The 57,671-nt window shown below is 48.0% G+C and carries 50 protein-coding genes, 1 other RNA gene and 3 pseudogenes (1 of these 54 running past the window's edge); 33 read left to right on the forward strand and 21 right to left on the reverse strand.

All coding sequences use genetic code 11. The annotated features are described in order from the left end of the window. A pseudogene (locus AC5JR3_RS03250) lies at positions 1–736 on the forward strand (cell division protein FtsH); the annotation flags it as partial. A gap of 145 nt (positions 737–881) precedes the next feature. On the opposite strand, the gene AC5JR3_RS03255 reads toward AC5JR3_RS03250, so the two are convergent. Beyond that, positions 882–1,130 (reverse strand): thioredoxin family protein, encoded by a 249-nt coding sequence (locus AC5JR3_RS03255; protein WP_495842993.1) that lies wholly within the window; start codon positions 1,128–1,130, stop codon positions 882–884. Between the two features lie 362 nt (positions 1,131–1,492). Here AC5JR3_RS03255 and AC5JR3_RS03260 point away from each other — a divergent pair, with 362 nt between their 5' ends. Continuing rightward, positions 1,493–1,876, forward strand: coding sequence for a hypothetical protein (locus AC5JR3_RS03260; RefSeq protein WP_495842995.1), 384 nt, complete (start codon positions 1,493–1,495; stop codon positions 1,874–1,876). Between the two features lie 63 nt (positions 1,877–1,939). Here AC5JR3_RS03260 and AC5JR3_RS03265 read toward each other — a convergent pair whose 3' ends face one another. Together AC5JR3_RS03265 and AC5JR3_RS03270 are read right to left on the reverse strand one after the other, a co-directional pair. Next, on the reverse strand, positions 1,940–2,485 hold the full coding sequence (locus tag AC5JR3_RS03265; protein WP_495842997.1) for a protein-tyrosine phosphatase family protein: 546 nt from the start codon (positions 2,483–2,485) through the stop codon (positions 1,940–1,942). Between the two features lie 117 nt (positions 2,486–2,602). Next, positions 2,603–3,961 (reverse strand): glycosyltransferase family protein, encoded by a 1,359-nt coding sequence (locus AC5JR3_RS03270; protein ID WP_495842999.1) that lies wholly within the window; start codon positions 3,959–3,961, stop codon positions 2,603–2,605. Positions 3,962–4,463: 502 nt separating this feature from the next. Between AC5JR3_RS03270 and AC5JR3_RS03275 the strand changes: the two genes are divergently transcribed. Beyond that, positions 4,464–8,450 carry a magnesium chelatase subunit H gene (locus AC5JR3_RS03275; RefSeq protein ID WP_495843001.1) on the forward strand — a complete coding sequence of 1,329 codons (3,987 nt, stop codon included), beginning with the start codon at positions 4,464–4,466 and terminating at the stop codon, positions 8,448–8,450. 83 nt (positions 8,451–8,533) lie between these two features. Then, positions 8,534–9,109, forward strand: a complete 576-nt coding sequence (locus AC5JR3_RS03280) for a Uma2 family endonuclease (RefSeq protein WP_495843003.1) — start codon at positions 8,534–8,536, stop codon at positions 9,107–9,109. A gap of 7 nt (positions 9,110–9,116) precedes the next feature. Here AC5JR3_RS03280 and AC5JR3_RS03285 read toward each other — a convergent pair whose 3' ends face one another. Next, positions 9,117–9,776 (reverse strand): hypothetical protein, encoded by a 660-nt coding sequence (locus AC5JR3_RS03285; RefSeq protein ID WP_495843005.1) that lies wholly within the window; start codon positions 9,774–9,776, stop codon positions 9,117–9,119. A 119-nt stretch (positions 9,777–9,895) separates the two neighbouring features. Here AC5JR3_RS03285 and AC5JR3_RS03290 point away from each other — a divergent pair. The 3 genes and pseudogenes from AC5JR3_RS03290 to metH all read left to right on the forward strand — a co-directional run bounded on the left by AC5JR3_RS03290 (position 9,896) and on the right by metH (position 15,620). Then, positions 9,896–10,073: pseudogene (locus AC5JR3_RS03290) on the forward strand (type II toxin-antitoxin system HicB family antitoxin). Positions 10,074–10,283: 210 nt separating this feature from the next. Beyond that, positions 10,284–11,741 (forward strand): FAD-dependent oxidoreductase, encoded by a 1,458-nt coding sequence (locus tag AC5JR3_RS03295; RefSeq protein ID WP_495843007.1) that lies wholly within the window; start codon positions 10,284–10,286, stop codon positions 11,739–11,741. A gap of 285 nt (positions 11,742–12,026) precedes the next feature. Further along, on the forward strand, positions 12,027–15,620 hold the full coding sequence (gene metH / locus AC5JR3_RS03300) for a methionine synthase (protein WP_495843009.1): 3,594 nt from the start codon (positions 12,027–12,029) through the stop codon (positions 15,618–15,620). Position 15,621: 1 nt separating this feature from the next. Here metH and AC5JR3_RS03305 read toward each other — a convergent pair whose 3' ends face one another. Beyond that, positions 15,622–15,987: a hypothetical protein gene (locus tag AC5JR3_RS03305; protein ID WP_495843011.1), complete on the reverse strand. Its 366-nt coding sequence runs from the start codon at positions 15,985–15,987 to the stop codon at positions 15,622–15,624. An 885-nt stretch (positions 15,988–16,872) separates the two neighbouring features. On the opposite strand from AC5JR3_RS03305, the gene AC5JR3_RS03310 reads away from it, so the two are divergent. Continuing rightward, positions 16,873–18,009 (forward strand): trypsin-like serine protease, encoded by a 1,137-nt coding sequence (locus AC5JR3_RS03310; RefSeq protein ID WP_495843013.1) that lies wholly within the window; start codon positions 16,873–16,875, stop codon positions 18,007–18,009. 414 nt (positions 18,010–18,423) lie between these two features. Beyond that, positions 18,424–18,882 (forward strand): YbhB/YbcL family Raf kinase inhibitor-like protein, encoded by a 459-nt coding sequence (locus AC5JR3_RS03315; RefSeq protein WP_495843015.1) that lies wholly within the window; start codon positions 18,424–18,426, stop codon positions 18,880–18,882. A 12-nt stretch (positions 18,883–18,894) separates the two neighbouring features. Here the strand turns inward: AC5JR3_RS03315 and AC5JR3_RS03320 are convergent, their stop codons facing one another. Beyond that, positions 18,895–19,224 carry a YbjQ family protein gene (locus AC5JR3_RS03320; protein ID WP_495843016.1) on the reverse strand — a complete coding sequence of 110 codons (330 nt, stop codon included), beginning with the start codon at positions 19,222–19,224 and terminating at the stop codon, positions 18,895–18,897. A gap of 228 nt (positions 19,225–19,452) precedes the next feature. Here AC5JR3_RS03320 and AC5JR3_RS03325 point away from each other — a divergent pair, with 228 nt between their 5' ends. After that, entirely contained in the window at positions 19,453–20,565 is a 1,113-nt protein-coding gene (locus AC5JR3_RS03325; RefSeq protein WP_495843018.1) for a tetratricopeptide repeat protein, read from the forward strand. Positions 20,566–20,589: 24 nt separating this feature from the next. On the opposite strand, the gene AC5JR3_RS03330 is transcribed toward AC5JR3_RS03325, so the two are convergent. Then, positions 20,590–20,766, reverse strand: coding sequence for a QAALIT motif small membrane protein (locus AC5JR3_RS03330; RefSeq protein WP_495843020.1), 177 nt, complete (start codon positions 20,764–20,766; stop codon positions 20,590–20,592). A 550-nt stretch (positions 20,767–21,316) separates the two neighbouring features. Here AC5JR3_RS03330 and clpP point away from each other — a divergent pair. Beyond that, positions 21,317–21,925 (forward strand): ATP-dependent Clp endopeptidase proteolytic subunit ClpP, encoded by a 609-nt coding sequence (gene clpP / locus AC5JR3_RS03335; protein ID WP_495843022.1) that lies wholly within the window; start codon positions 21,317–21,319, stop codon positions 21,923–21,925. Between the two features lie 165 nt (positions 21,926–22,090). On the opposite strand, the gene AC5JR3_RS03340 is transcribed toward clpP, so the two are convergent. After that, positions 22,091–22,942 carry a slr1353 family protein gene (locus tag AC5JR3_RS03340; RefSeq protein WP_495843024.1) on the reverse strand — a complete coding sequence of 284 codons (852 nt, stop codon included), beginning with the start codon at positions 22,940–22,942 and terminating at the stop codon, positions 22,091–22,093. Between the two features lie 646 nt (positions 22,943–23,588). Here AC5JR3_RS03340 and AC5JR3_RS03345 point away from each other — a divergent pair. From AC5JR3_RS03345 to AC5JR3_RS03375, 7 genes are all read left to right on the forward strand, one after another. Then, a complete protein-coding gene (locus AC5JR3_RS03345) occupies positions 23,589–25,838 on the forward strand; it encodes a ribonuclease R family protein (RefSeq protein WP_495843026.1) in 2,250 nt (749 codons plus the stop codon). 85 nt (positions 25,839–25,923) lie between these two features. Continuing rightward, on the forward strand, positions 25,924–26,556 hold the full coding sequence (locus AC5JR3_RS03350) for a flavin prenyltransferase UbiX (RefSeq protein WP_495843028.1): 633 nt from the start codon (positions 25,924–25,926) through the stop codon (positions 26,554–26,556). Between the two features lie 410 nt (positions 26,557–26,966). Beyond that, entirely contained in the window at positions 26,967–27,356 is a 390-nt protein-coding gene (locus AC5JR3_RS03355) for a tautomerase family protein (protein ID WP_495843030.1), read from the forward strand. A gap of 561 nt (positions 27,357–27,917) precedes the next feature. Beyond that, positions 27,918–28,673, forward strand: a complete 756-nt coding sequence (locus AC5JR3_RS03360) for a histidine kinase (RefSeq protein ID WP_495843032.1) — start codon at positions 27,918–27,920, stop codon at positions 28,671–28,673. A 77-nt stretch (positions 28,674–28,750) separates the two neighbouring features. Continuing rightward, a complete protein-coding gene (locus AC5JR3_RS03365) occupies positions 28,751–28,942 on the forward strand; it encodes a YqaE/Pmp3 family membrane protein (protein WP_495843034.1) in 192 nt (63 codons plus the stop codon). A gap of 54 nt (positions 28,943–28,996) precedes the next feature. Beyond that, entirely contained in the window at positions 28,997–29,419 is a 423-nt protein-coding gene (locus tag AC5JR3_RS03370; RefSeq protein ID WP_495843036.1) for a phage holin family protein, read from the forward strand. A 335-nt stretch (positions 29,420–29,754) separates the two neighbouring features. Further along, positions 29,755–30,957, forward strand: coding sequence for a glutathione S-transferase family protein (locus AC5JR3_RS03375; protein WP_495843038.1), 1,203 nt, complete (start codon positions 29,755–29,757; stop codon positions 30,955–30,957). Between the two features lie 42 nt (positions 30,958–30,999). Here the strand turns inward: AC5JR3_RS03375 and AC5JR3_RS03380 are convergent, their stop codons facing one another. Continuing rightward, on the reverse strand, positions 31,000–31,554 hold the full coding sequence (locus tag AC5JR3_RS03380; RefSeq protein WP_495843040.1) for a Uma2 family endonuclease: 555 nt from the start codon (positions 31,552–31,554) through the stop codon (positions 31,000–31,002). A gap of 123 nt (positions 31,555–31,677) precedes the next feature. Here AC5JR3_RS03380 and AC5JR3_RS03385 point away from each other — a divergent pair. Beyond that, positions 31,678–32,037: pseudogene (locus AC5JR3_RS03385) on the forward strand (endonuclease domain-containing protein). Positions 32,038–32,156: 119 nt separating this feature from the next. Here the strand turns inward: AC5JR3_RS03385 and AC5JR3_RS03390 are convergent. Next, complete coding sequence (locus AC5JR3_RS03390) at positions 32,157–32,402, reverse strand: hypothetical protein (protein WP_495843042.1); 246 nt, start codon at positions 32,400–32,402, stop codon at positions 32,157–32,159. Between the two features lie 187 nt (positions 32,403–32,589). On the opposite strand from AC5JR3_RS03390, the gene AC5JR3_RS03395 reads away from it, so the two are divergent. From AC5JR3_RS03395 to AC5JR3_RS03410, 4 genes are all read left to right on the forward strand, one after another. Further along, positions 32,590–33,219, forward strand: coding sequence for a hypothetical protein (locus tag AC5JR3_RS03395; RefSeq protein WP_495843044.1), 630 nt, complete (start codon positions 32,590–32,592; stop codon positions 33,217–33,219). Between the two features lie 34 nt (positions 33,220–33,253). After that, a complete protein-coding gene (locus tag AC5JR3_RS03400; RefSeq protein ID WP_495843047.1) occupies positions 33,254–33,790 on the forward strand; it encodes an HlyD family secretion protein in 537 nt (178 codons plus the stop codon). Beyond that, on the forward strand, positions 33,791–34,606 hold the full coding sequence (locus AC5JR3_RS03405) for an HlyD family secretion protein (protein WP_495843049.1): 816 nt from the start codon (positions 33,791–33,793) through the stop codon (positions 34,604–34,606). 201 nt (positions 34,607–34,807) lie between these two features. Then, positions 34,808–35,500 (forward strand): LapA family protein, encoded by a 693-nt coding sequence (locus tag AC5JR3_RS03410; RefSeq protein WP_495843051.1) that lies wholly within the window; start codon positions 34,808–34,810, stop codon positions 35,498–35,500. A 10-nt stretch (positions 35,501–35,510) separates the two neighbouring features. On the opposite strand, the gene AC5JR3_RS03415 is transcribed toward AC5JR3_RS03410, so the two are convergent. Then, positions 35,511–35,708: a hypothetical protein gene (locus tag AC5JR3_RS03415; protein WP_495843052.1), complete on the reverse strand. Its 198-nt coding sequence runs from the start codon at positions 35,706–35,708 to the stop codon at positions 35,511–35,513. A gap of 318 nt (positions 35,709–36,026) precedes the next feature. Here AC5JR3_RS03415 and AC5JR3_RS03420 point away from each other — a divergent pair, with 318 nt between their 5' ends. The 3 genes from AC5JR3_RS03420 (at position 36,027) to AC5JR3_RS03430 (ending at position 39,119) form a co-directional block, all read left to right on the forward strand. Continuing rightward, positions 36,027–37,571, forward strand: a complete 1,545-nt coding sequence (locus AC5JR3_RS03420; RefSeq protein WP_495843054.1) for an NB-ARC domain-containing protein — start codon at positions 36,027–36,029, stop codon at positions 37,569–37,571. Positions 37,572–37,698: 127 nt separating this feature from the next. Beyond that, a complete protein-coding gene (locus AC5JR3_RS03425) occupies positions 37,699–38,250 on the forward strand; it encodes a shikimate kinase (protein ID WP_495843056.1) in 552 nt (183 codons plus the stop codon). A 131-nt stretch (positions 38,251–38,381) separates the two neighbouring features. Next, on the forward strand, positions 38,382–39,119 hold the full coding sequence (locus AC5JR3_RS03430; protein ID WP_495843057.1) for a 2-phosphosulfolactate phosphatase family protein: 738 nt from the start codon (positions 38,382–38,384) through the stop codon (positions 39,117–39,119). Positions 39,120–39,194: 75 nt separating this feature from the next. On the opposite strand, the gene AC5JR3_RS03435 is transcribed toward AC5JR3_RS03430, so the two are convergent. Further along, complete coding sequence (locus tag AC5JR3_RS03435) at positions 39,195–40,469, reverse strand: lipid-A-disaccharide synthase-related protein (RefSeq protein WP_495843059.1); 1,275 nt, start codon at positions 40,467–40,469, stop codon at positions 39,195–39,197. A 207-nt stretch (positions 40,470–40,676) separates the two neighbouring features. Continuing rightward, complete coding sequence (locus AC5JR3_RS03440; protein WP_495843061.1) at positions 40,677–41,966, reverse strand: sensor histidine kinase; 1,290 nt, start codon at positions 41,964–41,966, stop codon at positions 40,677–40,679. A 525-nt stretch (positions 41,967–42,491) separates the two neighbouring features. Between AC5JR3_RS03440 and AC5JR3_RS03445 the strand changes: the two genes are divergently transcribed. The 4 genes from AC5JR3_RS03445 (at position 42,492) to ssrA (ending at position 46,888) form a co-directional block, all read left to right on the forward strand. Then, positions 42,492–44,651: a BamA/TamA family outer membrane protein gene (locus tag AC5JR3_RS03445; protein WP_495843063.1), complete on the forward strand. Its 2,160-nt coding sequence runs from the start codon at positions 42,492–42,494 to the stop codon at positions 44,649–44,651. Between the two features lie 124 nt (positions 44,652–44,775). After that, positions 44,776–46,275 carry a serine/threonine protein kinase gene (locus tag AC5JR3_RS03450; RefSeq protein ID WP_495843065.1) on the forward strand — a complete coding sequence of 500 codons (1,500 nt, stop codon included), beginning with the start codon at positions 44,776–44,778 and terminating at the stop codon, positions 46,273–46,275. Next, positions 46,268–46,447 carry a hypothetical protein gene (locus tag AC5JR3_RS03455; protein WP_495843066.1) on the forward strand — a complete coding sequence of 60 codons (180 nt, stop codon included), beginning with the start codon at positions 46,268–46,270 and terminating at the stop codon, positions 46,445–46,447. The genes AC5JR3_RS03450 and AC5JR3_RS03455 overlap by 8 nt, the downstream gene beginning before the upstream one ends. 49 nt (positions 46,448–46,496) lie before the next feature. Next, positions 46,497–46,888: a transfer-messenger RNA gene (gene ssrA, locus AC5JR3_RS03460) on the forward strand. A gap of 146 nt (positions 46,889–47,034) precedes the next feature. On the opposite strand, the gene AC5JR3_RS03465 is transcribed toward ssrA, so the two are convergent. Together AC5JR3_RS03465 and ccmP are read right to left on the reverse strand one after the other, a co-directional pair. After that, positions 47,035–47,946: a pentapeptide repeat-containing protein gene (locus tag AC5JR3_RS03465; protein ID WP_495843068.1), complete on the reverse strand. Its 912-nt coding sequence runs from the start codon at positions 47,944–47,946 to the stop codon at positions 47,035–47,037. A gap of 96 nt (positions 47,947–48,042) precedes the next feature. Beyond that, positions 48,043–48,684, reverse strand: a complete 642-nt coding sequence (gene ccmP / locus AC5JR3_RS03470; protein ID WP_495843159.1) for a beta-carboxysome protein CcmP — start codon at positions 48,682–48,684, stop codon at positions 48,043–48,045. A 314-nt stretch (positions 48,685–48,998) separates the two neighbouring features. Here ccmP and AC5JR3_RS03475 point away from each other — a divergent pair, with 314 nt between their 5' ends. Continuing rightward, positions 48,999–50,042 (forward strand): helix-turn-helix domain-containing protein, encoded by a 1,044-nt coding sequence (locus tag AC5JR3_RS03475; protein ID WP_495843069.1) that lies wholly within the window; start codon positions 48,999–49,001, stop codon positions 50,040–50,042. 78 nt (positions 50,043–50,120) lie between these two features. Here AC5JR3_RS03475 and proB read toward each other — a convergent pair whose 3' ends face one another. The 6 genes from proB to AC5JR3_RS03505 form a co-directional block, all read right to left on the reverse strand. Continuing rightward, entirely contained in the window at positions 50,121–51,227 is a 1,107-nt protein-coding gene (proB, locus tag AC5JR3_RS03480) for a glutamate 5-kinase (RefSeq protein WP_495843161.1), read from the reverse strand. A 201-nt stretch (positions 51,228–51,428) separates the two neighbouring features. Beyond that, positions 51,429–51,956 (reverse strand): YqeG family HAD IIIA-type phosphatase, encoded by a 528-nt coding sequence (locus tag AC5JR3_RS03485; protein WP_495843071.1) that lies wholly within the window; start codon positions 51,954–51,956, stop codon positions 51,429–51,431. Positions 51,957–52,216: 260 nt separating this feature from the next. Beyond that, positions 52,217–53,302 (reverse strand): endolytic transglycosylase MltG, encoded by a 1,086-nt coding sequence (gene mltG, locus AC5JR3_RS03490; protein ID WP_495843073.1) that lies wholly within the window; start codon positions 53,300–53,302, stop codon positions 52,217–52,219. 109 nt (positions 53,303–53,411) lie between these two features. Continuing rightward, positions 53,412–53,981 carry a DUF3727 domain-containing protein gene (locus tag AC5JR3_RS03495; RefSeq protein ID WP_495843075.1) on the reverse strand — a complete coding sequence of 190 codons (570 nt, stop codon included), beginning with the start codon at positions 53,979–53,981 and terminating at the stop codon, positions 53,412–53,414. 295 nt (positions 53,982–54,276) lie between these two features. Next, positions 54,277–55,125 carry a cyanophycinase gene (locus tag AC5JR3_RS03500; protein WP_495843077.1) on the reverse strand — a complete coding sequence of 283 codons (849 nt, stop codon included), beginning with the start codon at positions 55,123–55,125 and terminating at the stop codon, positions 54,277–54,279. 401 nt (positions 55,126–55,526) lie between these two features. Further along, complete coding sequence (locus AC5JR3_RS03505) at positions 55,527–55,730, reverse strand: hypothetical protein (RefSeq protein WP_495843080.1); 204 nt, start codon at positions 55,728–55,730, stop codon at positions 55,527–55,529. Between the two features lie 277 nt (positions 55,731–56,007). Between AC5JR3_RS03505 and AC5JR3_RS03510 the strand changes: the two genes are divergently transcribed. Both AC5JR3_RS03510 and AC5JR3_RS03515 read left to right on the forward strand, forming a co-directional pair. Further along, positions 56,008–56,607, forward strand: a complete 600-nt coding sequence (locus tag AC5JR3_RS03510) for a DUF4129 domain-containing protein (protein ID WP_495843082.1) — start codon at positions 56,008–56,010, stop codon at positions 56,605–56,607. Further along, positions 56,604–57,671, forward strand: the 5' portion of a protein-coding gene (locus AC5JR3_RS03515) for a DUF4350 domain-containing protein (protein WP_495843084.1). The gene runs 249 nt beyond the window's last position; 1,068 of the gene's 1,317 nt are visible here — the first part of the coding sequence; the start codon lies at positions 56,604–56,606; its stop codon lies beyond the right edge, outside the window. Before AC5JR3_RS03510 ends, AC5JR3_RS03515 begins: the two co-directional genes overlap by 4 nt.

The following is a 57,671-nucleotide window of genomic DNA, read 5'->3' on the forward strand; positions in this document are numbered from 1 at the left end:
TAACCTCCTCAACGAAGCGGCCATCCTGACGGCGCGTCGTCGCAAGGAGGCGATTTCGATGATGGAAGTCAACGACGCGGTTGACCGCGTGGTGGCGGGGATGGAAGGTACTCCTTTAGTAGATAGCAAGAGCAAGCGCTTAATTGCTTATCACGAAGTCGGACATGCGGTAGTCGGCACAATGTTACGCCACCACGACCCCGTACAGAAAGTCACCCTTATCCCACGCGGACAAGCACGCGGTTTGACTTGGTTTACCCCCAATGAAGAACAAGGATTAATTTCCAGAGCGCAATTGCTGGCACGCATCACTGCGGCATTAGGGGGTAGAGCCGCAGAAGAAGAGATTTTCGGCGATCCTGAAGTCACCACGGGTGCAGGTGGTGACTTGCAAACTGTCACATCCCTGGCACGGCAAATGGTGACGCGCTTCGGGATGAGTGACTTGGGGCCTCTGTCCCTGGAAAGCCAATCAGGAGAAGTGTTTCTGGGTGGCGCACCCATGTCGAGATCGGAACATTCTGAGGAAGTTGCGGCTCGGATTGATGAGCAGGTACGTACTATTGCTGGTCATTGCCACGAGCAAGCACGCCAGATTGTTCGCGATCACCGGAGAGTCATCGATCAGTTAGTGGAACTCTTGATTGAGAAAGAAACGATTGAGGGTGACGAGCTGCGGAACATCATTGATGCAGAGACTCAGATTGTCGGAGAAGAGTTAGTCATTTCTAGTTAAACTCCCTGCTGTCATGCAGGAATGCTGGAATGAAATTACTTAGTCGGGGCAAGGATACAATCCTTACCCCGACTACTACTACTGGGCTATTCTCAACCTTAGCTGTAAAGAGTCCTCATCCATGTACTCATGGGCGAACTTGTTTCTATAGGGGTTGACCTACACCGACAGCTTGCAGTTGTTCTCGATTGGGTTTGCCAGTGAAAACCAGCGTGCCATTGATAGCGATCGCCGGAACTGCATTCACTCCATACTGTGCTGCTTTCTCTTGCCCTTCTCGTAAGTTATAGACTGAGACTTCGCAACTAGGGCAAGTGAGTTCTTGCACCAACTTTACTGTCTCATCGCAAAGGGGGCAGTCAGCCGTAAAAATCTCAATTTGACGTTTTGCCATGATGTTCGCTGGATATACGGTAAGAATTTTTGGTCACTCCTATTGTTCACTCTCCATTCGGCTAGAGAGTCAAGGGTGAAAGCAAAATTTATTGCCAACGAATTTTCATAAAGTGGCTGCTTCCTTGAACGGTAAGGCGATCGCAACCTTATCTTTCAGTCGTAAGATGGCGGTAAGACTTGGCAAGAGTTGGAATGAGTTTTTGCTGACTGAAGTGAAGGGGGAGTTATGACGCTTAGTAGAGGCGTGGGATGCCGCGTCTCTATGTGTCTTTAGGTTAACAACACTGAATTTTCTACTTTTATCAGTATTAAGATATTTAAATATTTAAACTGCTATACTCCTCCATCACTTATCAACTCATGCTGATAGAGATTTTGCCGTTTCGGTTTGAGCTAGATGCCACAGCGATCGCCGGGGCATCGTTGTGGTCGCTGGCGTTATATTTAAGCCTTTCGTCCCTTAAGCAATGGATTATGGAGCAGCTTGATCGCTGGTTTAACTTTGCCGAGCGATCGCTTTATACCTCTGCTGAAGAATTTGAAAAAACCCGCAAAGCCAGAGAAGCGCAAAATGCCTTTTACGCCTCAGTTTTCAGCATTGTGCCGTTCCTAGGCTTTGGGAGCTTGTGCAACTACGGCGTCGAACTCACCCTCGGCGGGAGTTGGGCAATTAGCATCGGGATTCTAGCCTGTGTGGGCTGCGGGGTTTATGAATTGGGGCGTCAAGATGGTCAATCTGGTTAACAATTAGTTATGCCCCTTGAATCCATGGAGAGGGCAGTAATTGAAAATCCGTCTGTATGTAAGCTAAAATAACTTCTCTCCAAGACGACAATCATCTAGAAGTGCGTTGAGTTCTGCAACAACTTTCCCAGGATTTCGACCTTTCAGGGGAGCAGCGAGCGCTGCTTCGTAGGGATTTTTTCCAGTTCGTCTAACTGCTGCGATCGCTTCTTTGTTAGATAATCCTCGCCCACTGACTAACCAAGCGACTAAAACGTGTCCTGTGCGCCCAATACCACCAGAGCAATGAACCACTACTTTTTCACTGTGTTGGTTTGCAACTGCTAAGAACGGCAGAATTTCCTGGATAAGAGTGTCACGTTTAGCAAGCTGAAAATCCTCGATTGGTGCCCAACAAACCCGCTCCAGGCCATATACCTGTCGATAAACCCCAAGCAAATCTGAATAACGAGTGAGCTGAGTTTGGGGAAGCAAACAGCAAACGCGCTTGATGTCTTGCCCCTCCTGCATAAACTCAATCCATCGGTTGACCTGCTCATTGCTGTATCCAGGTCGAGCAGCACCAAACACGATTGATTCGTTTTCCGAAGCTGCAGCAAATTTGTACATACTAGACTTGTCACATCGTTCAACGACCAGTCCTAACCCTTAAGTTTTAACAACCTCTTTGTATACTGAACAGATCGCCTTAAAACCCTCTTGTTAACCTTGGCGAGCCTCTGCGTTTTAATCAAAATCGAGTACCTCCTGCACCAGTTGAGCGAGCTTTTGTGCTGCCCCTGGTTGTCCGCGAACTGCACGCAGACGCGATCGCATTTCCTCCAACTTCTCCGGGTGGTTAATAAAATCTATAATCTGCGCGGCAATAATTTCCGGCTCTAACCTGCCAACAAACTCTGGCACAATCTCGGATTGCGCCCAAATATTTGGCCAAGCAAATAAACGCCCCTGCCGCAAAACGAGCCAATTAATCAGCTTCGCCGCGCCAGAACCGATGCCAGGTAAACGCGCCAAAAGCCCCGGTAAGCCATCCCAAGACCGCATCGCATCAAGCTGTTGAGTCGGTAGTAAGACAAACATCGGTACCGCCAAGGAACCCAGTTCCGCCGTATTTGCCCCTACAGTTGTCACGCAGAGAGCACATTGAGACAGCAAATCATGGGCAGGAAACTTCGTCCACAGGTCTACACGCAAGCCTGTAGAAGTCTTGAGAAACGGTAATTCACCCGTCTCAGCCGCCGGAGTCACTAGTGCCGCATCTGCCCATCCCCATCGTTTAATGAGCAGATTTTGCAAGGGGTCGGCAAAACGCGCCAAGGTGGACAGAGTTAAAGTAGGAGCAACAGGAATGACAAAGCGAGTCTGGGGACACTGCTCGTGGATATATTCTGCTATTTTTAAAGCCAGTGGTACGCCTTGAGTGAGTTTGGCGGGTTTTGAACCGGGCAGCAATCCGATGAGTTGAGTCCGAGTCGGTGAGTCCTGGGGATGGAGTGTGGAGTTAGTGCCTTCTTTTTTGCATTCCGCCTTGGCTGAGTGTTGAGTGAGGACTGAGTTAGTGCCTTCGTTTTTTCCTTCTGCAACATCTGCCATCAAATCCCCTACCACGGTAAATTTGTCGGCGTATTTGGATACCTTCTTGATCATTTCTGGCTTCATAACGCCAAAGCGGTCAATCCAAGCGTGCCAACGGGCATCCCACTCGGCATAGATAACTGTGCGATAACCGAGGCGTTTGCCAATTACAACACAAAAAAACTGATCGCCACCTAAGAAGACAACAACGCCGTTGTCGCGCCAATCCCAGTTTTCTGCGGTCTTTCCTTGTAAGAGAAAAGGGAAAAAATGCTCTGCCGCCTGAACTCTGTCTACTTCGGGATAAGAAAGCGCGATCGCTACCTCTTCTCCCGTAGCATTAGGACAAGGCGAAAGCACCACAGAAATGCGTACCAAGGAGCGATCATCTCCCAGTAGCTGCCGTAAAGCTTTCACAACGGGTCGCAGCCAGGTCGTTACTTCACCGGGGCCATTGGAGAGAATCAGAATATCAGTGGGTGGCACTAGTCCTACTCCTGCGATCGTCATTATCTATTGTGTGACTGTAGATAGTGGGGATCGTTTCCTCAATTCATTTGTCCGTTGTTGAAGATTAGCAGTTTGTAGTGCTTCACAGCAGACAGCTATAGCAAAGCCCTTGCCGTTTGCGCCGCCTCCCCAAACAGGTAGCATCGGATCAGAAACTTCGCTTTTGGTGGAGTGACTACTTCAAACTTTGTCAACTAATGTAAATAAATAACTCAAATTTCTTATCAAATTGTGTCAGATAGCCCCTCAAACGCCCATCTGCTAAGTATTTTTTGATAAAAACACTTCAGTTGCAACAACAGTACAGAGTCTAGAAGAATGAGTCAACAGAAGGTCTAAGTGTGAAGGATGAAGGATGAATATCAATCTCCTCAATGAATCGGGGGCTTGTCTACCGGGCCTCACCTCTTTTTTGTCCTTCCGACTTTGTCCTTTCTCATCCCTCACTCTTTAAGCTCTCAACCAGTGAGTCGAGAACCCGCATAACAAGGAGCCCAACTGAATGTTTACTCACGTCAGGTCCACCATTCGACACATTGCCCCAGAGGCATTGCAGGGGCGGTCTTTACTCAAGGTGGTCTATGTCGTGCTAGAGCCACAGTATCAGAGTGCGCTATCAGCCGCTGTCCATTCGATTAATAACAACAATCCCAACTTGGCAATTGAAATCAGCGGCTACCTGATCGAGGAACTGCGTGACCCAGAAAACTATGAAGGGTTTAAGCAGGAGATCGCTGAAGCCAATATTTTTATCGGTTCGCTAATTTTTATTGAAGATTTGGCAGATAAGGTCGTAGCAGCAGTGGAACCGCACCGCGATCGCCTTGATGCGGCGGTGGTGTTTCCCTCAATGCCGCAAGTGATGCGCCTCAACAAGCTGGGCAGCTTCTCAATGGCACAGCTAGGTCAATCAAAAAGTGCGATCGCTCAATTCATGCGTAAGCGCAAGGAGAAGTCCGGCGCTTCCTTCCAAGACGGGATGCTGAAGCTATTGCAGACGCTACCCAAAGTCCTGAAGTACCTGCCGATGGACAAAGCCCAGGATGCCCGCAACTTCATGCTCAGTTTCCAGTACTGGCTAGGCGGTTCTTCGGAAAACCTGGAAAACTTCTTGGTGATGCTAGCCGATAAGTACGTCTTCAAAGGACGGCAACTGAGCTTCCGGGAACCCGTTGTCTACCCGGATATGGGGATTTGGCACCCCCTTGCGCCGCAAATGTTTGAAGATATCAAAGAGTACTTCAACTGGTACAACTCCCGCCGGGATATCTCGGCAGATTTGAAAGACCCCTTGGCTCCTTGCGTCGGTTTGGTGCTGCAACGCACTCACCTGGTTACGGGAGATGATGCCCACTATGTGGCAATGGTGCAGGAACTCGAAGCGATGGGCGCACGGGTGATTGCTGTCTTTGCTGGGGGTCTGGACTTCTCCAAGCCCATTGAGGCTTACTTCTTTGACAAAAGTAACGGGGGACAAGGAGAGACAAGCACCGCCATCATCGATGTTGTTGTCTCCCTCACAGGCTTTGCCTTAGTAGGTGGCCCAGCACGACAAGACCATCCCAAGGCAATTGACGCCCTGAAGCGGTTGAACCGTCCCTACATGGTTGCCCTGCCCTTGGTATTCCAAACCACAGAAGAGTGGGAAGATAGCGACTTAGGACTCCACCCGATACAAGTGGCATTGCAGATAGCAATTCCTGAACTTGATGGCGCGATTGAGCCGATCATTGTCTCAGGACGAGATGGGACAACCGGAAAAGCGATCGCCCTGCAAGACCGCATTGAAGCCGTTGCCCAACGAGCATTGAAGTGGGCAAACCTGCGCCGCAAGCCGAAACTGGATAAGAAAGTTGCCATTACCGTGTTCAGCTTCCCCCCAGATAAAGGCAACGTCGGGACAGCCGCTTACCTGGATGTCTTTGGCTCTATCTACACAGTAATGGAAGCCTTGCAGCACAACGGCTACGATGTGCAAGGTTTGCCTGAGTCAGCAGAAATGCTGATGCAAGAAGTCATTCACGATGCCCAAGCCCAATACAGTAGCCCAGAGCTGAATATCGCCTACAAAATGTCGGTACCAGAGTACGAAGAAATGACCCCCTACTCTGGGCGCTTAGAAGAGAACTGGGGGCCACCGCCAGGACATCTCAACAGCGATGGCGAAAATCTCTTGGTGTACGGCAAGCAATTCGGCAATATCTTCATCGGCGTGCAACCCACCTTTGGCTATGAAGGCGACCCCATGCGGCTATTGTTCTCCCGTTCTGCTAGCCCACATCATGGTTTTGCCGCTTACTACACCTACTTAGAGCAAATCTGGAAAGCCGACGCTGTGCTGCACTTCGGAACTCACGGTTCTCTGGAATTCATGCCGGGTAAGCAAATGGGGATGTCGGGAGAATGTTACCCCGATAACCTGATTGGCTCAACACCTAACCTCTACTACTACGCGGCAAACAACCCCAGCGAGGCAACCATTGCCAAGCGTCGCAGCTATGCGGAGACGATTTCCTACCTGACACCTCCGGCGGAGAATGCGGGTTTGTATAAGGGGTTAAAGGAACTCAGCGAGTTAATTGCTTCTTACCAAACCCTGAAAGATACCGGACGCGGCGTCCCGATTGCGAACACAATTATGGACAAGTGCCGCCTGGTAAATCTGGATAAGGATATCGAACTATCCGAAAAAGATGCCAGAGATATGACCACTCTTGAGCGGGATACGCTTGTTGGTTTGGTGTATAAGAAGTTGATGGAGATTGAGTCGCGCTTGTTGCCTTGTGGCTTGCATGTGATTGGGAAACCGCCAAGTGCAGAAGAAGCGATCGCCACTTTGGTCAATATCGCTAGCCTCGACCGTGCGGAAGAAGAAATTCAAAGCCTCCCCCGCATCCTTGCTAACAGCCTGGGGCGCGACATTGAGGAGATCTACCACAACAACGACAAAGGCATCTTAGAAGATGTGCAGTTGTTGCAAGACATCACAATGGCAACCCGCGCCTCTGTAGGTGCTCTCGTTCAAGCCCAAGCAGACGCCGATGGTCGGGTGTCCAAAGTCTCCAAGCTCAACTTCTTCAACATGGGCAAAAAAGAGCCTTGGATTGAAGCCCTCCATAACCTGGAATACAAACAGGTAGACCCCCAACCCCTCAAGCCCCTATTTGAGTACCTGGAGTTCTGCCTACAGCAAATCGTTGCCGATAACGAACTCGGTGCGCTGCTCAAAGCCCTAGAAGGCGAGTACGTCATCCCTGGGCCCGGCGGCGATCCCATCCGGAACCCCGACGTTCTCCCCACAGGCAAGAACATCCACGCCCTCGACCCGCAATCCATCCCCACCACCGCTGCGGTTGTGGCAGCTAAAGTAGTAGTCGATCGCTTGCTAGATCGACAACGGGCTGAGAATAACGGCGCTTACCCCGAAACTATCGCCTGCGTCCTCTGGGGAACCGACAACATCAAAACCTACGGCGAATCCCTAGCCCAAATCATGTGGATGATCGGCGCTAAACCTGTAGCAGATGCCCTTGGTCGCGTCAACAAGCTAGAACTGGTTCCTTTAGAAGAGTTGGGTCGTCCTCGGATTGACGTAGTCATTAACTGTTCTGGTGTCTTCCGCGACTTGTTCATCAACCAAATGAACCTCCTTGATCAAGGCGTGAAAATGGCAGCAGAGGCAGATGAACCGTTGGAAATGAACTTTGTCCGCAAGCACGCCTTGCAACAGGCGTCTGAAATGGGCATCAACCTACGGCAAGCTGCCACCCGCGTCTTCTCCAATGCCTCCGGTTCCTATGCCTCTAACGTCAACCTAGCGGTAGAAAACAGCACCTGGGAAAGCGAATCAGAGTTGCAGGATATGTACCTGACTCGTAAATCTTTTGCCTTCAGTGCCGATAATCCTGGGATGATGGGACAAGACCGGAAGATTTTTGAGGCAGCCCTCAAAACCGCCGATGTCACCTTCCAAAATCTCGACTCGTCCGAGATTAGCCTGACAGACGTTTCCCACTACTTCGACTCTGACCCGACTAAGGTTGTCGCCAGTCTGCGGGATGATGGTACAGCTCCCACCTCCTACATTGCCGACACCACCACGGCAAATGCCCAAGTCCGCACCCTCTCGGAAACCGTGCGTCTAGATGCGCGGACTAAGCTACTGAATCCCAAGTGGTACGAGGGAATGCTCAATCACGGCTACGAGGGAGTACGGGAAATCTCCAAGCGCCTCGTCAATACGATGGGTTGGTCAGCTACTGCTGGTGCTGTTGATAACTGGGTGTATGAGGACGTTAACACCACCTTCATCGAAGATGAAGAAATGCAGAAGCGACTAATGAACCTCAACCCCAATTCGTTCCGCAAGATGGTTTCGACCTTGCTAGAAGTCAATGGTCGCGGCTATTGGGAAACCAGTGAAAACAACTTAGACCGCCTGCGGGAGTTGTATCAGGAGGTTGAAGACCGGATTGAAGGGATTGAATAGTTGGTAACTTAAACCCTTGTTGTAGAGACGTTCCGGCGGAGCGTCTCTACTATTATTTAGATAATCCAAACTTCCAAATCGGTATGACTGCCCTAACCGTCAACCTCAAATCGATTATTGAACTGACAGACGAGCAATTTTATCAGTTATGTCAGGACAACGAAAATCTCAGATTTGAACGCACTGCCACAGGGAAATTAATTATTATGCCACCTGCCGGAGGAGAAACCAGCAACCGCAATGGTAGGCTAAATCAGCAGTTATTTAATTGGGCAGATGCAGACGGAACCGGGATTGCCTTCGATTCATCTGGTGGTTTTAAACTACCATTAGGTGCGGATCGTTCTCCTGATGCTTCCTGGGTAAAAATGGAGCGCTGGAATACTCTGACGCCTGAGCAACAAAAGAAATTTCTTCCTCTTTGCCCGGATTTTGTAGTTGAGTTACTTTCTCCGAGCGATAGCTTGAAAGAAACTCAGGAGAAGATGAAGGAGTATTTAGATAATGGTATTCGTTTGGGTTGGTTAATTAATCGCAAATTTAGGCAAGTAGAAATCTATCGTAAAGGACAAGAGGTAGAGGTACTGGAAAATCCTGCTATCCTATCAGGAGAAACAGTTTTGCCTGGATTTGTGTTAAATCTCGAATCCATTTGGTAATTGTAATCTACTCATTCTGTTGATGCGTCAGCTCTTGATAAGCTGTTGCTGCATCTCTCATGTACTGGTACTCTTCCCTAATCGTTCGGTACTTTGAATCAAAAGCTAACCTGTTGTCTCGAATGTTGTCAGGATTGTAGCCAGCAATCTGAATTCCAATTAAACCTTCATTAATTAGATGAATGTAAATATTTTTAAGTTGCTTGGCTTTTATTAACAAATTTTCTATCTGTACTAAAGCTTTCTCATAGAGTTCTAGTTGATTAGAGTACAGTTCAGAAGCTGATACTAAATCTGCTAAATCATTAACTTTGTTATATTGCTCTTCAAGGCTGAAAATCTCTTCCTCAATTTGTAAGTGTTCTTTGATGAGAGGAGCTAACTCTTTTGCGGCTCTCAGTGTGATATCATTTTGCTCTATTTCAAAATTTGGAATATCAATCTCATCTAAGCTATGCCAAGAAAAGATGTACTCTATAACACCAGCTATCTTTAATCTAGGAAAAATTACCTTAACTTTATATCGCTCCCCAACTTCCTGAGGAATACCATAGTTTTTTAAACACAGATTAGAAGCTCGTTCTTCGACTCCATTTACTACAATAATGTCACTGTTAAGGACTTTTTTGATTTTTTGATTTCGCCTAAAAAATAAGTTTTCCAGCATTTCTAAAGCACCAAATACTGCACAATATTAAAAGTCTTGAGTGACTTCTGCTAATTTTTAGATTGTATCGCTACTTTAATGAAATCATCCTCTACTGGAGTGAAGAAGACTAAGTATTTATAGCCGAAGTACCAGGATTACCAGGTTGCGCTGCTGATGGCGAAAATTATCAACAAGCACTGCAAAATGTAGAAGTTATTATGCTCCGAGTCGAATGAGACTGCCAAGGAGTTAGGGCGTTCGATTTCTGAACCGAAAGATCGCTTGATGTTCGCCTATATAAAGACTGAAGAGTAATTGCGTTTCTGTTTTGGTGGATGCGATCGCCCCTATCTTCTAAGGTGCGATCGCCTTCCCGTATCATGTATGCGATCGCCTTTCTCTTCCCCAACGGCGATCGCACTTCGTTCGTGCTTAGCAGATAGTCTCGACTCAGACCTATTGCTCCTCTATCATTAGGTAGCTCTTGCATCTATTCGCAAATCTAACTAAGGATAAGGCAAAGTTATGGCAACAAATAGCACTGTTGAAGCCAACTTTACTGGAAGTCACGCCGTTGTTATTGGTAGCAGTATGGCGGGGTTGCTTGCTAGCCGGGTACTGTCAGACCACTTTGAGAAAGTAACAGTAATTGAACGCGATCGCCCTCCAGAAACGCCTCAAGTCCGCCAAGGAGTCCCCCAAGGTCATCACGCCCATCTTTTGCTGATGGCAGGTGAGTCAGTTATTTCGCAACTCTTTCCTGGTTTTTTTGATGAACTACAAGCCGGGGGAGCGATTTCGGCTGATGCCTCAAAAGATGTGTGCTGGTTTCAGTTCGGCGTGTGGAAAGCTCGATTTAAAAGTGGTTTTACCTTCTGTTTTCAAAGCAGAACCTATTTAGAATGGCATCTCCGTCGCCGATTGAGTGCTTATTCCAACGTGCATTTTTTAGAAGAGTGTGATGTCACTGGCTTGCTATCAAATCGCGATCGCACACACATTACTGGCGTGCAACTTAAACAACGTAACAGACAGCAGGCAGTAGAAGAACTAGAAGCCGATTTGGTTGTAGATGCTAGTGGACAAGGAAGCAAAACCTCCCGCTGGATTGAAGCGTTGGGTTATCAAAAACCAGAAGAAACGACAGTAGCAATTGACTTTGCTTACGCCAGTCGTCGGTACAAGTGTCCGCAGAATTTTCAAGAAGATTGGAAATCACTCTCCATCTATAATAAATCCCCATTCGGCAAGCGGATAGGCGGCATATTTCCTATAGAAGGCTCGCAATGGATAGTGACAATGGGGGGATACTTTGGAGACTATCCACCAAACACTGAAAAAGAATTTCTAGACTTTGCCCATAGCTTAGAGATGCCGCACATTTACGAACAAATTAAAGATGCCGAGCCTCTGACCCCTATCTATACCTATAAATTTCCCGCCAGTATTCGACGACACTACGAACGCCTATCAAGTCTCCCAGAAGGCATTGTAGTTGTTGGCGATGCCCTCTGTCGATTTAACCCCATTTATGGACAAGGGATGAGTGTTTGTGCCTTGGAGGCGAAGACATTAGATACCTGTCTTAGAGAACAGCGCCAACATAGAGACAACCGAGATATTACCGGGTTAAACCGCCAATACTTTCAGCAAGTTTCCCCAGTTATCGACATTCCCTGGATGATGGCAACAAGTGAAGATTTTCGTTTTCCTCAAACCCAAGGCAAAAGACCATTGGGGACGCGATTCTTGCAGTGGTACAGCGCTCAATTAATGGAACTTTGTTCAACAAATCCTACTGTTCTTATCCGGTTTCTAGAAGTTCTAAACTTGCTCAAAAAAAACACCGTGTTGTTCCATCCCTACATCGTTTTGCAAGTTTTGAAATGGAGTTTAGGCTTTAAAGATTTTAATAAAGCTTCGGCAGAGCGTCCGAGATTGGAAGAGACTGAGGTTAAAGTAGCAGCAGATATTTCTGGATGAACTGTAAGAGAGTAAAATAGCAGGCGATCGCGCTACTTTACTCTCATTGCCGTAAAAACGGAACTTACGCTAGTGATTTGTGTATCTGCTATAGGTAGTATCTTGAGCAAGAGGATGGGTAACTGCTGAAAAAGTCAAGCTGGAGTGGACAGAATTAGAAGGCGATCGCCTTTTGAGGCAGCCCTTATCTGCACTTTCATCTTTTGCCACTCCAAACCCTGGGGATTTTGCACAATAATGTAAAGACGTGCTTCTAGCGCATCTTTATACCCAAAGCAACGATTGATGAATAGCCCCTTCCTCACTCACCTCCACAGCCCAGAACGCCCTGTGATTGTCTTTGACGGAGCGATGGGAACCTCTCTACAAACGCAGAACTTGACCGCCGAAGACTTTGGTGGAGCGCACTACGAAGGCTGCAACGAGTATTTGGTACACACCAAACCAGACGCTGTAGAGAAGGTGCATCGGGACTTTCTAGAAGCTGGGGCGGATGTGATAGAGACGGATACCTTTGGCGGGACTTCAATTGTGCTAGCCGAGTATGACTTGGCAGACCAGGCATATTCTCTCAATAAAACGGCGGCGGAGCTGGCAAAGCGAGTAGCAGCGGAATTTTCTACTCCAGAGAAGCCCCGGTTTGTAGGGGGTTCGATGGGGCCAGGCACCAAGCTGCCGACCTTAGGACATATTGACTTCGATACCCTGACCAGCGCCTATGTAGAGCAAGCTGAAGGCTTGTATGATGGCGGCGTTGACTTATTTATTATCGAAACCTGTCAGGATGTCCTGCAAATCAAAGCCGCGCTGACTGGGGTGGAAGAAGTATTCCAGCGCAAAGGGGAACGGCGTCCGCTGATGGTTTCCGTAACGATGGAAATCCAAGGGACAATGCTGGTAGGGTCAGAAATCGGTGCAGCCCTAACGATTTTGGAGCGTTTCCCCATCGACATCCTGGGTCTTAACTGTGCCACAGGGCCAGACCGGATGCAGGATCATATTAAGTATCTATCTGAGTATTCGCCGTTTGTTGTTTCTTGTATCCCCAACGCCGGACTACCGGAAAACGTTGGAGGTCATGCCCACTACAAGCTGACGCCGATAGAACTGCGGATGGCGTTAATGCACTTTATTGAAGATTTGGGCGTGCAGGTGATTGGTGGCTGTTGCGGTACGCGCCCGGAGCATATTCAACAATTAGCAGAGATTGCTAAAACGCTGACGCCAAAAGAACGCCATCCCCAGTATGAACCCGCCGCCGCTTCCATCTACAGCCCTCAGCCCTATGAGCAGGATAACTCGTTCCTGATTGTCGGCGAGCGATTAAATGCCAGTGGTTCCAAGAAGTGCCGCACGCTGCTAAATGAAGAAGATTGGGATGGGCTGGTTGCTCTAGGAAAGACCCAAGTGCGAGAAGGGGCACACATCCTCGATGTCAACGTGGATTATGTGGGGCGTGACGGTGTACGAGATATGCACGAGTTGGTGTCTCGCTTGGTAACAAATGTCACACTGCCGCTGATGCTCGACTCTACAGAATGGCAAAAGATGGAGGCGGGGCTAAAGGTTGCTGGAGGTAAGTGTTTATTGAACTCCACTAACTATGAAGATGGGGAAGAACGTTTCCTCAAAGTGCTGGAGTTAGCAAAGAAGTATGGTGCGGGTGTAGTCATTGGCACTATTGACGAAGAGGGGATGGCGCGGAAAGCACAAAGAAAGTTTGAAATCGCCCAACGCGCCTATCACCAAGCTGTAGACTATGGCATTCCTGCCTACGAAATCTTCTTTGACCCCCTCGCCCTTCCCATTTCTACGGGGATTGAAGAAGATAGAGGTAACGGTAAAGCGACAATTGAAGCGATTCGCCGCATCCGTAAAGAACTGCCAGGTTGCCATGTTATCCTCGGCGTCTCCAATATTTCTTTCGGGTTGAATCCAGCGGCGCGGATGGCACTGAACTCGATGTTCTTGCACGAAACAATGGTAGCGGGCTTAGATTCAGCCATTGTCAGCGCTAGCAAGATTTTACCGTTAGCAAAGATTGCGCCAGAGCATCAAGAAGTTTGCCAAAAGCTCATTTATGATCAGCGCCAATTTGAGGGGGATGTCTGCGTTTACGACCCCTTAACAGAGCTAACCACCCTGTTTCAAGGAGCGACAACAAAACGCGATCGCTCTGGCGATGAAAACCTCCCTGTTGAGGAACGTCTCACACGCCACATTATCGACGGCGAGCGCATTGGCTTGGAAGAACAACTCGCCAAAGCCATAGAAAAGTATCCTCCCTTAGAGATTATTAATACCTTCCTGCTAAACGGGATGAAAGTTGTCGGAGAACTCTTCGGTTCCGGGCAAATGCAGCTACCTTTTGTATTGCAATCAGCAGAAACCATGAAAGCGGCAGTCGCGTATCTAGAGCCATTCATGGAAAAAGAAGACACTGATACTAGTGGCAAGGGTACGGTGATAATTGCCACCGTTAAAGGTGATGTTCATGATATTGGCAAAAACCTCGTCGATATTATCCTCACCAATAACGGATACAAGGTGATCAATTTAGGCATCAAACAACCCGTTGATAACATCATCGAGGCTTACGAAGAACACAAAGCTGACTGCATCGCCATGAGTGGATTGTTGGTGAAGTCTACCGCTTTTATGAAGGATAATTTGGAGGCATTTAACCAGCGCGGAATTACTATTCCCGTAATTCTCGGCGGTGCTGCTTTGACACCCAAGTTTGTATACGAAGATTGCCAAAATACTTACAAAGGCAAGGTAATCTACGGCAAAGACGCCTTTGCAGATTTGCACTTCATGGATAAGTTAATGCCTGCAAAAGTGGCAAGTAAGTGGGATAACTTGCAGGGATTTTTAGATGAAGTGGAGGAAACTTCCACGGATGGAGGCGCACAGGAGAAAGAAGATCTTGCACCTCTACAGGATGGAGAGGCGGTAGAGACGAAAACGGCTGAACCAAAAATAGTGGATACAAGGCGTTCTGAAGATGTTGCTCTCGATATCGAACGTCCGACGCCGCCTTTCTGGGGAACGCAACTATTACAACCGGAGGATATCCCATTAGAAGAGTTGTTCGGGTATCTAGATTTGCAGGCTTTAGTTGCTGGACAGTGGCAGTTCCGCAAACCCAAAGGACAATCGCGGGAAGAGTACGAGCAGTTTCTACAAGAAACGGTTTACCCGATTCTTGAGGATTGGAAGCGGCGCATCATTGCAGAAAAGTTATTGCATCCGCAGGCGATTTACGGCTATTTCCCCTGTCAGGCGGAGGGAAATTCGTTGCATATCTACAATCCGGAGGAAATGAATCGCAAAGGTGCAGAGAGCTTAGAGGAGGTGGCGAGTTTTGAGTTTCCTCGGCAGCGTTCTGGGCGTCGTCTGTGCATTGCTGATTTCTTTGCACCGAGGGAATCTAGCGTTGTCGATGTCTTTCCGATGCAGGCGGTAACGGTGGGAGAGATGGCGACTGAATATGCGAAGAAGTTGTTTGATTCCAATCAGTATACGGATTATCTCTACTTCCACGGGTTAGCCGTGCAGATGGCAGAAGCGCTTGCTGAGTGGACACACGCCCGGATTCGTCGGGAGTTGGGCTTTGGAAGTGAGGAACCGGATAATATTCGAGATGTGCTGGCGCAACGATATCGAGGTTCTCGGTATAGTTTTGGCTATCCCGCTTGTCCGAACATGCAAGACCAATATACGTTGTTGGAGTTGTTGGGGAGCGATGGCTACGCCGCTTTCCCCAGAACAGGACGGATTAATCTTTACATGGACGAAAGCGAACAGCTATATCCAGAACAATCTACAACGGCGATCGTGGCTTATCATCCGGTGGCGAGATATTTCAGCGCTTGAGTTATACCTCAATTGAGACAGCCAGTCTTGCTTGCTCTTTAAGCAACAGCTTTCCGGCGCTATCAACGCTCAAATCTTGTCCTGGTATAAATCCCTTAGCAACCAACTGCTTATAAATGGTGAAAGCAGTCAGGGTTTGAATTTCCTGCATAATATCTGCGGGAATCAGACTTTCGACTGCCCACATAACTGATTCTGTGTCGAACCAGAGCACGCGCTCAAGACTGACAAGTAATACGCCAGCAACACATTCAAATGTCAATTCCGTTCTCAAATGAGCAATGATTGCTGCCCCAATTTGCCTGTTACGGGTCATCATTGCTGTCGCCATCCTGCCAATTTCTCGGTCTAGTTCTAGAGAGTTCATACTTGGCTATTGCGTTTCCTGTCTAAGGTGCGTTGGCTCTGAGTCTCGATTAGAAACTTACAGTTCTGCCAAGTATACCCAAAGATAGATGGAAATGTTCCTAAAACTAGATAACTGAGTTTTGGTTCATTGCACAATACGCGGCTGCTGAGGAGCAGTAGTTTGAGCGGAGAAATGTGTGAAAGCCTTGGTACGGAACAAATTCTCCGAGAAATAGAGTTGGCTAATTGCTGGGATGGGAAATAGGAAATGTCTTGGCGATCGCCCTCTAATTACTGAACAAGAGGGATACCTTGACTAATGAATCAACCTCTACCCGAACGAAAGTAAATCAGCCTATCCTAAACCTCCAACTTCTGCAATCTGTAGAAAAAATTAAGAGGTTCCGTCAGCCTTCACTTGTTCAAATTTAAAAATCCTACTGACCAAGTGACGGCTACAGAAAAGTCAGTCATTAGTAAGAGTGAAAATACGGAAACATCAAAATTTAATCGAATTAATGCCCTAGAAAGCAAAAATCAATCAATCTAATTTTTCCTTCCTAAACAAAATAACAACGGTGAACTTGAGCAGAAACCAGTGGTTTAGGAGCTTTCCTGGGTTGGGACAATCTGCGATCGCCAATATTCCTTGATAACAATTAAATCATAAGTTTTTTTGCCTAAACCATAATTCGTCAATCTCTGGCGACTCTTCCTTGACTAGTACTAATTTTTCAGTATTACTACTTAGTTGAAAATACGGAAAAGCTTTGTAAGAGAATTATGAAGATCTTGTGAAATTGACTAACAATCTCTGATAAATTGAGGGAGTCTCAGTTACGATTAATTCAACAAATCTCCTGTAAATTTAGGCTTTGCCTATGTTCAGATAGGGTTACATGCAATGAGATTTTCTTACAAACCTGCTGTATCAGTAACAGTAGCTCTTGCTGCTGCTTTCGGCATTTCAAAACATGCCGAAGCACTTGAATTTGTCACGGATACCTCTAGTAGCATCGAATACCAGCAACTCATCTCGGCTGGAGACCCCAACGGAACTCCAGGGGATTCGCCTGCACAACGAGTTGACCCCAACACCACCTCATCACCTTATGGGGGGGTAGGCAGTCTTTTTTTCAATGGAAAAGATAAGGGGAATTTCCTGTGTACAGGTACCGCGATTTCAACGCGCCATATTCTCACCGCCGCCCATTGCTTAGACTTGGACAACAATGGCAGCGTTGGTTTCTTGCCAGAGGATGTGACTTTTAATCTGAACTTTGGCTCAGATTTATCACACCGCATTACAGCCAGCAATCTAACTATTCACCCCAGTTACATCGGTTCTGGTAATTCAATATTGGGCGACGATCTGGCAATTATCACCTTAGGTGCCAATCTCCCTTCTGAAGTTCCAATTTACAACTTACACCGCCAACCGCTTAATCTCGGTGAAACACTGACGATGGTGGGATATGGCTCAACTGGCAGCGGGGTCAGTGGCTATCAAAGCGGCGGCTCTACCAGGGTGAAGCGAGTCGGAAAAAACAACGCGGATGTATTTGCTCCGGATAGACGATTTCCCTTTTTTGGTTCTAGTCCAGAAAATAGGGCATTTATCTTTGATTATGACGGTCCAGATGCTTCCACCAATCGCTATGGAGGATTGACATTAGGCAATGATATCGAAGCTACGTTAGGAGCTGGGGATTCCGGGGGACCCAGTTTTGTGTGGCTGGAAGATTCTTTAGTCTTAGCAGGCGTTAATACCTTTACGTTGCACTTTCGCAATCAAACTCCCGGCACCTTTGGGACTGTCGGCGGCGGCATGATTGTCTCCAGTTATTTAGACTGGATTGATAGCGTCCTCAGTGTGACAGAGATTAGTACCAGTCCTATCTTTGCTGAAGGTAGTGAAGTCGGTGAGGGTGTTGTGCCATCTCGACAGTTAGTGCCTGCCAGTATCTCAGTTCCGGAACCAAGCATTTTACTGGGTTTCATAACACTTAGTCTTGGCTTGGTACTGAAGCGGCGTCAGTAATCATCACTTGAAAACTTCTGCAAGCTTTTCAGCGATCAATAGATGGAGGTAAATCAACGTCAGGGTGTGCCTCTTTTACCTATCTACGCCATGAATTTTCTAGATTTGCCAGCACGAACAACCCTACAAATACCTAATTATTAGTCAGTAGTTTGATAGAAGAAATATCAGTTCCCCACCTTTAATGGGCAGTGTGCATTCAACTAATTTTCTTCCCCTAGCTCCATCGCCCCTAAATTAAGATCCGAATGTTGCTTCAGCCTAGAGGACGACGAATTTTTCTCCGGCAGAGTGTTAGCCTCCTGAGGATCGTCGGAGTGCAGCTATTCGCCGTTGGAGACGAATTTTTAGACTAAAAATCATTTGACTGACACTCCGAGCGGTATTTCTGTGTCACCCCAATGAACTCACACGATGAAACTTGAGAGTAACGCTTTTACCGCTGAGGGTATGATTCCCTCAATTTATACCCACGATGGCAAGGACATGTCTCCAGATCTACGCTGGGACAGCCCCCCTACAGGAACACAAGCTTTCGCACTCATCGTTGATGACCCTGATGCTCCCAATCAAACTTTTGTGCATTGGGTTCTTTACGACTTACCCGCAGAAATTCGCCAGCTTGCGGCAGGAATCGCAGCAACCCCAACTCTAGAAGGCGGAGGAACTCAGGGGAAAAATGACTTCGGTAATCTTGGCTATGGGGGGCCTTATCCACCAAGCGGCGTGCATCGCTATTTTTTCAAACTTTATGCCCTAGATAGAGAGTTGGGGCTGGCGTCAGGAGCAACTAAAGCCCAGCTAGAAGCGGCAATGGATGGGCATATCCTTGCCATGGGAGAACTGATGGGACGTTATGCACGCCAGTTGTAAAGCAAGGGGGGACTAAGAGCGTAACTTCACCGCCGTTCCCGTGGCGGTAATTAGGAGCAAAACCCCCGATTGGTCTATATTGATCGTGCCTGTATCAACTTCCACACCCAGGATGGCGTTTGCACCTAGGCGGAGGGCGCGTTGTTGTAGTTCAGCGATCGCATCTTGATGTCCTTTCTCAAATACTCGCTCATAACTGCCAGTACGTCCCCCAATAAAATCCCGAATCCCTGCAAAGAAATCTCGCAATGCATTGCTGCCATAGACAACTTCGGCGGTGACAATTCCCAAATAGGCTTCAATTTGGGCACCCTGAATGACATCGGTTGTGGTTATAATCATCAATCCTCCTAAAAATAAGCGTTAACGTCAGTTCCCTGGAAAGGGACTAAGGTAGTTACAGACTGTCAATTTTAGCGACTACCGACTCCCAATTTCAGGCAAAAAATTATCTTTATCAGAAAATATAAATTTTGTCAATTCTCTTTACAAAAGGGTACGATTTTTGGTTAAATTCTCCAGTCAGCGTAGCACTAAAAAAGTCACGCCCCGTAGTTTTAGAAATTGATCGTGCAAAAGCAGACATTCTTCATCGTTAGTAGCTTTTTGTTAACCGGACTAAGCTTAAACTTGCCAGCAGTGGCTCAGACAAAGGAAGTGTTGGTATTAAGCCAGCGCCAATCCAACGAGCAACTCAATGACTTACTGCGTAAGGGACGAGAGCTGGTAGATTCCGGAGAGTACGTTCAGGCGATCGCCACCTATCAACAAGCTGCCAGTCTTGACCGCGAAAATGCCAGAATCTTTTCTGGTATCGGCTATTTACAATCACGTCAGCGCAACTACCGCGAAGCCGCACGAGCCTATCAACAAGCCACTGCCCTAGAGCCAAACAATGCGGCTTTTCAGTATGCTCTAGGCTACAGTCTTGCCAATGCTGGCGATAACGCCGGAGCAGCATTAGCCTATCGTCGTGCGATTGAGCTAAAGAAAGACGACCTCAATACCTATTTAGGGCTGGGAGTAGTGCTACTGCGCCAGGGAGACTACAAGGGGGCGATCAATGCCTACCAACAAGTCATTGCCTTAGACCCTAACAACATCACAGCCTATTCCCTAGCAGGAACAACCCTTTTGCAACAAGGGCGTCCCGAAGAAGCCGTGAAAGTCCTGCAACAAGCCGCACAACGCGCGCCTGGTAATGGTAATATTCAGTTCAACTTAGGCAAGGCATGGCTGGTTCAAAATAATGTTCCGGCTGCACTCACCGCCTTTGAAGAAGCATCAAAGATCGACCCTCGCAGTGCTCAGGTTCACCTGCAAATTGGTAAGCTTTTTCTAGCGCAAAAGAAATTGCCAGAGGCATTGCAAGCCTTTCAACGCGCCGCTTCTGTACAATCAGATTCGGCTGAAGCTCAAGCTGCCATTGGCGAAATTTTGCTAGCGCAGGAAGAGTACCTGACAGCGGTTATTACCTATCGTCGGCTGATTGATATGGTTCCGGACAATCCTGCCGCCCACTATAATCTGGGGTTAGCATTAAAAGGGCGCGATCGCACTAATGAGGCGATCGAGGAACTAGAAAAAGCCCGCGACCTCTACCGACGCCAGAGTCAAGATGAAGGCGTCAAGAAAGCCGAAGAACTACTTCGAGAACTCCAACCCTCCCGCCGCCGTCGCTAAATCCTCAACGTCCTCAACTTCGACTTAGTCTGACCCTATGGTTATGAGGCGAAATAAAAGCGATTGAGGACGGACGGTAGCTTGGTTGTCTAATGTCGGTGATGATGGCAAAACAGATAATGAGGTTGCAGAAGAGTTCATGCTTACCGCGAGGTTCAACAGAAACGTGAGCATCGCAGCTTGCAGAAGTCGTTTTAACATAGTTGGCTATCCTTAATCTCGGTCTGCTCGTTAAAGTTACGCTCACAAGCGCGATCGCACTTCCCCTGAGACTCAATCAGGTGGGTGGTGACTCTTGGCTGATCGTTTGAGGCGATCGCCCTTGCGAGCTGCTGTACAGTGAATTAGCAGCAATTCAGGGAGAGGTATCCGGCAAACATTGGCTGTTAAGACAGATAACAGCCGTTGCCTAATTAGACAGTAGTGTCGAAAAAATCATTTTAGACAGTAGTGTCGAAAAAATCATTGCACTGCCTTATGCACTAAAGCAGCAATTCCTGTTCGGTGATAAATAGTGAGCTGAAGCAGGTTTGAGTTCAAAATTCAATTTAAATACAGTTGCTTTGCCGCAACACAACTCAAAACCCTAGCTCCACTCTCCCCACCCCAGGGTATAACGTTCTTGCCTAAAAGTTCAAATGCCACGAGATAGAATTGCTCTGGTGAAATGCTAGGACAAGGGACGCCAAAGCCGCATTTTGCTCTCAATCGCTACAATCTAAGTAAATAAAAGCAAGCAGCAGCAGACTTTATGATCCCTACCGTAATTGAACAATCTGGTCGTGGCGAACGTGCCTTTGACATTTATTCTCGGCTTTTACGAGAGCGCATCATCTTTCTAGGGCAGCAAGTTGATGCCGATCTTGCCAACTTAATTGTTGCCCAGTTACTATTTCTTGAGGCTGAAGACCAAGAGAAAGACATTTACCTCTACATCAACTCTCCCGGTGGTTCTGTCAGTGCTGGCATGGGCATTTTCGACACCATGAATCAAGTTCGTGCCGATGTCTGCACAATTTGTGTCGGGTTAGCGGCTAGCATGGGTGCCTTCCTCCTGAGTGCAGGTGCCAAAGGAAAGCGCATGAGCCTTCCCCACTCCCGAATTATGATTCACCAGCCGCTAGGTGGCGCACAGGGACAAGCAACCGACATTGAGATTCAAGCCAAGGAAATCCTTTACCACAAGCGCCGTCTAAACGAATACCTGGCGGAGCATACTGGACAACCGATTGAGAAGATTAGCGAAGATACAGAACGCGACTTCTTTATGTCCGCCACTGAAGCCAAAGACTATGGCTTGATTGATCAAGTCATTGAACGCCGTCCCTCTGCAACGCGGATGCCTACGGCGGTGAGTTAACCTTTCTAGGAGCTGGGGAGCAGGGGTGGAGGGGAGCGGGGGAGCAGGGGAGCAGGGGAGCAGGGGAGCAGGGGATAACTACACTCACCCTTCATACTTCATCCTTCACCCTTCATACTTCATCCTTCACCCTTCATACTTTCTCCCCTACTCAGGACTCAGGACTCAGGATTCCGGGGAGGGTTCCAATTCTAGATGATGTAGGAAGTCGATTAATTCCTCATCGGTTAGGCGTTGGCGCGATCGCTTTCCGTAAGTTTCCATTAGATACTTTCGCCCCTGCTCCGTCGTCCAGCCTAGACGCTTGAGTTCCACATTGGTTTTCGCCATAATGTCAGAAAAGTCAATGGGAGTACTAGGGGTAGAGATTTTGGTCGCCTCAGGTTGCACTTCGCTAAAGGAATAACTCGGCACGGGGGAGACAGCCGGCTGGGGATGAGGTAGGGTTTCTAGTGGTTCTAAGGTGGGTTCAACTAGATTATCTTCCTCAAATCTCTCTACCTCAGCCGCAGAAAAATCTTCACTAAAGGGAATCTCTTCCTCAACACTTGGCGTTGTGAAATTCTTCTCCAACGGCGCTTGACGAGAAGCTTTGGGTGACGGTACAGCCATCTCTCCATTGCCTACAGTAGGTTCTTCTATAGGCGATGGAGCCGGAATTTGTCTCTGGTTTACGGCGGGAAAGGTAGTCACTGGGGGAGGAGTTGGAGCAACAGTCGTTGCCGAGATCCTAGGGGTGTCGGTGGTTGGCTGAATGCCCAAAACAGCTAGGGCGCGGCTTCTGGCAATATCTTCTGCCTGTTCTACCGTATCAGCCGCCGCTAATCCAGTTGCCAAGGTAGCACCGTCATTTTGCACTAGGGCACGAACTACGTACTTACCATGTTCGATTGCCAGCAACTCGCTAATCAGGCTACCTTGGGGATAATGAACTCGAAGTTGATTAAACATAAACTTTATGTGCCGATGCAGGTGGGGAGAAGCCTCATATCCCGCCTGCGTGTTAATGTAGCTCATCACAGGTAGCAGATACTCGCTTATCAAGTATATACGCTATAAACTGAGAACAGATTTTCTTAAGGTACAACCAGAAACTAGAATAATTACAGGCTGTTTGAGCGTCACCTACTGCCTTTGCCGCAACGTACGCGATCGCTAAATGCGGTAATCCTTCGATTGAGGGCAGTCAGTTAATCTGCATTCCGCTCAAGGGTGAAATTGAGAAGCGTCTTGCTTCTCCACTTCCACTCGGCACCGATTGCTTCTCAATTTTCTAGCTGTATCCTTAGTTACCGATTGAGAACAGCCTGTAAAACATAGAAGGAATCATCTTTGGTGAGATGGTTGCAGCACTGCACGTGACACTCATCTGCTGAAACACTGGTACATCGATGGCACTCTTGCTAACGAAAACTGATAAACCTCAGACAAAGTTTGTCTCAGAGTAAAGAGTGGTGAAATGAGAGCCTTTCCTCTCGTTTGACCCACGCTACAGACTCCTTATTAAAACGATTTGGGTGAAAACGACCCAGTTTTATGAGGAAGGCTCTGGCTTCGGAGAGTCGGTGAGTGCTGTCACAAATCTACGTAACACCAGCGCACAAGGTTAGGCAAGCGTTCAGGGCAAAACAAAGAACCACGATCAGACAAAAGGGCTTGTTGGATGGAATTTTCAATCGCTACACTACTTTCCAATTTTCAGGATGAAAAATTAGTGGCTCCCAAAGTTTTAGAGAAGAAACTTGGTTGCCAAGACTCGGTGAGTCTAGAAAAGCTACAAATTGCCTTAGATGCCTTAGAAAAAGCGGGCATTTTGGTAAAAGAGCGGGGTAGGTATCGCCGCGTTCATGAAGAAGATGTCGTCGAGGCAAAACTGCGCTGTTCCAGCAAAGGATTTTGCTTTGCGATTCAGGATACTGAAGGAGCCGATGATATTTATATCCGCGAAAGCCATCTCAGTACTGCCTGGAATGGCGATCGCGTTTTGGTCAAAGTTATCAAAGAAGGAAGCCGCCGTCGCAGCCCAGAAGGGCAAGTGCAGCTCATTTTAGAACGGGTTAATCCTTCGGTGCTAGCACGGGTTAAGCAAACTGATAGAGGCTACCGCGCTGTCCCTCTCGATGACCGATTGTTATTTGAACTCAGTCTCCAACCCCACGAACAGAACCTAGAAAACTCCCTTGAGCATCTGGTGCATGTGGAAGTACTGCGTTATCCCTTGGGACAAAATCCCCCGATTGGCAAAGTTGCCAGGGTTCTAGGGACAGATGCGGAAGCGGCGGCTGATACAGATATCGTTTGTTGCAAGCACGATTTACGCCGGGAGTTTCCCGAAGCCGTTCTCCAAGCCGTGGAGTCTTTACCCAATCAGGTAAGAAAAACTGACCTGAAGTCTCGCCTAGACCTACGTCATCTACTCACCCTGACCCTTGAAAGCGCGGAGGGTGAGGAGAATGTGACTGTCGAAAATGCCTTTACCTTAGAAAAAACGGCATCGGGACAGTGGCAACTAGGGATTCATATTAGCGATGTGGCTAGCTATATTACTCCCAATTCACCCATAGACCAGGAAGCGAAAAAGCGGGGAACTGCCGTTTTCCTGGGAGAGACATTACTCCCGTTAGTACCAGAAACATTGCAGGAGCGTTGCTCTTTAGTCCCCGGAGAAGACCGCTTAACGATTTCCGTGCTGCTGACGCTAGGGGAAGATGGGCAACTGGTAGAGTACGAAATTCAACCCGGCGTCATTCAAGTCGATCGCCAACTCAGTTATGAAGAGGCGCAAACTCTTTTAGGAGAGGAAAAACCGACTAAGAAATTGGCACCTGTGGTTGAAATGCTCCATCACCTATTTTTTATCCTCAGTCCATCGGTGAAAGCTGCACGGCAGCAACGGGGGTCATTTGAGCTAAATATTGAAGACAATCCCTATCCTTACAAAGATGAAGGACGAGTGGGAGCGATCGCTGTTTCTCCTTCTATCCCGGCGCGGTCACTTTCGACTGAGTTAACCGTGCTGGCAAATCAAGTTGTTGCCAACCACCTGCAAGCCCTTTCTCTACCAGTTATTTACTGTGTGCAATCAGCACCAGACCCCGCAGAACTGCAAGACTTGATTAAGTTAGGCAATAATTTGCAGCTTGATTTACAACTGGAAAACGAAGAGGAAGTCCGTCCCCAGGATTATCAACAATTCACCCAGCTTTTTACGAAATCCCCGGTTTCAAAAGTCCTCACCTATCTGTTGCAGTCCACCTTAAAGCCTGTACTCTACAGCAGCAAGCCAGGAAGTCACTTCGGGTTAGCCCTTGATACGGGATACACCCGGATCACGTCTCCCCTGCGGCGTTATGCCGATTTGTTTGTGCAGCGCTTACTCCATGCCATGTTTGAGAAAGGACGCGATCGCCGCACCGTCCGCGCCAAAGAGCGCGTCAACTTGCGCCACAGTAGCGCCAAAGGTCAGATTAACTGGAATGTCCTTCCTCCAGACATACAGCAAGAAGAGTTTGAAAGCCAACTCTCTGTCTTGATTCCCTTCCTCAATGACCGCGAAAAAGTGGCAATGGATGCCGAGGTGGATTTGGATGGCTTAAAGAAAGCCGAACAAATGAAAGCCCGCACGGGAGATGTCTTTACGGGGCTAATTACTGGCGTCCAGTCCTACGGCTTCTTTGTGGAGATCGAGGACTTGCTTGTTGAGGGATTGGTGCATGTCTCATCCCTCAAGGATGACTGGTACGAGTATCGCTCGCGTCATAGCTGTCTGGTGGGACGGAAAAATCGTACCGCTTACCGTTTAGGCGATCGCGTTGAAGTTCAAGTCAAAAGCGTCGATTACTACCGCCAGCAAATCGACTTAGTAACCGTCGGTGGTGGTAGCGAAGCTCGAAATGAAGACTTAGAAGAGTAGTATGATCAGCCTCAAGCTTTGTAGGGGTGCAAGGCTTTGCGCTTCTACAAAGCAATTACATCGGTGACAATCCTCAGGAAAATTGGTGCAAAATTCAACCCTCAACAGGCAAACTTTGCCTTTGATTCTCGGCATTACAGGTGCCTCCGGCTTGATTTATGCCGTCCGCGCCGTGAAGTTTTTACTGGAAGCAGACTACACGATCAACTTAGTAGCTTCCAAATCAACTTACCTGGTTTGGCAGGCAGAAGATAATATCCGGATGCCTCCAGAACCCGACTCCCAAGAGCAGTTCTGGCGCGAACAAACCGGGGTTCCTCAAGGAGGGAAGCTGATCTGTCACCGCTGGGGAGATGTTGGCGCAACCATTGCTAGTGGTTCCTTCCGCACCTTAGGGATGCTGATTATGCCCTGTAGCATGAGTACGGTGGCAAAGATAGCGACGGGTTTAAGTTCTGACTTGTTAGAACGTGCTGCTGACGTGCAACTCAAAGAAGGGCGTCCGTTAGTGATCGTCCCCCGCGAAACGCCCTTTAGCCTGATTCATCTACGCAACTTAACTGCACTGGCAGAATCTGGAGTCAGAATTGTTCCTGCTATCCCTGCTTGGTATCACCATCCGCAAACCATAGAGGATTTGGTTGATTTCGTTGTCGCTCGTGCTTTCGATCAGTTGGATATTGACTGTGTCCCCATTAATCGCTGGGAGGGGCATTAGGAAGAGGCAAAAGAAGCGATCACCCTTTCTCTTGCTCCCTCAAAACAATCTATTTTTTACTCAGGTTTGAATTAGTCTCAGTCATCCTCTTCCCCATCATCAAAAATAGCTTCAATATCCCTTACCCTATGAAGCCCTCACCTAATTTCTACTCCGGTGTCGGTAGGAAAGCGCGATCGCACTGGGAAGGAATGGTAGTCAATCTGCCTCTACTCGATCGCTCAACATGCATCTCAAGTATCATTTTCTACTGATTCCACTAACTCGTTAGAGATATATAGTGGCAACTTTTAGGCGCAATTAGTATTAAATTACTAACGAATGAAAAGCCTTGAGTGCAATCAGTAGCATAGTTTTTACAGAACAGGTGCTAAGCTACTCGAACTTGTTTGCATTGAAAAAAATCTCAAATGGCACAGATCAAAATCTACGGAAACGCAGCATTTCTCGGTGAGTCCCGGAACTTAATTTCTGACGTAATACATTCTTGCGTTGTGGATGCGCTTGCACTTCCTCAAGACAAGCGGTTTCATCGCTTCTTACCCCTTGAGAAGGAGGATTTCATTTATCCGCCTGACCGCTCAGAGAAATACGTAATTATCGAGGTCAGCATGTTCGAGGGACGCACAGTTGAGACAAAGAAGAAGCTCATTCATTTGCTGTTTTCCCGATTGTCAGTGCAAGTCGGAATTAGACCTGTGGATTTAGAAATTACGATCACAGAGACTCCAAAACATAATTGGGGAATCCGGGGGCTGGCAGGAGACGAATTAAACTTAAACTACAAAGTGGAACAGTAGCGGAATGATGAAACCAGGGTAGTGATTAATACTGCATAATGGTTTCCCTTGTAACATTTAATTCAGCCACTTTTGATATTAATTATCATTATTAAAAAAAGACGGGAAAAGTCAGAATTTAACCCTATCTCCCGTCGCTTCAATTTTAAAGTTATTTTGTTATCAGAAATACTCAACTGATTGGCGAAAGTATTTTTAACAACCCGATGATCAATCTAGTCACTTGCCTAGCACATTCTTTAGTTGGCAATACTTACAGCAAATGCTTGGAGCTTAGCTAAACCCACCTTTCCTAGGTAGATCCAGTCTAAATATAATAGATAAACTACAATCCTAGCAGCCAGATTTAAGGACGAATTCTACCAATAGGATGATAACTTACGAGCACTTATATAAAATTTACACATTAGAGATTTCTAGAATTTCAGGGACGGTTATCCCCATACACTGTTCAAAAAATTCGCGTCATTATAGAAGGGAAAGGAACAGTGAGAGCCACACAGTAATCCCAGATTAGACAGGTTCTCACTCCATCCCAACTTCATGTATGGAGGATGAACCGTGCCTAACTCGGTTAAAGAAAAGATTACAGCCGATCTTGAGAAGGCAAAAGCAGAGGGAACCCTCAGAAAGGAACGGATTCGAGAAATTGTTAAAGAAGCAGTTTCCCAAGCCGTTGGTGAACTCAAAGAAGGCGCTAGCGAGATCCGTTTGGTTGCCAAGGATGCCATCTCTACAGTGATTGCCAACTTAGGAGAGAAGGGTCAAGAAACTAAAGAAGAAATTACCGCTTCAATTGAAGGCGCTATTGAAGGGATTACCTATCGTCAACAAGAGGCGATCGCCCAAAGTCAAGCGCGACTTCAACAACTCCAAGCGGAAGTAGACGCCCAAGAACAGCAGCTAGAAACAGAGATTAATGGTGCGCTGGTTGAAATTGAAGCAACCGGACAAGAATCGCCCCACAATCTACGCTCTGCGATTGAAAATACCGTTAACGCCATCAAAGAACGGAAAGAACTAGCGCTGCTACAACAGCAATATACCAAGGTGAAGGTGCAACTAGTAGATCTAGATGACAAGCTGAGAACTCGTTATGGCGATCGCTATGACGAAGTCAAACAGCAGCTAGAAAATGCCCAAGTCTGGTACGAGAGTAAAAAAGCTGAAGTAGAAGCTGGCGGAACCGATCCAGTGCAGCAAAAGCAAGTAGAAATCGAAAGTAATGCTGGGAAAGCTGGCTCAGCTGTTGCTCGTAAAGAACAGGAAATCAAACAGCAACTCAAAGAGCTTTGGCAAACCATGACCAAGCGCTAAGTTTCAGATACGCGAGTAGAAACCGCTCTGGAAGTTGAACAAGTTACATTTTGCAGTTTATTAAGTGAGTTAAACCTATGCCACTACTACGGATTCTTTTGGGAGTTCTCATTCCCCCCCTTGGCATCTTTCTAACCTACGGAGTTAGTGCCACCTTGGGAATCAATGTTTTACTAACTCTCCTCGGTTGGATTCCTGGCAGCATCCATGCTGCTTGGGCGATCGCCAAACATTATGAAAACCTGAACCAACAGACCCGTCAAAGCTAACATTTCACAGATAGAAATGATTGCTTAAGTTATTGATTACACTTGGAGGAAAATATGATTGGATACCTTGTAACTACATTAGCTACTGCTTTAGGGCTGCTAATTGTTGATCTCGCCGTACCGGGAGTCAACATTGCGACATTCCCGGCTGCTCTGCTCGCCGCCATTGCGATTGGTTTGGTCAATGGTTCCCTTGGCCCCGTTCTGAGACTTCTCTCTCTACCACTCAATATTCTAAGTTTAGGATTGTTCTCATTGGTTGTTAATGGAGTGTGCTTCTGGCTAGCCTCCATTCTCGTACCTGGGTTTGCAGTGAGTGGTCTTTGGGCGCTAATTCTCGGCCCTGTTATTCTGTCTTTCTCTAGCACCTTCTTGAATAACTATTTCGCTGAGAAAGGGGTTGGTCAATCTCTCCCCGGAGCGAATGACAAGGCAGCTCTTAACGCTGAAGGAAACAAGATTCAAAACGCTCGTTAAGCAACAAGAATCAAGGTTAAAAAAGGGTTACTTCTCAATGTGAGAGTAATCCTTTTTTTAATTGACTGCACAGTGACTAATCAGCAAAAGGTGTTTGACGGGCAGTATAGACAGTAATACGTCTCGATTAACTGTTAGCAGGCTTCGGGTTGAGTCACATCTGTAGTCAGTAGTCAGTGCGATCGCCTCTCCCCTGCTTCAGTGCAGGTAAGCTAATACTGTTTGATTGCAAGTCAGTGATGGATTGCAGGTTCAACTCCTGTCGCCAGCCCCTAAATATTACTAATAAGCTTGTTGTAAGCTAACTTTGAAACCCTTTCAGGATATCTGCCCACATGACCACTGCCCCCTTAAGCTGGACAGAGCTTGAAGCCCTTACAGACTTTCAAGCCGATACCGTCAATGGACCTACCAATGCTCAAGCTCGGTTGCGTCTATTTGGTCGCAGCGAATCTGATGTGCGGGTGACGCTATACCGCGACAACCACGCCTGGTGTCCTTACTGTCAGAAAGTCTGGCTGTGGCTTGAGGAAAAACAAATCCCCTATCGCATCGAAAAAGTGACGATGTTTTGCTATGGGGAAAAAGAAAGCTGGTATAAGCGCAAGGTGCCATCAGGCATGTTACCAGCCATAGAATTAGACGGACGCCTCATTACCGAAAGTGATGACATTTTGATTGCTCTGGAACGAGTCTTTGGTGCTTTGGGGCAGGGTATGGAAGACCCCACAGTCATTCCCCTACGGCGACTAGAGCGCCTTCTCTTTAGAGCTTGGTGTTCCTGGCTTTGCTATCCCACGAGGTCATCCCAACAAGAGCAGCGCAGCCGAGAGAAATTTATAGAAGTGGTAGGCAAGGTCGAGTATGCCCTAGCCAGTACGCCTGGAGCATACTTCCTGGAGGAGTTCGGCACGGCTGATGTGATCTTTACGCCCTATGTCGAACGCATGAATGCCAGCCTGTACTACTACAAAGGATATTCGCTACGAGAGGATAACCCTCACTTGGCTGCCTGGTTTGAGGCAATGGAAAGCCGTCCCACCTACCGTGGTACCCAGAGTGACTTCCACACCCACGCCCATGACTTACCGCCTCAGATGGGGGGCTGTTGGGAAAATGGTGAACCGCAGATGCTCATAAATAAGACGCGGGTGGATAACGGGCCCTGGTTCGGTTTGCCCGATGTCGCTTACCCAGAGCCAGAAAACTCCCGCCAGGAAGCTCTTTACCGAGTAATTAAGCACCGCGCTAATATTATTCGAGTCAACCCCGCTGACGATCAGTTATTTGATGAAGCTCTGCGTTGTGCCTTAACCTTGATGCTCACGGGTGAAGTCTGCACACCACCAACGGGATCTGATGTGGCGTTGCGATATTTGCGCGATCGCATCAATGTCCCTCGCGATCTATCCCCCTACGCTGCCAAACGGCTCAGAGAAGCTCTGGAGAAAACTGCGGCTTTAGTCGGTGATGGACAGGGTTCCCTCATTGAGATTAAGCATCGACGCGATCAAGACCCAGCTAACTTTGCCAGATAAAGAGTAGCGATCGCAGTTTTTCTATCTGGAGAGTGCGATCGCTTAACTATCCAAACCCCGATAAAGTTTGGCGATCGCAAATTCTAAGTCAAGGCTTTTTAAAAGAATGCGATCGCCTGATCCATAAACCACGGTTTCCCAACTATCCCCCACCTTACAGCGACATTCCACCCGCTGGCTATCTTGGGAAACAAGCACATACTCTTCCAAAGACTCCAACTTTTGATAATCCTCAAACTTATCCCCCAAGTCAAACGCCTGCGTACTGGATGAAAGCACTTCAGCGATCAGTTTCGGATAGCGCTTGATATATCGGTCATTGCGATCGCGCGGATCGCAAGTTACGAACGCATCAGGGTAGTAGTAAAACTCATCCTGGTAATTGACCTTGACATTACCGGAATAGAACCGACAGTCTGAAGCATCGCCGAGATGATTATCAACCAACTTCAGGAGATTGAACGTAATTCGCTCGTGGTTATCAGTACCGCCAGCCATTGCATAGACTAAGCCGCGCCGATATTCATGACGGATCGGGTTTTGGCGTTCAATCTCAAGATATTCTTCGGGACTTATGTAGTTTGGGATAGCAATCATAAGTTGATGGGGGAGTGCGATCGCGCTGGCTCTATTTTAGCGATTGGGGTATACAACTAATTTTTAACTTTTCAGTCCGATCGAAATTTAGTCCCCCCTTTTTAAGGGGGGTTAGGGGGGATCTTGCCACAACTCAACCATTCTGAATTTCACCTTCCCTATAACCAAAAACTCATTACTCGTGCAAAACAACTCCGCCAAAATATGACTCCTCTATAGAAAAAACTTTGGCAAGATTGCTTAAGAAATTTCCCGCACAGAGTTCTGAGACAGCGACCCATTGACCATTTTATTGTTGACTTCTACTGTGCGGCTTTGAAGCTGGTTATTGAAATTGATGGAGAGAGTCATTTTAGTGAACAAGGACGGCTTTATGACCGAGAGCGATCGCAAATTTTAGAAAGTTATGGATTGAGGATTGTCAGATTTACGAATCGAGAAGTTTTAGAAGATTTTGAGGGGGTTTGTGAGAAGTTGCGGTAGTTGATCCCCCCAAACCCCCCTTTTTAAGGGGGGCTTTGAAGAAGGTAGATTGAGAAAGGCGATCGCACTTGGGGAAAGAGTGAGTGCGATCGCTTGTTGGTATCTAATAAGTACATCGCTTAATCGAAGCTTAATAACTCTCGACCGCGATCTTGGTGGCGTTGGGTTGCGATCGCTTCAAAGTTTGCATCTAGGTCAGATTGGTTTGACCAGGCTCCGAATAGTTGGCTTAAGCGTTGCAAGCGTTCTTCTGTGCTGAGAAACCTCTGGGGCTTAATTTCAAGGGTAATCTCACAGCCGTCTGGAAGTTCAAGTTCTTGTTGTAGTTCAATAAGCTGACCCCGTTTAATACCTCGAATTTGCATGGCTCTACTCAACAGCGCTTTCGATTTATTTCCACTGTAGCAAGAGGAGGTGGGATGCTGGCTCTATTTTAGCGATCGCAATTTTTCTATCTGGAGAGTGCGATCGCATTTCTCACTTGGATAAAAAAGGCGATCGCCTCTTTTCGCAACCGGACAAATCCTCCTCCAAACTCAGGGTGCAGCCTTAATGCTGCCCTTTGGTTTATTAGCAATGCTAGTCGTGACGATTCATGAACTCGGTCACGCTCTCACCTTAAAACATTACGGCGGCATTGTTCCCGAAATTGGGCTGCTGTTCATGTTTTTAATGCCCGCCGCTTATACCAATACCAGCGACGCTTACTGCTTAGTGAAACGCCGACAGCGAGTGTTTGTAGTCGCCGTGGGGGTTCTGACTCAGTTAGTAATTGGGGCAATTGCCTTGTGGCTGTGGCATCTATCGGTTGAGAGTAGCTGGCTGCACCCAACGAGTTACTTACTGTTAGTGGCGTCTTTATTTACCGTCGCCCTCAATCTCAACCCCTTAGCAAAGTTTGATGGCTATTACTTAGCCGTTGCTCTGACTGGAATTAATAATCTGCGATCGCGCTCATTTGAACTGTATGCCAATTTACTCAAAGGAAGCCCCATAGAAGAGCGAAAAAGCGATCGCCTCGTACTTGCCACTTACGCTCCCTTCAGTTTGCTCTACATCCTCTGCGTTTTTGGCAGTCTATTTTCCTTTGTCACCCATTGGACACTTGCGAATATCCCCATGACAGCCTTTGTACTGTTACTGGTTTGGGCAATTTACTACATCTTCCCTCGCCCTCGCTAGCAGATTTCACTCCTACTCCTCACTATTTCCCCCTATGAAAGCGCCCTATTCTGACGCCTCTCGTTTCAACTTTTCCCCTCGCTTCAAACTCGTACCGCCTGCTGCTGTTCCTCCGACGACTCCTCCTGCAACGGAACCACAGCCAACACCACAATCCCCCGCCACCCAACTAGAAAAAAAGCCTTTCCCTTATACAGGTTGGCTAATTTTCGGTAGTGTTGTTGTCGCTTTAGGCGCGATCGCTCAAATTCCCGTTTCTCCTTCCATCCGTGCTGAGGCGTGGCTAGAAGCCGATCCTAATAATCGTTCTGTAGTTCACAGGGAAATTTCGGGGAAGATTACCGAAATCCTTGTCGAACCCAACAAAGCTGTAACAGAAGATCAACCACTAGCCTTAATCGAGAGCCAGCAACTAGAAGAAGAAATCGGGGAATGGAATCTGCGCTATTCAGAAAAAGCCTCAGCGATGGAAACGGCTAACCAGCAGATAATAACCGCCAAAGCACGCCTTGACCAAGTTCTCTCCCAAGAAGCGCGTAGCAGACAGCGCCTTGAGGAACTGCAACAATAAGTGAACTTAACGCCCCCTCAAATTCAGGCGTTGCAAAGTCAAGTACAAAGCCTCAAAGCCAGTGGTGAAAGCTTAGATCTAACGATTAGTCGCTACCAAAAGCTAGCCGAACAGGGAGCCTATCCCCTAGAAAAGGTTAATGAACTGCAGCGACAAAAGTCAGCCATTGAGGCTCAAGTTTGGCAACAATCGACAGCGGTGGAGATGGCTAAAAAGCAACTGCGCGATGAGCTGAAAGCGCGTCAGGATGAATACGATCGCTTGGTGGCGCAAAGACGAGTTGCCGAACAGGAATCAATGGCGGCGAGAACATCTGTTACTAGTCAGTTACCGCTAGTTGAGACATTACATAAGGAATTGGCGAAGCGTCAGAACCGACAAACTCAAAATCAGGTGTTACGCGCTCCCAAGTCGGGAACGGTGATTACGCAGAACCTGTATCCTCTCAAGGGAAAGACGCTGCAAAAGGGCGAGGCGGTATTGGAGATTGCCGATCCTTCTAAGCTGGTGGCGGTAATTGAGGTGCGTCAGGAAGATGCGGATTTAGTAAAGGCTGGGGCAATTGTGAAGTTCAATCCACCAGAACCAGGATTACCGAGTTTCACAACTCAGATTAAGCAAGTGGTGACGGTATTAGAGCGGGATAAGATGCAGCAAAAGTCGATGTTGCAGGTGATTGCGGTGATTGATTCACAGGGAAATCAGTTGAAGCCAGGGGCGAAGGTTTATGCCAAAATTGCTTCTCCAGAGCCGATTCCTCTGTATGAGAAATGCCGACGGGAGTTTTTCAATTTGTTTAAAGTGCGATCGCTCTAAAATCCTGACTTAAGCAAAACTTGCTCCTCAGATCCCCGACTTCTTGAAGAAGTCGGGGATCTAGTCCAGCTATGATTCCTGTAGGGACGCAGAGCTTAGCGCCCTTACGAATATGAACGCCAAGGGAGATGAGCAGCAGCATGTAGGTAGATACAAGACAAAACTAGACTGGAAGAAGAAAACTATCGTTACTTCTACATCATGCCTGTATTTCGACTTGTGCTACTGCTGGTGGTTTTGAGTGGACTGGCATTATTTATCTTCTCTAATACATCGCCAGTTCTGCCACTAAGCTTTTTGGGAGTGCAAACTGCGCCGTTACCCTTCGCCGCATGGTTGGCTGTAGCGATCGCGGCTGGTTTTATTTCCAGTTGGTTGCTGCAATTTCTCGGCTACTTACGCGCCCGTTACAGCCCAGTTGGTGTTTCCCCAGCCGCGCCATCTCCGAAGCGATCGCGACGCGAGGAACCAAAATACACCACAACCACCCAAACTCGCTACACTCCCCCGGCTTCAGAGCCAGCACCTGTAAACGATCTCTCTGATTGGGAAGTTACAGATAACGATGACTGGGATATTGAAGCACCTCCCGCGCCGTCAACCAGTCCTTTCCCACAACCTCCCGTTCGAGACACAACAAACTACGAAGTTAGGCAAGAACCAAAAACTGTTAACCAATCTGGCTCGGTATATTCTCAAAGCTACCGAGATACCAGAAACTCAAGTGTGGGCAAAACTGAAGATGTTTATGATGCCAACTATCGGTTGATTGTCCCCCCCTATCAAGAAGACTCATCGCCAGAGCGAGAAACAGACGACGAAGATTGGGGATTTGAAGAGGATGATGATGAATTTGACGACTTCGAGGACGACAATAGTCCCTCGCGGCTGTAAAGTGTAAAAATTAAGCTTGCATTAGGAGTTCGCGGGATTGTTGCTTAACATAACCCGCCATTGCTGCTTGCTGTAGCTTCATGAAGGCTTGCATATCTTCTGAGCTATACTTTTGCCTCAGCCCCTGTCGCAGTTGCTCTTCTGCTTCTACTGTTAAATAGCCAGTACAGAGTGCTTGGTTAACAATTTCACTAATTAAATTCATCATTTTCATTATCCAAAGCAACAGCAATTATCTGCAATCAAAGAGTTTCCATCCTTAGCAAAAGAACTTTTAACGTGTTGTGAGTTATGCCTAAGAGTCGATAAGCATTCTCCTAAATTTCATTAATGAAGCTTGTGTGAAATTTTCATAAAAATTTAATGAACTGCTGTTAAACCTAGGATAACTAAGATGAAAACTAATTTCTATTAACGCTTGTTAGCAAATTCGTCATAAATTCACCGCTACTTTGCTAGAAATTCATAACTATTTCGTTAGAATCTAGCGTTGAAAACCTATTTTTTTCAGTGATAGCGGGCAAACATGGTATCTACTGTTAGTCAGGCAGATGGAGATTTTTTAGCCGCCGCCAGCAATTGGGACGTAGAAAAACTCTATGTAGACTTAGCGACGGCAAAGGGAAAAGGATTAACTCCTTTAGAAAAAAAGCTTTTAAGAGGGCTACTTTGTGGCTATAGCCCGGCTGAAATTGCGGAGAAGATTTATAAAAGTCGCAGCAGTAGCGCCGTCCGCGTTTATTTATCCAATGGAGTGTACAAATATATTCAAGAACTATTACAGCAGCAGCAGGGCAAAGATGTATCGGTCAAAAGTTGGAGCCGCGTTACTAACCTACTGGAACAGGCTGGATATAAAATACAGCTAAAAAATCAATCTCAAGCGATCGCTGAGTTTCCCACACCTGAAGCCGAGTCTCACCCATTCGATCTGCTCGTGAATAAATATCAAGCATGGCAAGAGGCAATCGATCTAGACATATTCTACGGACGCCACGATGAACTGGCACAGTTGCAACAGTGGATTGTGGAAGATAACTGCCGCTTGGTGGCAATTTTGGGGATGGGAGGTGTGGGTAAAACTTCCCTAGCAATTAAGCTAGCAGAACTGATCCAAGATGAGTTTGAGTATCTGATTTGGCGATCGCTAGAGCCAGCCCCTAGCATTGAAAGCTTACTAACAGACTTGCTGCTTATTTTTTCTCCAGAGCCAGATACCACCTTACCCACAACAACCGAAGGTCAGATTTCCCGCCTCATCGGCTATTTGCGATCGCATCGTTGTCTGTTAGTCTTCGATCGTGCCGAAGCGGTTTTACGCAGTAACGATTATACAGGTGCCTACCGCGAAGGCTATGAAGACTACGGGCAATTGTTTCGTCGATTGGGAGAAGAATACCATTGCAGTTGCAGTATTCTGACGAGTCGGGAGAACCCCAAAGAAATTGCCTTAAACGCTGGGGAAGAACTACTCGTCCACACTTACTATCTGAGTGGCTTGCAGTCGGGAGAAGCAATTGAACTGCTAATCCTCAAAGGCTTGCTTGGCTCCGATAATGAAAGGCGTTTACTCGTTAAGTGCTACGCTAACAACCCCCTAGCCCTAAAAATTGTCGCCACCACCATCCAGAATCTTTTTGATGGAAGCATTACAGATTTCATGGCAGAAGCCACAATCTTGTTTGGTGATATCTACGCTCTTTTCGAGGAGCAATTTAATCGCCTCTCTGATTTGGAAAAACAGCTCCTGTACGCACTCTTAGTTCACCACAAGTTAATTTCGTTTTGTGGATGGCAGCAGGATGGGGTTTTCAGTATATCCAAGCGGGAGCAGTTGGAAGCGTTGGAGTCTTTGCAGAGGCGATCGCTCTTGCAAAAAAAATCTACCACCTTGCCACAATACCCTCTACTCAAAGTCTACATTGCAGAAAAATTAGCTGAACAGGTGTCGCAAGAAATGAGCAATAAAGCGGTAGCGCAGTTGGTTAGCCATACCATCCTTAGTACCCTACTTAAAGACGAACCTACGAGCTTCACAAGCCCTATAACAGAACAGCGACGCCTTTATTAACCCGCTCCCAAAGGTAGGCTTAAACTTCCCCCACTTGCTGAGGCTGAAGTCGGGGATTTCACTAACCCTAACCTGGCTGTAAGCTGGGAGAGTGACTTAGAGCGAGAGCTTGCGGATCGGTTTTGAGATGACTGACTTGTTAAAGGGACTGAATATATTTCTAATTGGCATCATGGGTGTCGGAAAGACTACCGTGGGCAAGCTTTTAGCCAAGGAGTTTGGCTATCGTTTTTTTGATACCGATGCTTTGGTGGAGAAAGTAGCAGGGAAGACCATCAAAGAGATGTTTGCTACCGAGGGAGAAGCATCCTTTCGGCAATTAGAAAGCCAAGTTTTGGCAGAAGTATCCGCTTGCACCCGATCGAGTATCGCGACGGGTGGCGGTATTGTGTTGCAGCAAATGAACTGGAGCTATCTTCAGCAAGGTTTGGTTGTCTGGCTTGATGCACCTGTAGAGGTGATTGTGGAGCGATTGCAGAAAGATACTAGCCGACCGCTATTACAAGCTGATGACCCCGGCGCACAACTGGAAAAGCTATCAGCAGCAAGACAACATCTCTATCAGCAAGCTGATCTGCATATCCCTGTTGGTGCTAATGACACGCCGGCACAAATCGCCGCGAGAGTGATTGCAGAAATCCCGACGGTACTGAAATCTTCCGAAAATCCGCCATCTTAAGGGCTAAAAGCTGAGGGACGAGCAAACAGATGCTCTGTGTCTCCAATAACTGGTTGTTGACAAATTCATCTGTTTGGTAGCAGCAACCCCTAAAATGTTATGTCAGCATTTGAAACAGGTGCTTCCTAACTGTGAAATTATTTGTTTACCATACGCCCGAATTGACCCCGGATTCTGAAGTTCCGGATTGCGCGATCGCTATTGATGTTTTGCGGGCCACAACCACCATTGCCACAGCCTTAAATTCCGGAGCTGAAGCGGTGCAAGTCTTCAGCGATTTGGATCAGTTGATGCAAGTCAGCCAAGAGTGGCCGGCTGAAAAACGTCTCAGAGCTGGTGAACGGGGTGGGGCAATGGTACCGGGCTGCGATTTGGGCAACTCTCCTTTAGATTGCACCCCAGAACGAATGCAGGGACGGCGGCTTTTTCTCACTACCACTAATGGCACCCGTGCCTTGCAGCGCGTGCAAGAGTCTCCTATCGTGCTAGCCGCTGCTTTGGTGAATCGGGACAGTGCGGTACAGTACCTCCTAGCTCAGCAACTAGAGAACGTTTGGTTAGTGGGTTCAGGCTGGCAAGGGAGTTATTCTTTGGAAGATACAGTTTGTGCTGGGGCGATCGCTCACAGTGTGATGAACGCCAACAATAGCAAATTGGACGATATCGCAGGGAATGATGAAGTGATGGGCGCGATCGCTCTTTACTTGCAGTGGCAAGACCGCTTGCTAGAACTATTCCACCATGCCAGTCACGGCAAACGCCTGCTTCGTCTTGATGGTCACGAAGACCTGAAATACTGTGCCGAAACAGATATTTTAGATGTCTTACCCATCCAGAAAGAACCGGGGGTTTTAGTTAAAAATGACTAAAATCTCCCCACAGATAGAAGTCTGAGGCTATTGCCTTCACAGCTAACTAAAGGCGCTTGAGCAATCACTAAATTTTTAGCGATGTTCTTTCCCGAAACCCTTGATCAGACAGTCAGCAATCCGTTTAGCCGCCCCCGGTTTTCCCAGGCGACGGCGTCCATTTTCTGCAATTAAGTGCAGTCGGTCAGGGTCGCGGAGTAGGGAATGTACCGTCGCTGCCACGGCTGCGGGTTCCTGCACCAGCACCAGGGAGGGGCCGAGTAAGCGAGTTTGGGCTTCGGCGAAAGCTGGGGTAAACTGTGGCCCTTTGCCGGGAATAGCGATCGCGGGTTTTCCTAAACCGACAAATTGTTCGGTTGCCGTACCAGCCATGGCAATCGCCAAGTCAGCTTTAATTAAGCAATCGTTGTAGGCATTTTTGGTCAGTACCAGCGTGGCGTTTTTCTGGGTAAAGGCGATCGCCTCCGGGTCTTCTACTTCCGTATTTGAGGCGACCTTGGCTTGCTGATGCCAACCGTAGGCTTCTAGCACTCGACGCAACTGATCAAAACTTAATGCCGGAGCGATCGCACCTAAAAATAATAGCGACCGCTCAGAGAAGCTATCCAGTAGCTCTGCTACTGCTCGGATAATCACCTTCCAGTTTTCCTCAGCTTCTGGAGGACGCGAACCGGGGAGCAGCGTTACAACTAGCGATCGCTGAAGTTCTTTAATTTCGGCATCGGGTTGATAAAAAATTGGGGCGGAGTTATCTAACTCAATGCCATCCATCATCGGATTACCGAGATCAAACGCCGGAATCGACCACTGTTGTAGTGTTTCAGCCGTCAGCGTATCTCTAGGAAACACGGCTTTACAGCGGCGTTGACTCATCAACCAGCGCTCCCAAGGATGATAAACTGACCCAGACCAACCCTCCAGCGCCGGACGGTTCGGTAAGCGTCCCGCTTCATCACGCAGATAATACTCTGACTTCGCCGTCCCTACAAAAGCATAGTCAGCGCCACTGAGCCATGCAAATAATAAGGGCACAATATCCCCCACCGCCAGCACTACTCCCCCTTGTTTTGACCAGCGCCGCACCGCTTTAAATTGAGCCAAGGTGAGTTGCAGTAAGCCACCGCGCACATCGCGCAGCAGTTGTTGCCCTTCCATATAAATAAATCCGCCCGAAGGCATCGTTTGCACCGGGCCAATAATGGGTATTCCTAACTGGCTGTAGGCATATCCCTCACCGACTAAAGGCAACGCCACCAGTTCTGGCGCAGTCTTATGAAGTTGCAATTCTTGGCAAATTCGGACGGCGATCGCATCCTCCCCGTGACCGTTACTGAGGCAAAGTAACTGCAAGTTCTCTTACTCCCAAGCGACTCTCATACAAGAACATGCCCTATTTCCTATCTGGGAAGCAAGGGATCTGGCTGTTTCTGGAGAAAATTTTGCTCCTACTACGACTGTACATTAAGGAAAATTTAGGGCTTAGGCAAGGGGTGAGTCCTGAGTTTTATCTTTCCATCACCTCAAGATCCGCCACCTCTAAGCGTGACAGAAAGTCCCCTAGACAAGCGCTACAAGTCTTTGGGGCGGCTTTTGTGGCGATCGCCTGAGGGCAAGTTTAATCAAAAATTCTGTACCTTTGCCAGGAGAGGAGGTACATTGCAGTTGCCCTCCGTGTTTTTCCACCACAATCTGGTAACTAATTAACAATCCCAGTCCGGTACCTTTCCCCATTGGTTTAGTGGTGAAGAAGGATTCAAAAATGCGATCGCGCACTTCCTGAGTCATCCCCGATCCATTGTCAGTAATGCTAATAATCGCCTGCTCATCGACAATTTTTGTGCAAATCCGAATTGTCGGGATACCCCTACTTTCTCGCCTCCCCCCACTCCTGCACCCCTCTTCTAAGGCATCAATAGCATTGGCCAAAATATTCATAAATACCTGATTGATTTGATTGGCGTAGCACTCAACTGAAGGGATCTTGCCGTAGTCTTTAATAATCTGAATCTCAGAGCGGTCGGCTTGGGCTTTGAGGCGGTTGTGCAAAATCAGCAGCGTGTTGTCCAGACCCTGATGAAGATCGACTGAATGCATCTTGGCATCGTCCATGCGGCAAAAATTTTGCATCGAAAAGACGGTTTCACAAATGCGATCGGTGCCCAACTTCATTGAAGAGAGCATCTGCGGTAAGTCTTCCACCAAGACATCTAGCTCAATGGCTTCCATTTGGGCTTCGATATCCGTACCGGGATTGGGAAAGCACTGTTGATAACGACGCAATAAATCGAGTAAATCTTGAATATATTCAGTGCTGTGAATGAGATTACCGTAGATAAAGTTAAGGGAGTTATTAATTTCGTGAGCCAAACCTGCGGCTAGCTGACCTAAGCTAGACATTTTTTCCGCTTGAATCAATTGAAGTTGAGTTTGCTTCAAGCGCTCTAACGCTACTTCTAACTGTTGGGTTTGAGCCGCTGTGTCGATCTTTTTCTCTACGCGACTTACAGATAATTGATAGTAGTTGAGAACAAATCGGCTGACTAAAAGTAAGGAAATCCCCGCAGCAACCACACTGATTAATAGTGAAATTAGCCCAGTTGGCAAATCGTACATTGTCGGTAGTGGCAGGCGAAAGAGGAACCTTCCTGCACCGTACAACAGCCAAATCCCCACTCCCATACTGATAGCCCCACCGAACTGCCAACTGATGCGATTTGATGGCTTGGCGGTGACGATTTGCCTAGCTAAAACAATAAGAAGGTGAGCGGTAACAGTGGCAATTAAGAATGAAAGCAACACAAGGCGCAAATCATCGCCGCCAGGAATTGCTAAGTCACTATGGCTCATCAATTGTCACTCCTCTAGTTAATCAGTGCCGAAATTTTTGCTGCGCCGATTAGCACCTCAAAGCAGAATAGATCCATTAGAGACGAGAATTGCAAAGTCTCAGCTCCTATAAGTAATTCTTACTTGATCTATAAGCTTTGCTTGTCACGATGCAAAGGACTTTGTCCTACTAGTCCGGCAACATTCTTCTTTAATTTAGTAGATGCTTAGTACTCGCAATAGCGAGTTGAGTTAGAGCTGATGACTCTTTTGCTTTTTATGTGCTTTTTAAGCTTATTACAGAAAATTTGTCTGATCATTTTTCTACCGGGATGACTAAGTAATTTCATCAAATCTTTAAATTTCTCTACCCAAAAAAGTACGTAATTTTACAGATCGCCAATGGAACCAAATTGGTGTAAAGAGCAACAATCGTGTGGCAGCTTTTGAGGTGGCACAGGTCATGGAACATAACCACCAGCACGAGGGTCAATTTCCCCTAAAGATAAAGTAAATCCCCGTAAATATGGAGCGAGGCGACCCTATATGCGTGTCTCATCTATGCGTGTCTCATCTATTGCAATTTCTACCTTGGCAGCCCTGGCAGCAGGGGAGTTAAGCCATCAGGCGATCGCGGCTCGTCCGGATATCCAAGCCGATACTCCGAAGCTGTCTGTTGATAACTATGTAGTGCCCACAGATGTTGCTGTAACGCCTGCACCCTCTACCGCTGTTGCCTCTCCAGAGGTTGTGGTAATGCCAGAATTTGCCCCAGCACAATCTTCGTCTTTGGTAGCAAAATCTGCCGCCGAGCCGATAGCTGTGACGGCAACCCCTACCAACGCTCCTCTAATTGCTCAGTCCACTCAAAAACCTGCTAACTCAGGTCGGACGAGCAATGTCGTCATCCCGACGACTCCCGTACCGCGAGTCAGAACACCCGTTCCCACGACTAACCCAGTTGTCCAATCCCCCGGAATACCGAGCATTACAAATGATCTAGCCGTAACGGCGCTAGATGTGCAGATTGCCGGGGCGACACAGGAGTTGCAGCAAGTCATCCGCAATACCATTCAGACGCGCCCTGGCGGTCAGACTTCGTCCAATCAGTTGCAAAATGATGTTAGCGCGATTTTGAATACGGGCTTTTTTGCCGATGCGCGGGTCAATACCACCAATCAGCAGACAGGCGTGAATGTGGTGTTTGAAGTGCAACCTGTGGTGTTGCGATCGCTCCAACTTTCCGGTAACAAAGTCCTTACCCCGGCTGTCGCTAACTCGATTTTCCAAGCCCAACTAGGAAGCCCCATTAGCCCCAATGGCATCCGTCAGGGTATCCAACAACTCACTCAGTGGTATACGGATAACGGCTACGTTCTGGCACAGGTCGTAGACGCCCAACCCACAAGCAACGGTGTCCTCCAACTAGCTGTGGCGGAAGGAGTGGTTGGCAAGATAAATGTCCGCTTCCTAGATAAAGAAGGGGATGCCACGAACGGGCGCACGCGTGAAAATTTTGTGCGCCAAGAACTCCAACTGAAACCCGGTGAAGCTTTCCGCCTAGATGTCGCCAGAGCTGACTTACAGCAACTCTATCGATCGGGCTTATTTGACAACGTTAATATTGCCTTGGACGGCGATGCCAGAAAGGTCGATGTTACCTACGACCTCACCGAACGACCAGCAAGGGCAGTTAATGTCGGCGGGGGTTACAGCGACAACTCCGGGATATTTGGCACCATTAGCTACAAAGATCAGAACTTCGGTGGGATTAATCAGCGGCTAGGACTAGATGTTCAAGCCAGCCCTCGCGATCTCCAATTTGAGGGCAACTTTACGGAACCCTACCGCGCCAGCCAGCCGGAGCGACCCGGCTATAACGTTAATGCCTTCCGGCGTCGTTCTACCTCTTCCACCTTCGATGGCGATGTGACCTTAGAAGGAGGCGACCAACCACGAGAAGGACAGTTTGGTGGCGGAATTTCCTTGCAGCGTCCGATAGATGGCTGGGATACTACGGTGGGCTTGAACTACACCCGTACTAGTATTCGTGATGGCGAAGGGAATATTCGCGCCGTTGATGAACAGGGCAATCAGCTTTCTTTTAGCGGGACTGGAATTGATGACTTAGTCACCGTCTCCGCAGGCGTAACGCGAGATCAACGCAACAATATCGTTAATCCCACCTCCGGCAGTATTCTCAAATTCAGCACCGAACAATCCGTCCCGATTGGCAGTGGCAACATATTGATGAACCGCCTCCAAGGAAGCTACACCCAGTATGCCCCCGTTGACCTAGTCGGAGGAAAAGACCAGGAAGTTTTAGCCTTAAATGTCCAAGGGGGAACGACGATTGGTGACTTGGCACCCTACCGAACCTTTAATCTCGGCGGTCTAAATTCCGTCCGGGGTTACGGTACGGGAGATGTTGGTAGCGGTCGCAGTTATGTTTTGGCTTCGGCAGAATACCGTTTGCCCCTGTTTAATCCCGTTGGGGCTGTCCTGTTTGCTGACTTTGCCTCTGATTTAGGCTCTGGCGATACCGTACCGGGAGAACCAGGAGTAGTGCGTGATAAGCCTGGAGTTGGTTTTGGCTACGGTGCCGGATTACGAGTCAATTCACCCATTGGCATTCTCCGGGCGGACTATGGCTTCAATGACCAAGGTGAAAGCCGACTCCAATTTGGTTTGGGTCAGCGATTTTAGTAAATGTCAGGATTTGGGGTTTTAGCGGTTAGGCTGGGGACGACCTTACCTTACCTATGGGCTGGCGACTGGCACAATAGCCTAGTCTAAAATCAAACGTTTGAAATCGCAAGCCTGACAATTTATGAATACCATCATCGGCAAAACTTTACAGGGAAGCAAATACACTCTCGAACAGGAATTAGGACGTGGTGGCTTTGGTGTAACGTTCAAAGCAACTCATCACTACCTGCATCAATCATTGGTGATTAAAACTCTCAATGAGTCCATGCATCTGCATCCTGACTTTTCCCGCTTCCAACGCCAGTTTCAAGATGAAGCTCGGCGTTTAGCGCTGTGCATTCACCCCAACATTGTCCGCATCAGCGACTTCTTTATCGAAGCGGGGTGGCCCTATTTGGTGATGGACTATGTTGCAGGTCAAACATTGCAGAGTGTTGTCGCCTCTGGTAAACCCCTGAGCGAGGAAAAAGCAATTCACTATATCCGGCAGATTGGGGAAGCCTTGAAGGTGGTGCATAGCAACAGTTTGCTGCATCGGGATATTAAGCCAGATAACATTATTCTGCGTCAAGACACCGATGAAGTCGTCCTGATTGATTTTGGGATTGCGCGGGAATTTACCCCCGATACAACTCAAGTTCATACCAGTATTGTGTCTGAGGGGTATGCCCCGATTGAGCAGTATTTAAGCCAAGGGCATTACACCCCAGCCTCCGATGTCTACGGGTTAGCGGCAACGCTGTATGCGTTGTTAACCGCACGGGTGCCTGTGAGTGCCACATTACGCGATCGCCAACCCATGCCCGCTCCCCGCGATCTGCAACCGGAGTTGAGTGTGGCGACAAATCAAGCGGTGATGCGCGGGATGGCAGTTGAGGCGCGTTACCGACCTAGCAGTGTCGAGATGTGGCTTTCCTTATTACCTGTCCCTCAAGATCTCCCTTATAGTCGTGCTAGCAAGGAACTTCAACGCCCTCAAACCGGAGCAACCACTCCCTTGATTCCTCCATCCCCTACTCCCCCAGCTATCCCCAAGCACAATAAAACTCTTCTGGGGGGACTCTGGTTCGGTGGATTAGCCGCGATCGCCGCCGGGATTTCCTTAGCATTTGGAAGCGGGTTTTATCAGTCTTCACCACCTACCGCCGAGCCGATACCGGAATATCCCAGCAACGAAGACATCCCACCCAGCCCAGAACCCGTCGAAGAAGCTCCATCTCCCCCTAAGGTTCCTCGCCTGCAAAGACCACAGCGCCGCCGGACTGCTCCGCCTCGCACCTCCCAACCCTCAACTTCCAGGAAGGCTCCTACCTCCCAACCCTCACCAGAGTCTGTTGAGGCACCTGTACCTGCACCGGAAGCTTCCCCATCCTCCTCCCCTGTCCCACAAACAACGCCGTCGCCGTCGCCTTCACCTTCACCTTCACCGCCATCACCTTCCCCAGAGACGCCTCCCCCGTCAGACGCAGTGAGTGAACCCGCGCCTGTTGAGGCTCCTCCTGCTCCCCAAGCCCAAGAGGGTGGGGAAATTCAAGGGGAGGTAAAACAGAACAAAGAAAAAAGTAATCAGGAAAAACCTGAAAAACCGAAGGGTCAGGAAAAGAAGAGTGACGATGACTAACACTTCCCATGCAGGCAGAGTAGAGGCGATCGCTTCAATGTTCCGTAGCGATCGCCTCTCCTGCTCAACAATTACCCAACTGAGAATTGAAAAAATTACCGCCCTTAGCGTTCAGGTACGGTTGTATCCCCAAAAAAGTAGGGCGATCGCCACTTATATAGCTTTTCTTTAACAGCTGCCAAGTCAAACAATTGACTATAATAAAAACATAACAACCACATGGGGCCTTAAAGGTTTCGACGGGATGGTGAACGCCGCCCCGTGATACAGGTCGAGAGTGAGTCTTCTCTCGGAAATACCGGACTCAAAAAAAACGTAACTGCGAACAACATCGTTCCCTTTGCTCGTAAATCAGCTCCTGTAGCTGCCTAAAAACCTCTTATAGGTTCGAGCGTCTGTAGTTTGACTCCGTTAAAGATTACAGACAAACCCCAACGGATGCACTCTGAAAGCTGCCTTTGGTCGGCTCAAGAGTAAAGACCTTCACCAAAGCATCCTGTCATCCGGGATAATGGATGGTTCCCGCCTTGAGGATTAGATAGGCTAAACCTGTGAATGAGCGCTAGGTCAATATCCATTTCGGACACGGGTTCAATTCCCGTAGGCTCCACTTAAAACTTCAATCGCCACCTGCTACACAAACGTAGAGGTGGCGATTGTTTTTGGGCTGTCGAGCAAAAGGTATTTAATCCTTATCTCAGGGTTCAGCTAGAGAAAGAGTATCACCCTCTCTTCCTAACTCAGACATGACCTATGGCGTCAAAGATGCACCTTACCATCAGGCATTATTGTCCCTAGGAAGTTTACTTGGCAGAGATTTGCTTCACTCAGTTCAGCTTCGTAGAGATTTGCCTCACTCAAGTTAGCGCCTCTGAAGTTTGCACCTCTAAAACTCGCCCCTCTCAGGTCAGCCCCCGTGAAATTTGCTCTACTCAGATTAGCCCCTCTGAAGTTTGCCCCGCGCAAGTCAGCCCCAGCGAGATTTGATGAGCAAAGGTTCGTCCACCGGAAATCAGCCTTGTAAAGGTGAGCCTCGCTGAGGTTGGCTCCAAAAAGATAGGCTCGACTCAGGTGAGCTTCGCTCATATTTGCCTTATGGAGGTTAGCCTTGTACAGGTAAGCTCCCATCAGTTCCGCATCGTGAAGGTTGGCACTATTAAGGTGAGCGTGGTTGAGGTGAGCGGCAACCAGGTTAGCATTGTTCAAGTTTGTCCGTGTCAGCCTTGCTCCACTGAGGTCAGCGTCTCTCAAGTTCGCTCCTCGGAGGTTAGTTCCGATCAGATTTGCCTCGCTCAGGTCAGTACCTCTGAGATTTACTCCTCTCATGTCAGTACCGACAAAATTGGCATCCCTCAGGTCAGCCCCTCGCAGGTTAGCGTCGATCAACCTGGCATTGATTAATGCAGCGCCTCTGAGATTGGCATCAACCAACTCTGCGGCGTGGAGGTTGGCATTACTGAGGTTAGCGTTGCTGAGGTCGGCGGCAATTAGTCTAGACTTCTCTAGATCGGTTTTTTTGAGATTCGTCCCTTGGAGATTGGCTCCTCTGAGGTTTGCCCCGGCGAGATCAGCTTCGCTTAAGTCGGGTTCAACAGTCGGGTTTTTTGTTCTCCATTCAATCCATCTAACTGCACCTTGCTGGAGTAGCGCTAGATGCTCTGTATTTGCCATCACGGGTTTCCCTTGCTGAATCGATCTGAAGAAAGAACAATTTTGTTCAACGGATTTGGTAGGTGTTAGAGAGCTTTCATTTTCCCCATCGGAACTCTACTCATTACTATCGGGGGGAGGATTTTTTCTCCCAGACACGCCTTCCATCGCTGCCAGCGCCGCTTGCGATCCGGCGATGATGTCCCGTTCGGCTCCACCCAAGTAGAGGCGTCCAAAGCTGCCAACCGCCTGCACCTGAAGAATATTAATCAAAGCCGCTTTTTCTGCTTCATTTGCGGCTAAGGCAGCGTAGGCAGCGGGTTGCACTTCTAAGACATACAACGCTTGCCCCGCCAGAAGCAACTGTCCCCGACGGGTACGATTGATTAGTTGGGTTTGGTGGGCATCGATATTACGGATAATTTGGCTAGAAACAACCCGCGGTTTAAGACGTTCTTCTTTGGTAACTCCGAGAGCCTCTAGAATCGCCATCCCGGCTGCCCGCGTTTCTCCCTGGCGGCTGGAATGAACTTCTAAAAGACCATAAAGTCGTTCAACAACCTGTACTCCGGGACGAACAACAGCGGCTTTCAGGGCAACATCAGTGATGCGGTTAATTTCAACACCGGGGGAGATTTCAATCCACAGTGACGTATCTCCGGGTAAGGGCAAAAACCCTAGCGCTACCGTCCCCATGTAAGCGGCGTGCTGCGGTTGCAAGCTGTCGAGATGGACGTAACTGCGTAGTTCTATTCCCAAGATGTGAGTCTCCGTAGGTTGGGGAAAAACAATGAAAGCTGCAACATCTGAGTTTACCGTGTGGTGGAATCTTAATAAATCGTCATCGTAGGGAATAGCACTTTCCAGTGGCGATCGCAACGACTCTTGAAGCGTCTGAACCTCTTAGCAAAACGATCCGGACTATTTCGTTCTTGGTAGAAAAGATTATTGGATAGTAAATTCACACTCTTATCGCTGGAGTAAGTTAATTGCCACTTTTTGCTACTCAATCTTTTTGTGTGGCACTTGTTTAATCGATTTATTTAAAGAGAAAGAGGGAGAGAAGAAAAGTTATGGTGATGCACCCGGCATTTTGTAATGGTGTGACTGCTGAGGGCCCCAAAATCGAGATTACTCAGGAAGGATTGCGCTCTATCCTAAATCAGATAGAAGCTGACTTGCAGAGGAGCGAGGTTTACCGCCGTACGATGGCTGGGTTGCAGACAATGCTAGGGGAGGCATCTAGCACTGCCCAAATTTTAGTCAAGGCAGTCGGGCGAGAAGCGGTTCGGTTAAGTTTTCAGCAGTTTGCCAAACAATACAAGGTTGTTCCTGTTTCCGATCAAAAAGTGGATGACCCTCAAGAAGAGGAGATAGAGGCTCCGGAGTTGATGACAGAAAATCCGGTCGAAACTGAGTCTGTTTCCCGTCCAGAGGCTGTTGAAGAGATTTCCCCACTTGAGACTACTAATAATAATGTGCTGGGTTTAATCAGCAGAGCGATTGGTGAGACGAAACCCTCGAAGAAACTCTCGAAAGCCCAACTCGCGGCACAAATTGCCGATCAAGAGCGAGCAGACTGTCTCCGCCAAATCGGTCAAGAACTCAAAGCGGCTCGTCAAGCTCGTTCGCTAGGTTTGGAACAGCTTCACCGTCTGACATTGGTGCCAATACATCACATTGAGGCACTCGAAGCTGGTTCTATAGAGGAGTTGCCAGAAAATATTTATATTCGTGGTTTTATTCGTCGCCTTGCCAATGCTCTAGAGTTGGATGGAGAGGCGATCGCATCTTCCCTACCCGCGCCCGATCCCGTTAAGTCTGTAGTCCCCTCCTGGTATCGGGGTGAAACAAGCTCTGGCTCGGGATTTCAACTGAGTTCTATGCACTTGTATCTCGGCTACGCCGCCTTGATGGCAGGTGCGGTTGGCGGACTTGCCCTAATGACAAACCCATCAAAACCGGGAGAAACCGTCACCCCAGAGCCAGCTGATTCATCCCAAGCCACTATGTCTTCTGTTTCCCGTGCAGATTCTACGAACAAACCCGGACTAAATGCCAAAACGGGCACAACGGCGGGAGCTGATATTGCTCCACCAGAGGTGTTTCACTATTAGTGGTTGGGGGTAATGGGGGTATCGGTTGATCGAAGAGCGAGCTTGACGAGCCATTAGCGATCGCCAATTCACTCCCCACTAAATCACCAGATTGTCGCGATGGATCACCGTATCTGCTCCGGCGTAGCCGAGAATGGCGGCGATTTCTTCTGATTTGTGTCCCCGGATTCGCTGAAGTTCGCTACTGCTGTAGTTAACTAGCCCTCTAGCAATTTCGCTCCCGTTGCGATCGCACAGTTGTACGGCGTCCTGACTCTGAAACTCCCCTTCAACGGCTGTAATTCCCGCCGCTAACAAAGACTTGCTTCCCTGACAAATGGCAGTGACGGCTCCCTCATCGAGATACAGTTTCCCCGCAGGGACTAGCCCGTAAGCAATCCAGCGCTTACGGGCATTTCCTGTACGCGGTTGAGCGGCAAACTGAGTGCCGATGGGTTCTCCTTGAAGAATCTTGGGAATATTCGATGGGTGTTGTCCATCGGTAATCACCATTTTTACCCCAGTGCTGGTGGCAATGCGAGCCGCCTCAATTTTGGTCACCATGCCGCCTGTTCCCCAGTGAGAACCTTGAGCGCCAGTTTTCACCTGGAGTTCTTCTAGTTGCTCTATGCGGTCAATCAGAGTGATGGGCTGAGCATCGGGATGAAAGCGAGGGTCAGCAGAATACAGTCGGTCTACATCGGTGAGTAGAAATAACCAGTCCGCTTCAATTAAGCTGGCAACGAGTGCTGAAAGGGTATCGTTATCACCAAATTTCAGTTCATCGACGGCGACGGTGTCGTTTTCATTCACCACAGGGATGACACCCAGTTGCAGCAGTTCCTGGAAGGTAGCGTAGGCGTTGACGTAGCAACTGCGTTGCACAAAGTCGCGACGCGTTAGGAGAACTTGCGCGATGGGTTGTTGCAGGGTGGTAAAAAAGTCATCATAAATTCGCATTAAGCGTCCCTGTCCGACGGCGGCTACTGCCTGCTTTAATGCCATGGTGCGGGGGCGTGAGGTTAAGCCCAGTCGCGCTGCGCCAATCCCCACCGCACCGCTAGAAACGAGTACGACCCGATGACCTGCTACACGCAGTTGAGTCAGGGTTTCTACGAGGGCGGCAATGGTCGATAGGGCGAGTTGACCCGTTCCAGGGCGGGTCAGACTGGATGTGCCAATTTTGACAACAATGGTTTGGCTCATAAAGTCGTTAAAGAGCGCCATGCTCCCAACGCGAAGGAACTGGCGCTCTCAAGAATTATTACAACTGGTTTTATTATGTTTAGGGTCTTTATATAGGCTGACCCCAATTGACCGATACCTATAATGCCAAACATTTTATAAAGGTAAGGATTTTCATAATATTTTCTTTAGATTTCAGGTTTAGGAATTGTCAAAATTGTTCTAGTTGTGTTGCTTGTCATGGATGGACACTCCCAAAGATTGAGTCAGCCAGACTTCAAAGTCGCGGATGGGGTGAGAGGCAACGGTGGCATTAGGATCGACCATCGGCTCAACGAGAATCGTGAACATTCCCAACCGATTGCCAGCTAAGACATCGGTAAAAAGGCGATCGCCCACCATTGCCACATGCTCGATTTCCAGATTCATCGCTGCTGCGGCTTGGCGCAACTTACGCCGCGAAGGCTTACGAGCGCCCAGAATAAAGGGCAGATCTAAACCGCGAGCAATGCTGCTAATGCGGGATTCACTCAAGTTGTTGCTGACTAACCACAAATCGGCAACTTGTCTAATCTGTTCCACCCACTGTGCCAGTTCCGCAGACACTTCCTTAGAACGCATTGGCACCAAGGTTTCATCCACATCAAGGATTAAACCGCGAAGCTGATATTTTTTCAGCAGCTCAGGAGTCAGATTTAAAATCGACCCATCAAGAATTAAATCAGGTTGTAAGTCGTCTAGAGAAAACATTAGTAATTTTTAGTCAATGGTCAATACTGCCATTGTAGAGATTGGAGAGTGGGGATTGAGGGGAAGCGCGGGAGCAGAGGAGCAGGGGAGCAGGGGAGCAGGGGTGCGGGGGTGCGGGGGAGCAGGGGAGCAGGAGAGCAGGAGAGCAGGGGAGAGGAAGAGAACCAATAACCTCTTTCACCCTTCACCCTTCATACTTCACCCTTCATACTTCATCCTTCATACTTCATACTTCACCCTTCATACTTCCTCCCCCATTGCTAAGGAGACGCCTTGGGCTGGGCTTGCCGTTGCTGGCGGATGGCATTTCTGGCGGCTTCATGTTCTTCTAGAGTCTTGCTGAAGACGTGAGTACCGTCGTAGCGGGCGACAAAAAAGAGGTAATCGGTATTTTCTGGGGAGAGTGTCGCTTTTAGGCTGGCTAAACCGGGGCTAGCAATGGGAGTCGGTGGGAGTCCAGGGTTAAGGTAGGTATTGTAGGCAGAGGGAGTTCTAACTTGGTTATAAGTCAGGGGTTGGTCGGCTGTCTGGCGAATGCCCAAGCCGTACTCAACGGTAGGATCGGTTTCCAGTCTCATCCCGCGCCGCAAGCGGGATGAGAAAACCCCAGCGATGGTATTCCGTTCCGTGGGGATAACGGCTTCTTTTTCCACAATGCTTGCTAATGTTACCCACTGGGGAAAGGTAAGATTGGTTTGATTTTGACCTTGTTGGTATAAGGGCAGTGCCACCTGCTCAAATTGGTTTAGCATCTGAGTGATCACGAGTTCTGGCGTCACGCGATCGCTCGGCAGTTGGTAGGTATCAGGATACAAATAGCCTTCTAGGTGGGGCAACCCCTTGGGCAACCAGGGGTACTTGTCTTCAGGAATCTGACTGGCTGCATTGAGAAATTCTTGGGCGCTGAAGTATCCCAAGGATTCAAAGTAGGTCGCCATCTGAGTCAGCGACCACCCTTCAGGAATTGTGAAGGCTAGTTGCGTCACTTCGCCAGTCCAAATTTTGTCGGCGATCGCAGGTAAGGGCTGATTGAGCGACAACTTATAAGTTCCAGCTTTGAAGCCTCCCTGCCTATCTCTAAGCTGCATCCAGTACGCCCAAAGCTTCCAAGCCTCGGCAGAACGTATTACCCCAGATGCTTGCAAATCCTTACCGATCTGCTGTGTTGGTGTTCCGGGGGGAATTTGGATTTGCACAATTGGCTCAACGGCTGAGTTGGCTTGTGTTTCTGCAACAGGTGCTTTTGCCCAGCTCCACCATGCCCAGCTCTGCCAAGCACATATACCCACCACTACAGGCAAAATTGCCAAATAGTAAGACCACTTAGAAATATTTCTGACTGTCATACCTGATTTAATAAACAACCACGCATCACAAAAAGTGCAATCATCAAGAATTTAGCGAGAGCTAGACTGGCTAAGAAAAACTCTCTTTTTAGCGTCTAAGCGCCTCTTTCTACTCTAGTTCGTCAAATAGCAGGTCTTCCAGTAACGGCTGTACTTTTTTAAATTCTTCTGGGGATAGCAATTCCGGTTTACCGGATGAATTTCGCTTGGCAAAAAATAGCAAGGGATCGAGGGGAGTGTAAATGCCGTATTCCTGCTCTTCGTGGTAAAAGCTTGCTAGGAGTTGTAGTTGCTCTGGCTCTAGTTCCGCATTCTCTTCCTCGATTTCGATTGTGAGAATATCCTCCTCTTCAACTGCAGGTAGTTCCCCCGCTACCGTGAGGGTAAATGCCGTGCGCTTAAGGGTAAGATTTTGCTCGGCGAGTACCGCTTGTGCATCGCCAAAGATCGCATCAATCTCTTCATCGTCTTCGAGTAAAATTGCTTCCTCGGATTCTTCATCGTCCCAGGCAACAATTTCAACCGGAGAGTCTACTGGTAAAAGAAGTAAGTACTCCGTATCTTCGATATCCAAGGAATGCTCAATGTAACAATCTAGCGATCGCCCAGCCGCATCGTTGAGCGTGACGCTTTCGTTACCAGATTGCCCATTCTCCTGGGGGTCTTGAGATGAGAACATGGCAGATAGTTATGCTGCAATAAACAAAAAAACAACCATCTCCGGCGTACTTAGACGCTTAGGAGTAAGTTGCAAACTTCAGAATATCACGCGGCAAGAGTTCATAGCGCTCAGTTAGCCGCTTTCCATTCACTGATTATCTTTCCTGAGTCCTGGGTAAGTTAAGGGACGAGAGTTTCGCTCTCACTCTCGCCCCCCTTTAGAAAACCCCTCGCCTTTTGCCTGGCGCTCCTTCCTAACAAGCAAGAAGATTTTTGCCCAGCAGCACTAATGAAGCCCCAATCTTACTAATAACTTACCCTGCTAATACTGGCTCCTCCGTAGGTTGAGGCATCTCCTCCTCAATAATTGGTTTTCGAGACTTTAAGTCAAAGCGGTAGCCGTGGGGAAGAATGTGCAGCTTAACGTTGCAAAGCGCCAAGTCTTCATCTCGCAAAATTTTGTGCAAATTGCTGTAAGTTAGGTCTGCAACATCGATTACTGTGACGGCACCTTCACCAACGACTTCTGCCTCATTCCCTTTCACAGCTAGGGCTGTGTTTTCATCGATGCCAAATGCCAACGTGGCTGGCTGCTGGGCGACGGCGGCGAGTAAACGTCCGATGCGTCCCCGTTGAGCGAAATGCTGATCGATGACGATACCGGGAAGGAAGTTCATCCCCGGTTCCATATCTACGATTTCCACTCGCGGATTAGTTTCGGAGTCTCCTTCAACGATCATCATGTCTGGCATCATGGCAGCTCCCGCACTGGTACCACCAATCACTAGTCCTTCGGAGAACTTTTTATGGAGTAGCTTGTCAATCTCTGTGTCTTTCAGAATATTGGTAATGCGAGCTTGATCACCACCTGTAAAGAACACTCCACTTGCTTTATCGATCGCTTCTAAAGAATTTGAGGCATCGGCATCTTCTCGATAAACGGTATCAACAATCCGAACGTTTTCAACGCCTAACCGTTCAAAGGTTCTGATGTAGTCATCTCCCGTTTCCCGTGGCAGCTCTGTTGCTACAGTCATTACAACAATTCGTGCTTCTAAACCTCCAGCACGACGAATAAATTCACGCAGAATTTTACATTCTCCGTCTCTATCTTCCGCACCACCAATAATTACCAATTGTCCGCAGGATTCACTCAAGGCCATACTGCCCCCAGCTCTTAGTTAAATAATATACTTTAATAATGTTTGATAAATTAGCTGCTTAAACCCACCAATTGGTAGATTTCTATACAGAAAATTACGGTGGTTTTGTATACAATAAGAAGTTGCACTTTTTTAAACTAAGTTTGAATACTTAGTAATGCTCGTGTAGCAGCAAGGGAGATGGGGAGCAGCGATAATGCTATTCATACTTTCTTCCTTACTGAGGATTCACCGACTCAGAACTCTACCTTCTCCCCAACCGCCAATTATCTCATCCTAAAATGTAAGAGTGAGCGTTAAAAAAGACCCCGTTTCCAGGGTCGATTTATGCTTAAGGTTTGACTCAAGAATTATTTAAAGAATTATTAAACTACATTGCCTAAATCGAGTTGAGCGAAAACTTAGGTAGCATCGCCGACTAAGATTAAGTTACTTAACAAAAACCGAGCGCGTTCTAAAGAGAAATGTCTCGGTTTTCCCTTGTAGACAATCTGATACTCATCATTATCGGGACCGTCCCCATAACCAGAAATTAGGTTTCGAGCGAAAGCTTCCTGAGCAAGGTTTCTAACTTCATTTCTGAGAGGAGTTTCGGTACTATTCATAGCCTGATGTCTCCTAAAGGCCTTTCGATCTTTATTGAATCTTTATTGAGCCTGCTTTTACACCTCTCCAAAGTTGTAACTTAGAATACAAAAGCTCTGTCTTCCGAAATCCTCCCGACGATGGGATGGTAGTAGAACTGAAAAATGAAGAAATTTTACGCTCGAAATTTCTTTCAAAATTCGGAGAGACAGTTGCTTAAAATTGAAGCCATCTCGGAATATTTAGGCTCTTAAGCCATGAAATACACTGTCGAGCAGTTGGGGTGAGGCGATCGCTATGAGTACGTTTGAAAAAAGTAGTTGGGGATGGCAGATCTCCCAGATGCAACAGCGAGTGCTCCAGTGGTGGGAGTGGCAAGTTTCCCGGTTTAACTCGAATCTGCCAGAAGCCTCGCTACCGGATTGGCTGACTTCCCCACTGCTGTGGCGGGTTGTCCAAATTGTGTTTTGGGCGATCGCTATATTACTGATCGTTTGGACAGGTTGGCAGATTTGGCAACGATTGCGTCCTTATATTCATTCCTTGGGAACGCAGATTGACCGAGCTACGAAGGCAACAACAACATCAGGACGTGAGTTATCGGTGGCTGATTGGTTGCAGCGATCGCAAAAATTTCAATCAGCGGGTAATTACCAAGAAGCCTGTCGCTGTCTTTATTTTGCCATGCTACAGCGGTTAAACGACCGGGAAATTGTCCCGCTCGAATTTAGTCGCACTGATGGTGAATATCTGCGATTAATCCAGCAATTACCGCAGCCGCAACCTTACCGAATTTTGCTTGACACCCATCAGCGGTTATTTTTTGGTAAAGGAGAAGCCTCTCGTGCAGTTTTCGAGCAGTGTCAGCAAGCGTATCGGGAAATTGAGGTTTTATGAAGGTGCGATCGCGGCGGTTATGGGTACTAGGAGCGATGGTAGCGGCACTAATTTTGATTACCCTGTTTGCTGCTCCTAACAATGGTTCCCTTAATAGTGGTTCTACCTATGGACGCGCTCCCCATGACTACGGAGCATGGTATGCGTTTATGGAAAAACGGCAGGGTTCTATTGAGCGTTGGCGAAAACCTTTTGAGGATTTGGCGGATCAGGAGGATAGCGAACGTCCGATGACACTGTTGCGCGTCAACAGTTCTTTGACAAAAAAAGAAATTAGTGATGCAGAAAGGGATTGGGTACAAAAGGGCAATACCCTGATCGTTTTGGGAGTGAGACAGCCCGTTACCGCCGCCACTTTCAGCAGTCAGCAAGATAGCGCATCGGGAAAAGTGAAGATTGAGACGAGGCGACGAGCTAGAGAAGTTGAGACAATTCTTTTAGGCGATCGCTTCGGGGGAACAGTTTGGCAAGAACCGATGGGAAAAGGACGAGTCATCTTCGCCACCACCCCTCATCTCGCCGCCAACGCCTATCAAGACGAACCGGGTAACTATGAATTTCTCGCCCAACTGGTTACGCAACAGCTACCTGTCGGGGTACAAAATAAACCCGCCAACGGCGAAGGAGGCGAACCGGGTAACTCTATCAACGGACTAGGAAATAGCCCCACCGCCAACGGCGAAGGAAGCCAACCGGGTAACTCTATCAACGGATTAGGAAATAGCCCCACCGCCAACGGCGAAGGAAGCCAACCGGGTAACGCTAAACTTCTCCCACCCGTTGCTACACAACAGCCGCCTGTCTTCGTCGATGAATACAGTCACGGCTACAAAGATAGAGAAACAATTAAGCGCGAGGTCGGAGTAGACAGCATCTGGGATTATTTAGGAAGAACGCCTCTATTTCCTGTTCTGGTGCAGGGATTAGTCCTACTTGTGGTGCTAATTTGGTCAAAAAATCGTCGCTTTGGCCCTCCTCTCACCTTAACTTCCCCAACCGTTAACAATAGTGAAGCGTATATTGAGGCGTTAGCAGGTGTCTTGCGTAAAGCTAACAGCACTGAG

It is taken from the genome of Kastovskya adunca, assembly GCF_059505785.1.

Excerpts from the sequence above, each read along its gene's own strand:
- AC5JR3_RS03255 (WP_495842993.1), bottom strand. The coding sequence starts at position 1,130 with ATGGCAAAACGTCAAATTGAGATTTTTACGGCTGACTGCCCCCTTTGC.
- AC5JR3_RS03260 (WP_495842995.1), top strand. The coding sequence starts at position 1,493 with ATGCTGATAGAGATTTTGCCGTTTCGGTTTGAGCTAGATGCCACAGCG.
- AC5JR3_RS03265 (WP_495842997.1), bottom strand. The coding sequence starts at position 2,485 with ATGTACAAATTTGCTGCAGCTTCGGAAAACGAATCAATCGTGTTTGGT.
- AC5JR3_RS03270 (WP_495842999.1), bottom strand. The coding sequence starts at position 3,961 with ATGACGATCGCAGGAGTAGGACTAGTGCCACCCACTGATATTCTGATT.
- AC5JR3_RS03275 (WP_495843001.1), top strand. The coding sequence starts at position 4,464 with ATGTTTACTCACGTCAGGTCCACCATTCGACACATTGCCCCAGAGGCA.
- AC5JR3_RS03280 (WP_495843003.1), top strand. The coding sequence starts at position 8,534 with ATGACTGCCCTAACCGTCAACCTCAAATCGATTATTGAACTGACAGAC.
- AC5JR3_RS03285 (WP_495843005.1), bottom strand. The coding sequence starts at position 9,776 with ATGCTGGAAAACTTATTTTTTAGGCGAAATCAAAAAATCAAAAAAGTC.
- AC5JR3_RS03295 (WP_495843007.1), top strand. The coding sequence starts at position 10,284 with ATGGCAACAAATAGCACTGTTGAAGCCAACTTTACTGGAAGTCACGCC.
- metH (WP_495843009.1), top strand. The coding sequence starts at position 12,027 with ATGAATAGCCCCTTCCTCACTCACCTCCACAGCCCAGAACGCCCTGTG.
- AC5JR3_RS03305 (WP_495843011.1), bottom strand. The coding sequence starts at position 15,987 with ATGAACTCTCTAGAACTAGACCGAGAAATTGGCAGGATGGCGACAGCA.
- AC5JR3_RS03310 (WP_495843013.1), top strand. The coding sequence starts at position 16,873 with ATGAGATTTTCTTACAAACCTGCTGTATCAGTAACAGTAGCTCTTGCT.
- AC5JR3_RS03315 (WP_495843015.1), top strand. The coding sequence starts at position 18,424 with ATGAAACTTGAGAGTAACGCTTTTACCGCTGAGGGTATGATTCCCTCA.
- AC5JR3_RS03320 (WP_495843016.1), bottom strand. The coding sequence starts at position 19,224 with ATGATTATAACCACAACCGATGTCATTCAGGGTGCCCAAATTGAAGCC.
- AC5JR3_RS03330 (WP_495843020.1), bottom strand. The coding sequence starts at position 20,766 with ATGTTAAAACGACTTCTGCAAGCTGCGATGCTCACGTTTCTGTTGAAC.
- clpP (WP_495843022.1), top strand. The coding sequence starts at position 21,317 with ATGATCCCTACCGTAATTGAACAATCTGGTCGTGGCGAACGTGCCTTT.
- AC5JR3_RS03340 (WP_495843024.1), bottom strand. The coding sequence starts at position 22,942 with ATGAGCTACATTAACACGCAGGCGGGATATGAGGCTTCTCCCCACCTG.
- AC5JR3_RS03345 (WP_495843026.1), top strand. The coding sequence starts at position 23,589 with ATGGAATTTTCAATCGCTACACTACTTTCCAATTTTCAGGATGAAAAA.
- AC5JR3_RS03355 (WP_495843030.1), top strand. The coding sequence starts at position 26,967 with ATGGCACAGATCAAAATCTACGGAAACGCAGCATTTCTCGGTGAGTCC.
- AC5JR3_RS03365 (WP_495843034.1), top strand. The coding sequence starts at position 28,751 with ATGCCACTACTACGGATTCTTTTGGGAGTTCTCATTCCCCCCCTTGGC.
- AC5JR3_RS03370 (WP_495843036.1), top strand. The coding sequence starts at position 28,997 with ATGATTGGATACCTTGTAACTACATTAGCTACTGCTTTAGGGCTGCTA.
- AC5JR3_RS03375 (WP_495843038.1), top strand. The coding sequence starts at position 29,755 with ATGACCACTGCCCCCTTAAGCTGGACAGAGCTTGAAGCCCTTACAGAC.
- AC5JR3_RS03380 (WP_495843040.1), bottom strand. The coding sequence starts at position 31,554 with ATGATTGCTATCCCAAACTACATAAGTCCCGAAGAATATCTTGAGATT.
- AC5JR3_RS03390 (WP_495843042.1), bottom strand. The coding sequence starts at position 32,402 with ATGCAAATTCGAGGTATTAAACGGGGTCAGCTTATTGAACTACAACAA.
- AC5JR3_RS03395 (WP_495843044.1), top strand. The coding sequence starts at position 32,590 with ATGCTGCCCTTTGGTTTATTAGCAATGCTAGTCGTGACGATTCATGAA.
- AC5JR3_RS03400 (WP_495843047.1), top strand. The coding sequence starts at position 33,254 with ATGAAAGCGCCCTATTCTGACGCCTCTCGTTTCAACTTTTCCCCTCGC.
- AC5JR3_RS03410 (WP_495843051.1), top strand. The coding sequence starts at position 34,808 with ATGCCTGTATTTCGACTTGTGCTACTGCTGGTGGTTTTGAGTGGACTG.
- AC5JR3_RS03415 (WP_495843052.1), bottom strand. The coding sequence starts at position 35,708 with ATGATGAATTTAATTAGTGAAATTGTTAACCAAGCACTCTGTACTGGC.
- AC5JR3_RS03420 (WP_495843054.1), top strand. The coding sequence starts at position 36,027 with ATGGTATCTACTGTTAGTCAGGCAGATGGAGATTTTTTAGCCGCCGCC.
- AC5JR3_RS03425 (WP_495843056.1), top strand. The coding sequence starts at position 37,699 with ATGACTGACTTGTTAAAGGGACTGAATATATTTCTAATTGGCATCATG.
- AC5JR3_RS03440 (WP_495843061.1), bottom strand. The coding sequence starts at position 41,966 with ATGAGCCATAGTGACTTAGCAATTCCTGGCGGCGATGATTTGCGCCTT.
- AC5JR3_RS03445 (WP_495843063.1), top strand. The coding sequence starts at position 42,492 with ATGCGTGTCTCATCTATGCGTGTCTCATCTATTGCAATTTCTACCTTG.
- AC5JR3_RS03450 (WP_495843065.1), top strand. The coding sequence starts at position 44,776 with ATGAATACCATCATCGGCAAAACTTTACAGGGAAGCAAATACACTCTC.
- AC5JR3_RS03455 (WP_495843066.1), top strand. The coding sequence starts at position 46,268 with ATGACTAACACTTCCCATGCAGGCAGAGTAGAGGCGATCGCTTCAATG.
- AC5JR3_RS03465 (WP_495843068.1), bottom strand. The coding sequence starts at position 47,946 with ATGGCAAATACAGAGCATCTAGCGCTACTCCAGCAAGGTGCAGTTAGA.
- AC5JR3_RS03475 (WP_495843069.1), top strand. The coding sequence starts at position 48,999 with ATGGTGATGCACCCGGCATTTTGTAATGGTGTGACTGCTGAGGGCCCC.
- proB (WP_495843161.1), bottom strand. The coding sequence starts at position 51,227 with ATGAGCCAAACCATTGTTGTCAAAATTGGCACATCCAGTCTGACCCGC.
- AC5JR3_RS03485 (WP_495843071.1), bottom strand. The coding sequence starts at position 51,956 with ATGTTTTCTCTAGACGACTTACAACCTGATTTAATTCTTGATGGGTCG.
- mltG (WP_495843073.1), bottom strand. The coding sequence starts at position 53,302 with ATGACAGTCAGAAATATTTCTAAGTGGTCTTACTATTTGGCAATTTTG.
- AC5JR3_RS03495 (WP_495843075.1), bottom strand. The coding sequence starts at position 53,981 with ATGTTCTCATCTCAAGACCCCCAGGAGAATGGGCAATCTGGTAACGAA.
- AC5JR3_RS03500 (WP_495843077.1), bottom strand. The coding sequence starts at position 55,125 with ATGGCCTTGAGTGAATCCTGCGGACAATTGGTAATTATTGGTGGTGCG.
- AC5JR3_RS03505 (WP_495843080.1), bottom strand. The coding sequence starts at position 55,730 with ATGAATAGTACCGAAACTCCTCTCAGAAATGAAGTTAGAAACCTTGCT.
- AC5JR3_RS03510 (WP_495843082.1), top strand. The coding sequence starts at position 56,008 with ATGAGTACGTTTGAAAAAAGTAGTTGGGGATGGCAGATCTCCCAGATG.